Source organism: Fibrobacter succinogenes (genome assembly GCF_902779965.1).
GTDB lineage: Bacteria > Fibrobacterota > Fibrobacteria > Fibrobacterales > Fibrobacteraceae > Fibrobacter > Fibrobacter succinogenes_F.
Map to the genome: position 1 here is coordinate 1 of NZ_CACZDK010000005.1, position 57,671 is coordinate 57,671.

Annotated in this window: 43 protein-coding genes, 3 tRNA genes and 1 pseudogene (1 of these 47 running past the window's edge); 27 read left to right on the plus strand and 20 right to left on the minus strand. The window is 46.3% G+C overall.

All coding sequences use genetic code 11. The features are described from left to right. From HUF13_RS03660 to HUF13_RS03675, 4 genes are all read right to left on the minus strand, one after another. Positions 1 to 303: GTP-binding protein (locus HUF13_RS03660; RefSeq protein ID WP_304038784.1), on the minus strand; the 303-nt coding region annotated here is incomplete at its 3' end. A 23-nt stretch (positions 304 to 326) separates the two neighbouring features. Further along, positions 327 to 398, minus strand: a tRNA-Thr gene (locus tag HUF13_RS03665). Between the two features lie 44 nt (positions 399 to 442). Continuing rightward, positions 443 to 525: transfer RNA gene (locus tag HUF13_RS03670), tRNA-Tyr, on the minus strand. An 8-nt stretch (positions 526 to 533) separates the two neighbouring features. Beyond that, positions 534 to 606 (minus strand) — tRNA-Thr (locus HUF13_RS03675). Between the two features lie 367 nt (positions 607 to 973). Between HUF13_RS03675 and HUF13_RS03680 the strand changes: the two genes are divergently transcribed. The 8 genes from HUF13_RS03680 to HUF13_RS03715 all read left to right on the plus strand — a co-directional run bounded on the left by HUF13_RS03680 (position 974) and on the right by HUF13_RS03715 (position 13,062). Beyond that, a complete protein-coding gene (locus tag HUF13_RS03680; RefSeq protein WP_173473866.1) occupies positions 974 to 1,387 on the plus strand; it encodes a thioesterase family protein in 414 nt (137 codons plus the stop codon). 18 nt (positions 1,388 to 1,405) lie between these two features. Continuing rightward, on the plus strand, positions 1,406 to 2,710 hold the full coding sequence (locus HUF13_RS03685) for a replication-associated recombination protein A (RefSeq protein WP_173473867.1): 1,305 nt from the start codon (positions 1,406 to 1,408) through the stop codon (positions 2,708 to 2,710). A gap of 189 nt (positions 2,711 to 2,899) precedes the next feature. Then, positions 2,900 to 4,600, plus strand: coding sequence for a DUF4153 domain-containing protein (locus tag HUF13_RS03690; protein ID WP_173473868.1), 1,701 nt, complete (start codon positions 2,900 to 2,902; stop codon positions 4,598 to 4,600). Positions 4,601 to 4,603: 3 nt separating this feature from the next. Beyond that, positions 4,604 to 6,304, plus strand: coding sequence for a DUF4153 domain-containing protein (locus HUF13_RS03695; protein WP_173473869.1), 1,701 nt, complete (start codon positions 4,604 to 4,606; stop codon positions 6,302 to 6,304). Between the two features lie 3 nt (positions 6,305 to 6,307). Then, the gene (locus HUF13_RS03700; RefSeq protein WP_173473870.1) at positions 6,308 to 8,026 is read left to right on the plus strand and encodes a DUF4153 domain-containing protein; all 1,719 of its coding nucleotides are present in this window, start codon (positions 6,308 to 6,310) and stop codon (positions 8,024 to 8,026) included. A gap of 174 nt (positions 8,027 to 8,200) precedes the next feature. Beyond that, positions 8,201 to 9,049 (plus strand): TIGR02147 family protein, encoded by an 849-nt coding sequence (locus tag HUF13_RS03705; RefSeq protein WP_173473871.1) that lies wholly within the window; start codon positions 8,201 to 8,203, stop codon positions 9,047 to 9,049. Then, positions 9,046 to 11,145, plus strand: a complete 2,100-nt coding sequence (locus tag HUF13_RS03710; protein WP_173473872.1) for an FISUMP domain-containing protein — start codon at positions 9,046 to 9,048, stop codon at positions 11,143 to 11,145. The genes HUF13_RS03705 and HUF13_RS03710 overlap by 4 nt, the downstream gene beginning before the upstream one ends. A 168-nt stretch (positions 11,146 to 11,313) precedes the next feature. Further along, positions 11,314 to 13,062: a DUF4153 domain-containing protein gene (locus HUF13_RS03715; RefSeq protein WP_173473873.1), complete on the plus strand. Its 1,749-nt coding sequence runs from the start codon at positions 11,314 to 11,316 to the stop codon at positions 13,060 to 13,062. Positions 13,063 to 13,281: 219 nt separating this feature from the next. On the opposite strand, the gene HUF13_RS03720 is transcribed toward HUF13_RS03715, so the two are convergent. Next, positions 13,282 to 14,505, minus strand: a complete 1,224-nt coding sequence (locus HUF13_RS03720) for an SUMF1/EgtB/PvdO family nonheme iron enzyme (protein WP_173473874.1) — start codon at positions 14,503 to 14,505, stop codon at positions 13,282 to 13,284. A 213-nt stretch (positions 14,506 to 14,718) separates the two neighbouring features. Here HUF13_RS03720 and ahcY point away from each other — a divergent pair, with 213 nt between their 5' ends. After that, entirely contained in the window at positions 14,719 to 16,179 is a 1,461-nt protein-coding gene (gene ahcY / locus HUF13_RS03725; RefSeq protein ID WP_173473875.1) for an adenosylhomocysteinase, read from the plus strand. Between the two features lie 469 nt (positions 16,180 to 16,648). On the opposite strand, the gene HUF13_RS03730 is transcribed toward ahcY, so the two are convergent. After that, a complete protein-coding gene (locus tag HUF13_RS03730) occupies positions 16,649 to 17,881 on the minus strand; it encodes a TonB family protein (protein WP_173473876.1) in 1,233 nt (410 codons plus the stop codon). A gap of 60 nt (positions 17,882 to 17,941) precedes the next feature. After that, the gene (locus tag HUF13_RS03735) at positions 17,942 to 18,373 is read right to left on the minus strand and encodes a DUF3791 domain-containing protein (protein WP_173473877.1); all 432 of its coding nucleotides are present in this window, start codon (positions 18,371 to 18,373) and stop codon (positions 17,942 to 17,944) included. A gap of 158 nt (positions 18,374 to 18,531) precedes the next feature. Between HUF13_RS03735 and HUF13_RS03740 the strand changes: the two genes are divergently transcribed. After that, entirely contained in the window at positions 18,532 to 19,392 is an 861-nt protein-coding gene (locus tag HUF13_RS03740) for a DUF975 family protein (protein ID WP_173473878.1), read from the plus strand. Positions 19,393 to 19,441: 49 nt separating this feature from the next. Here HUF13_RS03740 and HUF13_RS03745 read toward each other — a convergent pair whose 3' ends face one another. Continuing rightward, positions 19,442 to 19,726 (minus strand): hypothetical protein, encoded by a 285-nt coding sequence (locus tag HUF13_RS03745; RefSeq protein ID WP_173473879.1) that lies wholly within the window; start codon positions 19,724 to 19,726, stop codon positions 19,442 to 19,444. A gap of 85 nt (positions 19,727 to 19,811) precedes the next feature. Then, positions 19,812 to 20,333, minus strand: a complete 522-nt coding sequence (locus HUF13_RS03750) for an adenine phosphoribosyltransferase (RefSeq protein ID WP_173473880.1) — start codon at positions 20,331 to 20,333, stop codon at positions 19,812 to 19,814. Between the two features lie 183 nt (positions 20,334 to 20,516). Here HUF13_RS03750 and tuf point away from each other — a divergent pair. Both tuf and HUF13_RS03760 read left to right on the plus strand, forming a co-directional pair. After that, positions 20,517 to 21,659 (plus strand): annotated as a pseudogene (gene tuf, locus HUF13_RS03755) (elongation factor Tu); the annotation flags it as partial. A 481-nt stretch (positions 21,660 to 22,140) separates the two neighbouring features. Further along, on the plus strand, positions 22,141 to 22,530 hold the full coding sequence (locus tag HUF13_RS03760) for a cupin domain-containing protein (protein WP_173473882.1): 390 nt from the start codon (positions 22,141 to 22,143) through the stop codon (positions 22,528 to 22,530). Positions 22,531 to 22,581: 51 nt separating this feature from the next. Here HUF13_RS03760 and HUF13_RS03765 read toward each other — a convergent pair whose 3' ends face one another. Both HUF13_RS03765 and HUF13_RS03770 read right to left on the minus strand, forming a co-directional pair. Further along, positions 22,582 to 23,211 (minus strand): AraC family transcriptional regulator, encoded by a 630-nt coding sequence (locus tag HUF13_RS03765; protein ID WP_173473883.1) that lies wholly within the window; start codon positions 23,209 to 23,211, stop codon positions 22,582 to 22,584. A 152-nt stretch (positions 23,212 to 23,363) separates the two neighbouring features. Continuing rightward, positions 23,364 to 25,079 carry a VWA domain-containing protein gene (locus tag HUF13_RS03770; protein ID WP_173473884.1) on the minus strand — a complete coding sequence of 572 codons (1,716 nt, stop codon included), beginning with the start codon at positions 25,077 to 25,079 and terminating at the stop codon, positions 23,364 to 23,366. Between the two features lie 208 nt (positions 25,080 to 25,287). Here HUF13_RS03770 and HUF13_RS03775 point away from each other — a divergent pair, with 208 nt between their 5' ends. Together HUF13_RS03775 and HUF13_RS03780 are read left to right on the plus strand one after the other, a co-directional pair. Beyond that, positions 25,288 to 26,499 (plus strand): SGNH/GDSL hydrolase family protein, encoded by a 1,212-nt coding sequence (locus HUF13_RS03775; protein WP_173473885.1) that lies wholly within the window; start codon positions 25,288 to 25,290, stop codon positions 26,497 to 26,499. Positions 26,500 to 26,537: 38 nt separating this feature from the next. After that, positions 26,538 to 27,560 carry a hypothetical protein gene (locus tag HUF13_RS03780; RefSeq protein ID WP_173473886.1) on the plus strand — a complete coding sequence of 341 codons (1,023 nt, stop codon included), beginning with the start codon at positions 26,538 to 26,540 and terminating at the stop codon, positions 27,558 to 27,560. A gap of 129 nt (positions 27,561 to 27,689) precedes the next feature. Here HUF13_RS03780 and HUF13_RS03785 read toward each other — a convergent pair whose 3' ends face one another. Then, positions 27,690 to 28,271 carry a hypothetical protein gene (locus tag HUF13_RS03785; protein WP_173473887.1) on the minus strand — a complete coding sequence of 194 codons (582 nt, stop codon included), beginning with the start codon at positions 28,269 to 28,271 and terminating at the stop codon, positions 27,690 to 27,692. Positions 28,272 to 28,343: 72 nt separating this feature from the next. Between HUF13_RS03785 and murJ the strand changes: the two genes are divergently transcribed. Continuing rightward, positions 28,344 to 29,936 carry a murein biosynthesis integral membrane protein MurJ gene (murJ, locus tag HUF13_RS03790; RefSeq protein ID WP_173473888.1) on the plus strand — a complete coding sequence of 531 codons (1,593 nt, stop codon included), beginning with the start codon at positions 28,344 to 28,346 and terminating at the stop codon, positions 29,934 to 29,936. A gap of 205 nt (positions 29,937 to 30,141) precedes the next feature. Here the strand turns inward: murJ and HUF13_RS03795 are convergent, their stop codons facing one another. The 4 genes from HUF13_RS03795 to HUF13_RS03810 all read right to left on the minus strand — a co-directional run bounded on the left by HUF13_RS03795 (position 30,142) and on the right by HUF13_RS03810 (position 33,844). Then, entirely contained in the window at positions 30,142 to 30,501 is a 360-nt protein-coding gene (locus HUF13_RS03795; protein WP_304038786.1) for a hypothetical protein, read from the minus strand. A gap of 39 nt (positions 30,502 to 30,540) precedes the next feature. Then, positions 30,541 to 30,789, minus strand: a complete 249-nt coding sequence (locus tag HUF13_RS03800; RefSeq protein WP_173473889.1) for a hypothetical protein — start codon at positions 30,787 to 30,789, stop codon at positions 30,541 to 30,543. 6 nt (positions 30,790 to 30,795) lie between these two features. Further along, entirely contained in the window at positions 30,796 to 31,701 is a 906-nt protein-coding gene (locus HUF13_RS03805; protein ID WP_173473890.1) for a hypothetical protein, read from the minus strand. A gap of 343 nt (positions 31,702 to 32,044) precedes the next feature. After that, positions 32,045 to 33,844 (minus strand): ABC-ATPase domain-containing protein, encoded by a 1,800-nt coding sequence (locus tag HUF13_RS03810; protein ID WP_304038800.1) that lies wholly within the window; start codon positions 33,842 to 33,844, stop codon positions 32,045 to 32,047. Positions 33,845 to 33,975: 131 nt separating this feature from the next. On the opposite strand from HUF13_RS03810, the gene HUF13_RS03815 reads away from it, so the two are divergent. The 10 genes from HUF13_RS03815 (at position 33,976) to HUF13_RS03860 (ending at position 44,059) form a co-directional block, all read left to right on the plus strand. Beyond that, positions 33,976 to 34,524 carry a PEGA domain-containing protein gene (locus HUF13_RS03815; protein WP_173473892.1) on the plus strand — a complete coding sequence of 183 codons (549 nt, stop codon included), beginning with the start codon at positions 33,976 to 33,978 and terminating at the stop codon, positions 34,522 to 34,524. 115 nt (positions 34,525 to 34,639) lie between these two features. Then, positions 34,640 to 35,248, plus strand: coding sequence for a penicillin-binding protein activator LpoB (locus HUF13_RS03820; RefSeq protein ID WP_173473893.1), 609 nt, complete (start codon positions 34,640 to 34,642; stop codon positions 35,246 to 35,248). Between the two features lie 164 nt (positions 35,249 to 35,412). Next, complete coding sequence (locus HUF13_RS03825; protein WP_173473894.1) at positions 35,413 to 36,813, plus strand: hypothetical protein; 1,401 nt, start codon at positions 35,413 to 35,415, stop codon at positions 36,811 to 36,813. 108 nt (positions 36,814 to 36,921) lie between these two features. Then, positions 36,922 to 37,701, plus strand: coding sequence for a hypothetical protein (locus tag HUF13_RS03830; RefSeq protein ID WP_173473895.1), 780 nt, complete (start codon positions 36,922 to 36,924; stop codon positions 37,699 to 37,701). 47 nt (positions 37,702 to 37,748) lie between these two features. Beyond that, positions 37,749 to 38,477, plus strand: coding sequence for a response regulator transcription factor (locus HUF13_RS03835; RefSeq protein WP_014546027.1), 729 nt, complete (start codon positions 37,749 to 37,751; stop codon positions 38,475 to 38,477). Continuing rightward, the gene (locus HUF13_RS03840) at positions 38,459 to 40,375 is read left to right on the plus strand and encodes a cell wall metabolism sensor histidine kinase WalK (RefSeq protein WP_173473896.1); all 1,917 of its coding nucleotides are present in this window, start codon (positions 38,459 to 38,461) and stop codon (positions 40,373 to 40,375) included. The genes HUF13_RS03835 and HUF13_RS03840 overlap by 19 nt, the downstream gene beginning before the upstream one ends. Before the next feature lie 170 nt (positions 40,376 to 40,545). Then, the gene (locus HUF13_RS03845; RefSeq protein ID WP_173388868.1) at positions 40,546 to 41,883 is read left to right on the plus strand and encodes an ATP-dependent 6-phosphofructokinase; all 1,338 of its coding nucleotides are present in this window, start codon (positions 40,546 to 40,548) and stop codon (positions 41,881 to 41,883) included. Between the two features lie 22 nt (positions 41,884 to 41,905). Next, positions 41,906 to 42,049, plus strand: coding sequence for a hypothetical protein (locus tag HUF13_RS03850; protein WP_173473897.1), 144 nt, complete (start codon positions 41,906 to 41,908; stop codon positions 42,047 to 42,049). 7 nt (positions 42,050 to 42,056) lie between these two features. Next, a complete protein-coding gene (locus HUF13_RS03855) occupies positions 42,057 to 42,899 on the plus strand; it encodes a hypothetical protein (protein ID WP_173473898.1) in 843 nt (280 codons plus the stop codon). 179 nt (positions 42,900 to 43,078) lie between these two features. Beyond that, positions 43,079 to 44,059: an Rpn family recombination-promoting nuclease/putative transposase gene (locus HUF13_RS03860; protein WP_173473899.1), complete on the plus strand. Its 981-nt coding sequence runs from the start codon at positions 43,079 to 43,081 to the stop codon at positions 44,057 to 44,059. Positions 44,060 to 44,180: 121 nt separating this feature from the next. On the opposite strand, the gene HUF13_RS03865 is transcribed toward HUF13_RS03860, so the two are convergent. The 4 genes from HUF13_RS03865 to pta form a co-directional block, all read right to left on the minus strand. After that, positions 44,181 to 45,779, minus strand: coding sequence for a hypothetical protein (locus HUF13_RS03865; protein ID WP_173473900.1), 1,599 nt, complete (start codon positions 45,777 to 45,779; stop codon positions 44,181 to 44,183). A gap of 3 nt (positions 45,780 to 45,782) precedes the next feature. Next, entirely contained in the window at positions 45,783 to 46,616 is an 834-nt protein-coding gene (locus HUF13_RS03870) for a TIGR02147 family protein (protein WP_173473901.1), read from the minus strand. A gap of 162 nt (positions 46,617 to 46,778) precedes the next feature. Continuing rightward, positions 46,779 to 50,078: a hypothetical protein gene (locus HUF13_RS03875; RefSeq protein ID WP_173473902.1), complete on the minus strand. Its 3,300-nt coding sequence runs from the start codon at positions 50,076 to 50,078 to the stop codon at positions 46,779 to 46,781. 512 nt (positions 50,079 to 50,590) lie between these two features. Then, positions 50,591 to 51,994 (minus strand): phosphate acetyltransferase, encoded by a 1,404-nt coding sequence (gene pta / locus HUF13_RS03880; RefSeq protein ID WP_173473903.1) that lies wholly within the window; start codon positions 51,992 to 51,994, stop codon positions 50,591 to 50,593. 242 nt (positions 51,995 to 52,236) lie between these two features. Between pta and HUF13_RS03885 the strand changes: the two genes are divergently transcribed. Together HUF13_RS03885 and HUF13_RS03890 are read left to right on the plus strand one after the other, a co-directional pair. After that, positions 52,237 to 56,145, plus strand: a complete 3,909-nt coding sequence (locus HUF13_RS03885) for a fibro-slime domain-containing protein (RefSeq protein ID WP_173473904.1) — start codon at positions 52,237 to 52,239, stop codon at positions 56,143 to 56,145. Positions 56,146 to 56,415: 270 nt separating this feature from the next. Beyond that, a protein-coding gene (locus HUF13_RS03890; protein ID WP_304038788.1) for a fibro-slime domain-containing protein crosses the window boundary here: on the plus strand, positions 56,416 to 57,671 show its start. 2,311 nt of this gene lie beyond the right edge of the window; only the first 1,256 of its 3,567 coding nucleotides appear in the window; it begins with the start codon at positions 56,416 to 56,418; its stop codon lies off the right edge, out of view.

A 57,671-nucleotide genomic window follows, 5' to 3' on the forward strand; every position in this document is an offset into this window, starting at 1 on the left:
GCCGTCCATCTGAGCAGCACCAGTCACCATGTTCTTCACATAGTCAGCATGCCCCGGGCAGTCGACGTGTGCGTAGTGACGGTTAGCGGTGGTGTATTCGACGTGAGAAGTATTGATCGTGATACCACGAGCCTTTTCTTCTGGAGCGTTGTCGATTTCGTCGAAACGCTTTGCAGCGGCGAGACCCTTAGCTGCGAGAGTCGTGCAGATTGCTGCAGTAAGAGTGGTTTTACCGTGGTCAACGTGACCGATGGTGCCGATGTTGCAATGCGGCTTACTTCTGTCAAAATGTTCTTTTGCCATTATTCTATCTCCATTTTAGTGAGAGCCCAGATCGGGAGTCGGACCCGAGACCTCTTCCTTACCAAGGAAGTGCTCTACCACTGAGCTACCTGGGCATAAGCCCTACGATGCCTTTAGACACCGTAGGGCTAGATTGTCGTGGGCCGTCGTGGTTTCGAACCACGGTAGGCGTAAGCCAACGGATTTACAGTCCGTCCCCTTTAACCACTCGGGCAACGACCCATTATGTAAGCCAAAGATAGGAATCGAACCTACGACCGGCTGATTACAAATCAGCTGCTCTACCAGCTGAGCTACTTTGGCACTCTTTTGTTTCAGTTCACTTGAGGAACTAAAGCGTGGCAAATTTAACAAGATTTATGTGGTTTTGTCAACAAGAATTGCGTTTTTTTTTGAAAAAAAATGAAATTTCTCAAAATACACGTAAACAAACTAGAGCAAAGAGTGTTAGTTGACTGTTGATAGATTTTTAAGTGAAAAAATGAGCACTAATTTTTGAGAATTTTTCTATATTTGTCTCGTAAATTGCACTAACACAAGGAGATGCTCGCTCGTAGGCGGGCATGACAGAACCCAAAAAGCACCCCTAGTAACTAGTAACTCAGAACTCGAAACTCATTTTACTACTTTATACACTCGAACTTATACCCACATTCTATATATATTACACATGGAAAACAATTTTTCTTTTAAGACCCGCATTCAAGTCCGTTACGCCGAAACTGACGCCATGGGCGTCGTGCACCACGCCACCTACCCCATCTGGTTTGAACAGGCCCGTGTTGACTTTTTCCGCGCCGTTGGAGCCCCCTACGACGAAGTCGAACGCGAAGGATTCGCAAGCCCGGTCCTCGAATTGAACGTGCAGTACAAGCGCCCGTGCCGCTTTGGTGATTTTGTCGATGTAGAAACCAAGCTTGTGCACGAAGGACGTTGCAAATACAAGTTCCTCTATCAGGTGACTTTGAACGGCGAACTTTGCACGACCGGTTATTCCGTACATGTATTCACGAAGGGCGGAGTCCCGACACGCGACAGGCCCGAATGCATCAAGAAAGTCGAAGACAAAATCTTTAGCGACTAATTTTTATATAGTACAATCATGGACGCCCCTTTAGCAGAACGCCTACGCCCGCAAAACCTCGACGAGTTTCTTGGACAAAACAAGATTCTCGGACAGCAGAGTTTGCTTCGCAAGAGTCTCGAAAACGACTCGATTCCCAGCATGATTTTCTGGGGTCCTCCGGGTTGCGGAAAGACTAGCCTCGCCCACGTCATCAAGCAGCACACCAAGAAACGCTTTGTTGCGCTCTCGGCAGTCGCTAGCGGCGTGAAAGAGGTCAAGGAAGTTCTCGCGGACGCACGCCAGATGAAGCACGCGTTCATGGATACGATTCTCTTCATCGACGAAATCCACCGCTTTAACAAAGGCCAGCAAGACGCATTGCTTGGTGCGGTGGAAGATGGCACGGTGACGCTCATCGGAGCAACCACGGAGAATCCTGGCTTTGAAGTGAACGGGGCTTTGCTCAGCCGCTGCCAGCTGATTTTGTTCGCACCGCTCAGCAAAGAGGACTTGCGGACACTCATTTTCAGTGCCTTGCGAGACCACCCACGCGGTTTACAGCTCAAGGACGTCGAAGTCGAAGACGCTGTTGTCGATAAACTCATTGCGCAATCCGAAGGCGACGCGCGATTCTTGCTGAACCAGCTCGAATGGATTGGCAAGAACCTCGGCGACAACAAAGTCATTGACGAAAAACTGCTCGAAGAATTCCAGTACAAGAAGCCCCTGCGTTACGACAAAAGCGGCGAAGAGCATTACAACCTGATTTCGGCGTTGCACAAATCCGTGCGCGGTTCCGACCCAGACGCGGCACTTTACTGGATGCACCGCATGCTGCAAGGCGGCGAAGACCCGCGATTCATTTTGCGTCGCCTCATGCGCATGAGCATGGAAGACATCGGGCTTGCAGACCCGAATGCGCTACTGCTTGCAACAAGCGCCCGCGAAGCGTACGACTTCATGGGAATCCCGGAAGGCTTGATCGCACTTGACGAGCTCGCCGTTTATTTGGCACTCGCGCCCAAGAGCAACAGTCTCGAACTCGCCGGTATGAAAGCAGACGCCATCGTAAAGCAGACGGGAACGCTCCCCGTGCCGCGCGCCTATCGCAATTCCGTGACTCGCGTCGGCAAGCAGCTCGGCTACGGAAACGGCTACGAGTACGATCACGACAGCCCGGGTGGCTACTCTGCGCAGGAGCATTTGCCCACGCAACTTGTCGGCACGACGATTTACGAGCCCAAGCCCTACGGACGCGAAAAGGCACTCGGCGAACGCCTCGCGCAGTTGAAGCAGATTAAAAAGGAACGGCAAGAAAAAGAAGTAGGCGGTAGACAGTAGGCGGTCGGAAGGAAGGAAGAAGGAAACGTCATCCTGAACGAATGTGAAGGATCCAGTCATTTTTGTTTATGCGTTACAAGACTTCACTGGATCCCCTCCCTGACGGTCGAGGATGACAGTGTAAGGGATTTCAGGCAATAACGGTCGCGAGAGTCGCAGACAATACACAAAGAACTTGGAGGGAAGAAAATGGACTTTACAGCAATCAAGAAATACCCGAGTCAAATTTCGACGGCATTCAAGCGGTTTCCGCTCGCATCAGCATTTGCCATTTTTGCATCAGTCGCATTCATCTACGTTTATGAAAACTTCAATTATCCATATTTTAGCAAATTAACTTATTGGCTGTCCATCTATCCGATGGCGGCCACAATGATAGCCCTCACGATTTCGCTGGTCCAGGAATCCCGGAAAAAATTCAGCACCATCCCCCATGTCGTCGCCGGGGCCGTATGGCTAGCCATCTCCATCGCACTAGCCTTTCACCGCGTTCAATCCGACACCTATGCCGAAAACGCTTATGTCTGGATAACATTAAAATTTATCTATACAACCGTTTTCTTGAGCATTTTCATCGCCCCATTTTTCAAGCAAAAAGACGAAAACGGATTCTGGGCATTCTTGATGAAGAATATAAAAGCCGCTGTCATCGCCATCGTTATTTCAGCATTCCTGCTCGCCGCAATTGACGGACTCCTATTCGGATTTTTAAACCTGTTCGACATCAAGGTCTCTGGAAGCCCTTTTGCCTACTCGGCGATCATCTGTTCATGCACCATATTCCCCATCTTGTTTTTCTCAGGCATTCCCTCCATCGATGAATGCCTGCAAGAAACACCTGCTTTGAACAAATTCCAAGCCAGTGCGAACAAGTTCCTGTTCTTGCCGGTGATTTCGCTCTATATCATTCTCCTTTACGCCTACATCGCAAAAATCATCATCCAGTGGGAAATGCCCAAAGGAATGGTTTCCTACCTCGTTTCGGCATCCATGTTGCTCATGCTTCTGCGTGTCACGCTGACGCTCCCCGAACGCATCAACCCCAAGCCATCTTTCGAAAAGACGCTCCTGAAAATTCTCCCCGCCGCCTGCATCCCTCTTGTCATCCTGATGTCCGTCGGCATCATGCGCAGAATCTCCGATTACGGGATTTCAGAAAACCGCTATTACGTCGTCGCCATCAACATCTTCTTCTATGCCATAATTGCAATCCTCCTTACACCCAAAATCATTTGCAAATCCAAGTACATTGCCATCGTTTTTTGCAGCATGTTCTTTATCGCCACAAACGGTCCCCTGAGCGCCCTCAATGTCACGCACCGCATCTGGATGGAAAGCATCAAGACTGAACTTGCCGAAGAAGGCTACAACAAATTCCCGTTAAGCATGGAAGACGCTCAAAATTTCGTTGACCGATTAAAGGTCAAGAACACCCCCCATACAGAAACAGTCCTCTCACGATTAAAAAAACTCAATATAAGAGGTGACGAAGATCTCGCCCAATATATTACCATCAAAAACCGCTATAACATCAACTATGATTCTAACAATAACAGCAATCGCGTTTCCATCATCAAAACATATATTCCCGCAAAAGACAAATATTTCGCCATTCCTCAAAACGTATCCCAAGTCTCTTACCTTTACAAGATCTTCCATCAAGAAGATTACGAATTCAGCAATGACACGCTATTTTTCCAGCTCAAACCACAAAAGCTCGACAAAACTTTCAAGTTTTTTATAACAATAACAGATTTGAAACAAAAAAATGTTCGACTCCTTGAAACCGAAGGAGCAAAAATTGTAGTCGAAAGCTTTGACATCAATATCATAAGCGGCAACAATAAAGAGAGCTATTTCACCATCCACGGCTTCCTTTTCCTGGAGTAAATCATGGACTTTACAGCAATCAAGAAATATCCGAGTCAAATCTCGACGGCATTCAAGCGGTTTCCGCTCGCATCGGCATTTGCCATTTTTGCATCAGTCGCATTCATATATGACATAAAATGTTCTAATTCACCCTTTACCAATCGCCTTGAACATTGGCTGCTCATTTACCCCATCGCGGCAATGCTCATTTCGCTCGCGGTATCGCTCGTCCAAGAATCCCGACAAAGCTTTAGCAAAATTCCACAAATCGTGGCAAGTGCCATATGGATTGCCATCTCTGTTGCATTAACGCTTTACTTTCCCAAAGACTCCAACGACCACAATCAAATCTATGTTGGAACGACCTACTTTCTCATATACACCACAACTTTTTTAAGTATTTTCATCGCCCCATTTTTCAAACAAAAAAATGAAAACGGCTTTTGGGTATTTCTAACAAAGAGCATAAAAGTTTTCGTCATCTCCATCGTCATCACTTACGTATTAGACACAGCAGTCAACCTGCTCCTATTAGGATTTTTTCATCTTTTCGACATCAGGATGCCCGAAAAAACATTCTTATACATAACCGTTTTTTGCACTTGCACCGTCTGCCCCATCCTGATTTTTTCTGGCCTTCCCTCCATCGACGACTGCCTGCAAGAAACCCCTGCCTTGAATAAATTCGAAACCAGCACGAACAAGTTCCTATTCTTGCCGGTGCTTTCGCTCTACATCATCCTTCTTTACGCCTACATTGCAAAAATCATCATCCAATGGGAAATGCCCAAAGGAATGGTTTCCTACCTCGTTTCCGCATCCATGTTATTCATGGTTCTGCAGGTTACGCTGATGCACCCCAAACGCATCAACCCCAAACAATCTTTCGAAAAGAAACTCCTGAAAATTCTCCCCGCCGCCTGCATTCCCCTCGTGATTTTGATGTCCGTTGGTATCTTCCGCCGAATCGCTGACTACGGGATTTCAGAAAGCCGCTATTACGTCGTCGCCATCAACATTTTCTTCTATGCCATAATTGCAATCCTCCTTACACCCAAAATCATTTGCAAATCCAAGTACATCGCAATCATCTTTTGCAGTATTTTCCTCATCCTCACGAACGGTCCCCTGAGCGCCCTCAATGTCACGCACCGCATCTGGATGGAAAGCATCAAGACTGAACTTGCCGAAGAAGGCTACAACAAATTCCCACTAAGCGAAGAAGACTCCCAAAAATTCATCGACCAATTGAAAGCCAAGAAGAGCCCGCAAACAGAAACAGTCATCTCGCGAATAAAATCTCGCAATATAAAATTTGACAAAGAACTAGCCCAATACATCACAACAAACAATATCAATTTTCACACTAATAATTACGATAAAATCGAACCCATTTCCATCCTCATTGCATTCATCCACGCACCCAAAGACAACTATCTCGACATTCCTCAAAACGTATCCAAAGTCTCTTACTTTTACAAGACCTTCCGTCAAGAAGATTACGAATTCCGCAATGACACGCTCTTTTTCCAGCTCAGCCCCAAAAAGCTCGATAAGACATTCAAGTTCTTTATAACAAAAGAAGCTCTGGAACAAAAAAACGTGCGCATCCTTGAAACCGAAGGAGCCAAAATCGGTGTCGAAAAATTGGACATCAATATCATAAAGGATGACAAAAAAGAGAGCTATTTCAACATCCGCGGATTCCTCTTCTTGGAGTAAAACATGGACTTTACAAAAATCAAAAAATACCCGAGTCAAATCACGAGCGCATTCAAGCGATTCCCGCTCGCATCGACATTTGCCATCTTTACATTCTACGCATTCGTCATGATTTACGACTTGGGGCCAGCCATTTCCGATGAAGCCGGCAAGCCATTTTTATGGTTAAGCATTTACCCAGTCGCGGCAATGCTCATTGCAGTCGCCACATCGCTATTCCAAGAATCACAAAAAAGCACAAGCCATCATTCCCAAATCATCACTAGCAGTGCATGGATAATCATCTCAGCCGCATTAGTTTCTTTTCTCTTTACTAAAAACGAAGACAATCTTTTTTACTTCACAAGCACCATCATACTTGTTTATATAGTAGCCCTTTTCAGCATTTTCTTCGCCCCGTTCTGGAAACAAAAAGACGAGAACGCATTTTGGAATTTTTTGCAAAAGAACATCAAGGCCTTAATAACCGCAGTCATCATCTCCGCAATTTTACTCGGCGCCATCGAAGGCCTAGTATTTGGTTTTGCCGGGCTTTTCGACACGGATTTCAGCGAGAACGTTTACATTTACATCTTCCTTTTTTGTTCTTGCACAGTGCTCCCCATATTGTATTTTACAGGGATCCCTTCCATTGACGAATGCATTGAAGAAGCACCATCTTTGAACAAATTCACAACAAGCACGATTCGTTTCCTCTTTATCCCGGTACTTGCAATCGGCATTGCGCTCTTTTATGCCTATATCATCAAGTTCATTGTGCAATGGGACATGCCCGAAGGCGTAGTATCCGCATTTGTTTCTGGATTCATGGTTTACATGCTCGCGCTTGCCACCGTGATGTACCCTGCGCACCTAACATCAAGCGAAACTCTCGAAAAACGGCTTTTAAAAATATTCCCTGCCGCCTGTATTCCCCTTGTCGTTCTAATGACCATCGACATCATCACCATGTTGCTCGATAGTGACATCGACGAAGAGTTCTTCTACATCATCGCCATTAACATTTACTTTTACGCCGTTATCGCCATATGGCTCATCGACAAAATCAAGCGCAAATTCCGATACATAGCCTTGACTTTCTGCGTACTGTTCTTTATCTGCACAGACACACCCTTAAACGCCCCAATAATCACCCGCCACATATGGGCCCAAAGCATTGAAAACGCACTTATCGAGCAAGGCTACAGCAACTTCCCGCTAAGTGAAGAAGACGAGAACAAGTTTATTGCAGCCCTTAAAAAAAGGAATGATAAAAATGCCAAAAAGGTCTTGTTGCGAATCCAGAAACTCGACGACGAATATTTAACCCGATATTTTTCCGAAAAGATTTCCTTAATCGACGAACCTGAATCCTGCTGTACCGCCCCCGACACGACCGAAAAATTCGAAACCTTCGAAGCGGACATAAACAACACCAACCAGAATGCGCTTAAAATTCCCCAAGGCGCAAAACAAGCCTTTTTCATAGATCTTAATTTCGATAACGACGATTTCGAATACCGTGGCGACACGCTCTCGTTCTTGATCAACATTACCGATGACCAGGACACCTCAAAACATTCCACTTACAATTTCCGCATCACCAAGCAAGAACTCAAGATAGATTCCTTAAACACCATCGAAACGGATAGCGCTATAATAGGGATAAGGGAACTGCATACAGAGCAAAGATCCGAAACAAGTCATTCGCTCAGAATCGACGGCTTACTTTTTATAAAGTAAATCAAGCAGACAAGCCGTTTACCTCATTCGTCATACAACCTAAAACCCACCTCTCTCATCCCTCACATAACAAATGACACACATTTGTATCATATTTTAAAATTTTCAAATATTTCTTTAAAAAATTGCCATTTTTTACCATAAAAACGCATATTTTGTAATATTTTTTATTTCATGAATCCAATAATCGAATACAACGATTACCGCCTTTACATGCGAGACTTTTATGAAGAACGTAAGAGAGTCTCCTATTTTACTTGGCGAGAATTTGCAAGCCTTGCCGGTTTTGTTTCCCCGACCTACCTCAAGCTGGTATGCGACGGGAAAACGCGCCTGAGCAAGCCCGGAATAGATAAAGTCGCACGAGCCATGGGGTTAAAAGGGTTCGATTACACCTATTTCAGGCTACTCGTCAAATTCGGGAACGCGAAAAGTGCCGAAGAGAAGGAGGAGGCACTCCGCGAACTCGGGCGCGAAGCAAACATGAATAAAATCCGCATCCTTGACGCAGACACATTCCGCTACTACGAGATGCCCACCTGCCCCATCGTACGTGAACTCGCCCCGCTCATGCCAAACGCCGACCCAAGCGAAATCGCCGAAAAAATCCGAGAAAAAACATCAGCACTAAACGTCCGCGAAATTTTGCAGTTCCTGGTAAAAACCGGACTCCTCGTAAAAACAGGCGATGGCACTTACGAGCAAACTGAAAAATCGGTCAAAGGATCCAAAGAAGCGATTCCGCTCGCCATCCGCACCATGAACAAAAAGATGGCTGCGCTCGCCACACGCTCCATCGAAAAAGACCCCGTCGAAGAACGCAACTTTTCAGGCGTCACCATGGGCATCAATGAATCCGCCTACGCACGCATCATCGATGTTATCAACGACTGTCGCAAAAAAGTAATCGACATTGCACGCGAATGTCAAAACATCAACCAGGTTTACCGTCTGAATTTACAACTTTTTCCATTAACAGATAAAGTAAACAATAAGGACTGCAAAAAAGGGGGACAACAATGAGCCCGTTGAAATATTTAATTCTCGCATGCTCTATCGTTTTTTTCGCCTGCTCCGAAAAAATAGCAGGGACTTGGGAAGACGAGAGCACGTTCGCTCAACAAAGTTCTTCGAGCGTTGTAGAAAGTTCTGCCGAAAGTTCGTCTAGCGATATTGTCACAGAACCATCCGAAATAGAAGTTTATTGGATTGATTCCATAGAAACGAAAGTTTACTATGGATGTGGGAGCAAAGGCGGCGTCGTAACATACAGCAAGAATCCTCTCGCTCTCGACAGTGAGAGCGAAACCCATTCATCTTCCAATGGTGTAATTTCTCCCGTCATTCGATACATCGTGCCTGAAGATACAAGCGAACCTCATATCATCACACTCGACAGCATTATCGAAGGCCGCGTCGCAAAACTTGTCGCAAGCGGAATTTCCGAAAGTGATGCGAACAGCACCGCCCAATGGGAACTCTTTAGAGCCATTGGCATCGACACCATCCTCCTGGAAAGCACCCAAATAAAGCCAATAGATATAAACAGTGCCATCAACTATATTTTTGGGGGAACAACAAAATCCGATTTCTTCAAGGAAGTCAAGGAAGCATTCACCGAGACGGGAACCCTCGAGCAAAAGCACTATTGCAATTTTGACATGTCCCATATAAGGACATATTCATCGCTCTACGAAGTAAAATCAATATATAATCCCAACAGTCTATTCGCTAGCCACATTCTTTACAATCAAGATGATTACAAGCCAAAAGGATGCAGCGGAGGTCCGTTACTTGTAGTACCCATTGACATAACAAGCAACATCGAACGCAAATGCTTAAATCTTCCATACTGCAACAGTTCCATCAAAGACTCCGTTATCAAAACAAGTTTCAACGGCATTGGAGAAAGAGCGTTTATTTGCAGAGAATCCGTCTGGGATGCGGCAACGGATAAGGAAGCCGAAACCTACGGCATCCCTTGCGACAAAGAAGGCAAGTACATCGTACATTCCAAACAGCCCGAATATTCATATATGTGCAGCCTAGACTCCGGTTGGCATGCTGTTTACACCATCGATGCAGAAACTTATGACATCCCATGCGATAAGTACGGCAAATTGTTCAAAAGTCCGAATAGACCAAACATCACTTACGTCTGCAAAGATGTAAATACAATAGCTTTATCCGGCAAACTTGGCTTATATTCCTGCCGTACGATCTCGATACAAGACCCTTACAGCCCACATGCCAGCTGTCGCAAGGTTGGATGGGAAATTGCAAAACTAATTGATTTTGAAACAGCCGATGTTGAATGCGATTCCGAAGGCAAAACACATCAAAGTCCATCAGACTCCACTCTCTATTACGTCTGTCACAAAAATAAATGGACAGAATTTTACAACGCCCCATGCGACACAGACAACAAACGCATCAAAACCAAAGACCGTTTAGGATTCTTTATATGCTACAACAAAACTTGGCGATACTCATATCGTTGGAATTCAGATTATCCGGCAGAATACTATCTCAATCCTGACATAGATTACGGACATTTCACAGATCCGCGCGACAATCGAGAATACAGCACCATCGAATACAAAGGCAAAACTTGGATGGCAGAAAACATGAAATACGAAGGTGCATCCGAGAACGAACGTAAGGAAATGACTTTTTGCAACGGCAACTGTGAAAACGTGGGACGTTATTACAACCACGAAATTGCAGGGGAAATTTGTCCCGACGGATGGCGGCTACCCGACTCCTCGGACATCATAGCACTTGGCGACTCTTCAACAATCCATAAACTTTATACGCAATTTAGCGGCATCGGTAATGAAGAACCAGACTCAACTCTCAATCCTTACGGCATGAGCTTTTTACCTATTGGAAAAATAGAAGTTAAAATAACATCAAATTCAGGAACAACGAGCTACAAATCATCGTTATCAGACAAACCATGTGTGCCCCTATGGCTGAACAAAACAGATGGTAACGGAAATCGGCTCTACGCAACAATCGGATTTAACGACATTGATTTTCAATGGTACACGCCACAGCAATCACCCCCCAACGAAAAAAACAACCTATTCATCCCAATCCGTTGCATAAAAAAGTAAATCGGTTATTGGTTAGCATCGTCATTCTGAGCGACCTCAGGGAGTGAAGAATCCAGTAACATTCTTCATTACACAGTCATCCCGGCCTCTGCACTCTCTGTCATCCCGCACTTGTTGCGGGATTTTCTTTTTGCAATACTCTCGAACATATCTTATATTTAAAAACAAATGTTGAAATTACTCAAAGAATACCCGACCTTGATTCTGGCCGCGTTTAAGCGGTTCCCGCTAGCCATAGCGTTTGCGTTCTTGACATCAGTTGCGTTCATATTCTGCGTTGATGGGTTACCTAAGCTATTCCCCACAAGAACGACCTTTAGCCGAATCCTTGATTTTTGGTTACTTATTTACCCTGTCGCAGCCACGCTCATCGCCCTCACGACATCGCTCATTCAGGAATCCCGAAAAAGCACACGCAAGATGCCGCAAATTCTTACGAGCGTAAGTTGGCTTGTCATTTCATTTACACTCAGTCTTTGTTTTATCACTGCAAACAACTGGGGCGGCAAAGAATCTATAGGTCATATAATCATTTGTATTTACGTTCTCGTTTGTATAGCCTTGATTTATGGACCGTTTTGGAATCAAAAGAACGATAACGCTCTTTGGGTATTTGGCAACAAAATAAGCGACTCAATCGCCATATCTTTTTTTATTGTAATTTTATTTAGCATCGCATCATTTGCACTCCTAAAAGCAATCAACGCCATATCAAACAATACAGACTCCAGTTCAGCCCCGTTTGGGCTAGTAATCGTTTTCACAATATTCCCCATCCTGTGCATGGCAGGCTTACCGTCCATTGACAAATGCATCGGGGAAACGCCCACATTAAAAGATTATATAACCACCATAAAATTGAAGATAAAATCAAAGCAGTTCAGTATTTCTTTCGACAGCTTCAAACACATATTTTTACCGCTTTACGCCATTTACATTGTTACCGTCCATATTTACGACATCACAGCCCTGCTGCAATGGGATCTCCCAACAGAAGCAATCTTTTATCTTGCAATCGGCGCCTTAGCTTGCGTAGTCATAATCAATAACGAATATTACCCTGCACTTATACAACCCGAACATTCTTCTGAAAAGACAATCGTTACTGTTCTCTCCTATACTTGCATTTTCCCCATTGCCACGGCAACCATTGCGGTCATCCAAAGAATTTCTGAATACGGCATTACGACAAACCGATATTGCGCATTGGTATCTTGTATTTTCTTATGCATATTCGTTATACTCAACTGTATCCCCAAAATCATTCTATCTAAATATGTCATCATCATTTTCTGTGCGATACTCATGGCATCCTCGATCGGGCCATTCAGCGTAACAAACATTACCCACAACGCCTGGCTCAAGAACACAGAGAAAACGCTCGTAAGCGAAGGCTACACTGCATACCCGCTCAGCGAAAAAGACACGAAAAAGTTTTTCTCGGATCTTTGGAATAAAGACGGGCACACGGCAAGCATCATCGCCTACCAAGTGAATAAACTCCATTCAAGATCGATCGAAAAACTTTACCAGTACTTCCCCGAAAGTAGCGACCTCGCGGACATTTCCAAAAAGTACCCTACAATTAGCAAGACTATTAAAAACGACGAAGTCCACACGATGCCCGAAAATTTCAGCAAATTCGCATTCGTGGTTTACACTTTCAAACACGAAGAGCTCGTGACGCGAAACGACACGCTGTTTTTCAGTTACCCGCTCAAGGACATCGACTCGACAAGCAGCAAGGTTTTCAGTTTCTACATACCAAAGCAAAGTTGGCTTGATAAGGACATAAAGGTCCTCGAAACCGAAGGAGCCAGATTCGAAGTAGAATACATCAGATTTCGCCAATGGGAAAACAAAAAGCACCAACGCGAAAGAGACCTGCGCCTCGTCGGGATGCTGTTCATGGAGTAAATCTGGACGCTAGTTGTTGGTCGTTAGTTAGTGACGTCATGGCGGACCTGATCAGCCATCTCTTGCGTCTAAAATTGATGCATTCAGCATCCTTGGTATTGGCTCAAATATAGAGAAAGACAAGTCCTTCTACATCTCTCGCCTCGCTCAAGTTTCCGACTCAAGGCAGAAACGACGATATTTGGAGAATTATTGCATACAAATTCATTTAAGTTACCTTCAATCCAACACACGAACCATGCGCATGCCTTGAAAAGCTGGCTTTTTAAATGTAGCGTTAGTAATTATTTCATCGCGAGGAAGGCACTTGTATTTAATCAAGTCACGGCATGCTTTACCAGGATTATGAAAACCCGATATGCTGCAAGGATTAACCCCATAATAACCATTATAACCATCCGGTACAAAATACGATTCATTAGCATTTCCATAAGTATCATATAAGCCATACCGATTAGGAGCATACTGTTTTACTGGGTAAAGACCAGATTTTTTTTCGGCACAATGGATATCCGCATATTTTTTTAGCGAATCCTCAATAAATTCGTTTCCCCAGGAAAAGACTTTTGATCGTCCTGCATTTTGAAGAATATACCATTCGTCGTAGTAAGGAAGCCTATAGCCATTGGCCGAATCGTTATAGGTACACTCTGTCAGTTTAGGGCAGTTTTTAACACTTTCAAGCCCGTCCTTTTTTGATCGAAAACTCAAATAATAATGATAATATATAGAAGGATAATCCAACACCTCTAAGGAATCCGATGATGGATAATACTCTTCGTTAAGGAATAATACAGAATGTTGTTTAGGAAATTTTTCCCCTTCACGCAGCCAAAGCGCATCTCGGACACGTAACTCAGTTTTATCTACAATCAAGTCGTAATCCATATGAACCGCATATGATGTATCTCTTATTTTCCCATATTCAAAGCGTCCAACACCTCCATAAACGATGAAATCTTTTCCTTTGAGATTCACAATGGCCTGATTTACTAAAATCCAACTAGAATCAGCATCAGTTAAATCGTTCAGATTTCGAGCATAAAGAACAAGAATACTTCTTGTATAAGGTGAGCCATCTACATAAAGACAATTCTTGGAATCCATTCGTGCAGAGCCGTTTACAATCCAGATTCCATCACCCGTATTAAATTCTTTTTCAGGACAAAATATCACTCCTTGATTCCAATCTACTTCGTACCATCTCTTATGGCCACTAGATTTCGTTGGTTTTACGGATTTATAGGAACGCAGCCCTGCAACAGGTTTCGCCTTTGAGGCTATGTAATACTTTTTAAAGCCCTTTTCTTGAAACGCATTCTGCGCCTCACGCATATCGTGCAGAACTGACACGCAATTGCCATTTGCATCAAAAACGCAAAAGTCATTGCCAAAGGAAAAAGAAAGATAAACAAGCAATAGTAAAAGAAATTTTTTCATCATGCAAAAAAAAGCGTTCCGCCCCAGAAACACGTTTAACATTTAGCTCATACGATTTAAATATACAAAAACCAAAATTAACTTATATAGACTTCATATATACGGCCTAAATCGCCCTTTTGGAGTTGACATTTATCTATGCATATAACTATATTTACGCATAAATAAGATTGATAAAATCGCGCGGACACAAAAACCACGCCAAAAGGAAACATTATGGAATACAAAATTAAGGATATCAACCTTGCTGTGGAAGGCCGCAAGGAACTCGACCTCGCCGAAACCGAAATGCCGGGCCTCATGGCTCTCCGCAAGGAATATGCCGGCAAGAAGCCGCTGGCTGGCGCCCGCATCATGGGTAGCCTCCACATGACCGTGCAGACCGCTATTTTGATTGAAACCCTCGTGGACCTGGGTGCCGATGTGCGTTGGGTGAGCTGCAACATCTTCAGCACGCAGGATAACGCCGCTGCCGCCGTGGTAGTGGGCAAGAAGGGCACCATCGACAATCCGCAGGGCGTGCCTGTTTTCGCTTGGAAGGGTGAAACCCTCGAAGAATATTGGGAAAATACCGCCAAGGCTCTCGTTTGGCCCGACGGCAAGACTCCGGACCTCATCGTGGATGACGGCGGCGACGCTACCATGCTCGTGACCTGCGGTGCCGAATTCGAAGATGCCGGCAAGGTGCCTGAATTCAACCCGGAAACCGACTCCGAAGAATGGGGCGTATTCCTCGCCACCTGCCGTAAGATTTTCGAAAAGGATCCGAAGCAGTGGACCCGCGCCCGCGAAACTCTCCGCGGCGTTTCCGAAGAAACCACTACCGGCGTGCATCGCCTTTACCAGATGGCCCAGGCCAAGCGCCTCAAGTTCCCGGCTATCAACGTGAACGATTCCGTGACCAAGTCCAAGTTCGACAACCTCTACGGTTGCCGCCACTCCCTCATCGACGGCATCAACCGTGCCACCGACGTGATGATGGCTGGTAAGATTGCTGTGGTTTGCGGCTACGGCGACGTGGGTAAGGGCTGCGCTCAGTCCCTCCGCGGTCAGGGTGCTCGCGTGATTATCACCGAAATCGACCCGATTTGCGCTCTGCAGGCTGTGATGGAAGGCTACGAAGTCAAGACCCTCGACGAAGTGGTTAGCTACGCCGACATCTTCGTGACCACCACGGGGAACACCGGCATCATTAGCGCCGCCCAGATGGAAAAAATGAAGCACCGCGCCATCGTCGGTAACATCGGTCACTTCGACAACGAAATCGACATGGCCGGCCTCAAGAAGATTCCAGGCATCAAGCGTAACGAAATCAAGCCGCAGTACGACGAATGGATTTTCCCCGACGGTCACAGCATCCTTATCCTTGCTGAAGGCCGCCTGCTGAACCTCGGCTGCGCCACCGGCCACCCGAGCTTCGTGATGAGCGCAAGCTTCACGAACCAGACCATCGCCCAGATCGACCTCTGGCTCAACGCTCAGGGCAAGCAGACCGTCGCTGGCATCAAGTACGAAAGCGGCGTCGTGTACACGCTCCCGAAGATCCTCGACGAGAAGGTCGCTCGCCTCCACCTCGAAAAGCTCGGCGTCCACCTGACGACCCTCACCAAGGCCCAAGCCGACTACATCGGCGTACCTGTGGAAGGCCCGTACAAGGCGGATCACTACAGATACTAGTAAACAGTGGTTAGTGGCTAGTGGTTAGAAATAACTACTAGAGACAAAAGAAGATAAAGTTCACGAAGGTCGGTGAGCCTGCCGAACCGCCGAAGTGAACTTTATTTTTTGGAGTCATCCTAAACACGCGTCATTGCGAAGGGCGAATCGCCCCGAGGCAAAAGTGTGCAAGGCGATTCCAGTAAAATATGCTTGCATATTTTTATTGGTGAGCCGTAGCCACGGACGCCAAAGGCGTCAATCCACCCCTGATTTGTCATCCCCGCGTAAGCGAGGATCTCCCTATAAAATTCCCCCGTGCAAATTAATGTGCGGGGATTTTTAATTTGCATCACCTTATGTTTGAAATATTGGAAATATTTTTTATTTTAGGGCGAAGAATCGACAAATGTCATTTTTTCGCCCCGGATTTATTCCGGGGCGGCATCGCCTTTAAAAAATCCCTCACACTCGCTGGGGGATATTTCACTTATAGAACCCAAAAACCGAACGTGAGCGGAATCGTCACCTTCGCGCTTCCGGACTCCACCGTGCCAAACGTCATCTGACCAACAGCATCCCTGATCGCATTATCGAATTCCTCGTAGCCGGTCGAGGAATAAGCGACGGTTGGACGGGCAACTTCACCGCTCGGGGCAATCTCAAATCTCAAGACAACGCGGCCTTTGAATCTGGGTTTCTTCTTCAAGAACTTGTTGTAAATGTGTTTCAATCCTGGCGACCGCTGGCGCATGGTTTCCGCAACATCTTCGGCGGAACGTGAACCGCGCACCTTAACATCTTTTGTCCACAGAAACTCGACCCAGCCGAAAGCCTTAGCTTTATAGTCCTTCATCCTGCCAGCCGACTCCGTAAAAAACTTATCGCTAAATTTTTTCGAAATTTTCTTCCTGACAGTCTCCTCCATTATACTCGGACGAGTCTCAACAAGCCTTAAATCACCGCTAGGATTAATCTTTGGACGCTCTAAACCGGACAACCGGTAAATTTCTTGATAGGCCCATTCCATTGCACTAACGCGAAAAGCATCATCGTCTTTATTGACATTGACCATGACCTCGACATACCTGAAACCAATCTCTTTCAACGCAATTATCAAAGGGTGCAATTCATGGAACTTGTTATGCCTAAAAAAACTACCATCAATAACTAAATAAATCCTGTCAGCGTCCCACCTGTCAGCATACCACTTGCGATAACGAATCAAGGTGCTGACAATAACATCAAACGCAGAAAGCGGAGCGATAGCGGCATCTCCCCGCCATATCCTTCGCATAGAATTCGGGGAAAGCGTAGCAAGCGAATCCCCTTCGGCGGGCAATTTCAAATCCCTCGGCGGATTCATGCCCAGGTCGCCCTCGCCCGGAAGGCTGAGATAATCGCCCTTGCCATCAATATAGACGCTATCCGGTGCCGCGATCAGTGCCGAATACAGATAACGGGGGAACGGATAATAGACCGCCCAGAGGAGACGCCCTGGATCCTCTTCGAAATCCTTCTCGATTACAGCATAGCGATGCGGGTACGGGTAATCGAGAACCTTATAATACACAGACGGGTTAGGAAACCAACCAAAAGCGCCGACAACAAGATAATCGTCTTTCACGTTAACGTTAAGCATCAAGTCCTGTTCCCAGCAGTGACCGTAGCCAAAATAAAGCGACACCGCAAGGGCAATGGTAAAAAGAATCCGGTCCGTCATTTTACTTCTCCAAAAACTCCAGCATTATCATCGAGGAAAAATAGGCAACCGAAATCTCCCTCATCTCACCTCTTTCAGCAGTTCCGAATTTCTCTGAATATCCTTTTCAATAAGCCCGCAAATATAAAGAGCACTTTGTCCGTAAAGTCCTAGCGAATCGTCATCAAGGCATTTGCCTGTCGGTGACGTATATACAATTCGTATGGCATCATTTTCTGAAATGGAATAAATTTCCATCAGCATTGATACCACTTGTGGAATCAAGATAGACTTAACAAGATGATGTGAATCTTCGCTTTTTTTCCCGCTAAACCACTTGTCAAAAAAATCCATCAGGTATTCTTTGCCCATGCCGTGCAAGTCTTCATAGTCGTCTTGCAACATTTTAAGCAAACCAGAGTGCGCAAAAAGCTCGTAGACTTCGCTCGAAGCCTTGCCGGTATATTCGGCGTAGTTTTCAATACAGTATGTCTTAAACGAAAGAACAGACATTTTGTGCCTTGGGTTTATTCGGAATATAACTTTTTTTCAAGACACCCTCTTTCTTTCCCATCCCCCATTTCCGCAATTTTATACAATTTTTTACAATTCAAGCATGCCTCCATCTTTTTGTATTTTATATTATAACGAAATAAAAGAAGGAGTCTTTTATGGAAACCAATAAAATCGCAAGAATAAATTCCATTCCCAACAGCGAAATAAAGCAGCGAGCATGGAACATCCTCATGCAAAACCCAAAGAAATCCATACTCTTTATTTTGTTTTATCTCTTTATTGCCATAATAATTTCCATTCCGTTCGATACAAGAATATGGGGAATCAACGAATCCTCAGCCCCCATAAAATTCATCTTGGCAAACCTTATTTGTGCAACTCTCTGCTATCTAGTCCTTGCGCCCATCACAGTTGGCTTTTATAAATTCTTTCTAGAATGTTCTAGAAACTTTCCAACACCATACTCCGTTCTATTCTTCGGTTATAAAAAATACGTCAGAAACACAATCGCAATTTTATTAATCGACTTCATATTTTACGGACTATTCGCAATAATAAATGCAGCCTTAGCTATTATATGCTTAATTCTTGCAGCGTTTCTTATTGGAGAAATCAATAGCTCAGTTCCCATTCTTGTGCTGCTTAGCAACATCCTTTCTTTCTTTGAGATGCCCCTCGACAAAAGCCTCATTTGCATTTTCATAAGTATCGTAGTTATCGCATTTTCAGTATTTATTTTATACCAAACATTTGCTTTAGCAGAATTTTTCCCATTCGTTCTCGCCGAAGACAACAAGACAGGAGCCACTAAATTACTGAGTTCTTTTTGGGCGAAATCTTCTCCCTACAACCTCAAAACGATTAACCTTTTTCTCAGTTTCACGGGATGGTGGATACTCGCCATATGCACCTTGGGCATCGCTATGTTATGGGTAGGCCCTTATTGGTGTTACGCCAAGACCGAGCTTTACAAAGAAATCACCAGCAAAGAAAAAGCTACAGAAACTTCAGAATAAGTTTATACAAAATAGTCTCGCATTAACACGAGACTTTTTATTTTTACACTTACCTATTCCAGCCGGAATGTCCGTCACCATAAGCAACGCCACCGCCATCATCATCGTAGCCGCCCAACGACGAAGTGCTTTTCACGCCGAGCCAGCCGCGCATTCTTTTTATTCTCGCTGAGGTCGCTGCGTTTTCCTCCGCGGCATTCTCCTCGCCGTTCGCGGCATTTTTTGCGGAGACATTCCCTTTGTCATCTTTCGAGGCGCACTTCAAAGCGACATTTTCAGCATGTCCACCCACTTGCAAGCTAGCACCTTGCGTTTCTTCAAGAATCTCAGCCATGTCATTTCCTCCCGCAAAAAATTTTACCTCGAAAATATAGCTATTTACATGATAGCAACAAAGCAAACCACCGTCTTTAAAAACCTCAATGCCCAGAGAACTGCGTCAAAGCCTCCACGCGATATCCCGAAAGTACATCGCGCCCTTTAAGGTCTAAAAGTTCTATGATAAATGCGCAGCATTCCACTTTGCCGCCCACTTTTTCAATAAGCTGAATTGCAGCACGTGCCGTTCCACCTGTAGCAAGCAAATCATCGATAAGAACAACGCGATCCCCAGGCTTAATGGCATCTTTGTGAATTTCTATGCAAGCAGAGCCGTACTCCAAATCGTACGTGACACCGACCGTTTCCCGCGGGAGTTTACCTTTTTTGCGCACAGGCACAAATGGCTTGTGAAATCGTTCCGCAACAGACATGCCAAACAAAAAACCGCGCGCTTCAAGCCCCGCAACAACATCGAACTCTATTTTTTCAATAACTTTGTAAAGACTATCCATCGTCAACTTGAGTGCATCGGCATTTCCCAAAATCCCCGTAATATCGCGGAAAAGAACCCCAGGCTTCGGAAAATCAGGAACTGATATAATGTAGTCTTCAATTTTCATGGCGCCCGCCCTCCAACTTTATATAATTAAAATAATTTAAATCAGCACGATGTAAAAGAGCATATAAGAAAAATAATTTTACATAAAGACATTCTCCTTAAATTTGCTCATAATAATATGTACAAAACAAATCACAACTAAATTTAAAAGTTTTGTACTCACGATTTTATTAAGGAGAAAACAATGGCTAAAGAACGTTTTAAAAGATCCAAACCACATTTCAACCTTGGAATCATCGGCCACGTCGATCATGGCAAAACAACATTGATAGCCGCTCTATCCAAAATTTTCGGCACCATATCTAATGGAAATGATCCAGAAGAAAGAGATCGCAACTCCTCACCAAGCCAAATAGAATTTGAAACAGAAAACCGCCACTACTCTATAGGCAACAACGGATCCCACAGCGATTTTGTGAAGAACATGATAACTGGCGCCGCTCAGATGGATGGCGCAATCCTCGTCGTTGCAGCACCCGATGGCCCAATGCCGCAAACGCGTGAATACGTTCTGCTAGCACATCAATTAGGCTTAGAAAAAATGGTCGTATTCTTGAACAAGTGCGACATGGTTAACGATCCTGAAATGCTTGAACTCGTAGAACTCGAAATCCGCAACATGCTCTCTCAATATGATTTCGACGGAGATAATACCCCGATTATCCGCGGATCCGCCCTTAAGGCGCTCGAAGACGATCCCATGTGGAAAAACAAAATCATCGAGCTCATGAACGTTTGCGACACGTATTTACCTCTCAAGGAACCCAAAGATTTGCCTTTCCTCTTGCCTATCGAAGATGTTTTCAACATCACCGGGCGCGGAACAGTTGTCACCGGACGCGTCAAACGAGGAACCCTACACTTAATGGACAAAGTCGAACGTGTCGGCATTCGCGAAACTGCAGAATACTTTACCACCGGCATCGAAATGTTCCGCAAGATTCTTGACGAAGCACAAGCCGGCGACAATGTAGGTGTACTCCTCCGTGGCGCACAAAAATCAGATTTCGTTCGCGGCATGGTTCTCGCAAAACCGGGATCCATCTTTGCGCATACCAAATTCAGAGGCCAAATTTACGTGTTAAAAAAGGACGAAGGTGGCCGCCACACACCATTCATGAATGGCTACCGTCCTCAATTTTATTTTTGGTGTTCCGATATTACCGGAACCGTCGAGCTCCCCTGCAACGTCGAGATGGTTACTCCTGGCAGCTCCGCAATCATTGACGTACAATTGATAGCCCCTATCGCAATGGAAAAAGGAACTCAATTCGCCATACGCGAAGGCGGACGCACCGTCGCAAGCGGCACAGTTATTGAATTTCTCGATTACGATATTCCTGCAGACAACAAATTCCTCTTGCAAATCGACGAGTCTTACGTCATTATTGGTCGAGGACTCTGTGTTACTGGAACTATTAAAAAAGGAACCATCCGCCTAAACGACAAGGTTAAAGGCGCAGGACTACAAGCAAGTAAATCATACATTGTTACGGGCATTTCTCTCATCAACTCGACAAATGCAGTTAGCAATGTTAGCGAAGCACGCGCTGATGATAAAGTAAGTATTTTGCTCAGAGGTGCAACAAAGGCTGAAATTAGCGGCGAAAAATATCTCATCTCCGTAAATTAAATCTCCATATAAGAAACACAGCTCCCTTGGTGTAATGCCGAGGGAGTTTTTCGCAATTTTATACAATTTTTTTCGAAGTTCCTTTTATAGAATACGGGTACAACCGCGGCGCAATTTCGACAAGCATCGCAAACTTTCAAAATCGCGCCACACAATCGAATAAAAGGAATACAATATGGAAAAAGAACTTTTTGAAAAATTCAACAACGGCGAACTCAGACTCCCCAGCAACACAAAAGCATTCAAGGATATCGCCTGGAGCAAGCACCCGACTTTTGAAGGAGTCGAACTCAAGCACATCATCACCTCGAAAGAAACTGGCGGCACATTCAGCTACCACCTCGTTCGCATCGCACCAAATAAAAGCATCAAGAATCACATTCACGAAACGCAACTCGAAACTCACGAAATCATCGCTGGGAGCGGCGTGTGCATAAATGACGGCGTCAAACTCGATTACGTCCCAGGCGTGATTTCGATTATGCCCGCAAAAATTCCCCACGAAGTAAACGCAGGCGACGAAGGGCTTTACATGTTCGCAAAATTCATTCCCGCGCTATGTTAAAGATGGCGCCCCAGAACAAGTCCGGGGTGACAAAGAGGCCGTCATGACGATTTAGGCATTATTTGATGCGGGTTTCACGGCCCGCTTATATTCTTTAGGCGAGAGCCCAACTAATTTTTTAAAGCAACGGTCCATGTGACTTTGGTCGTAAAATCCGGCATCGTAAGTCACTTCGGACGCGCTTCTTTCGGCAAGCAGTTTTTGCGCCTTGCGGACTTTGCATTGCATCTGGAACTGGTGCGGCGTAAGCCCGAATGCCTTTTTAAATTCCCGAATCATGTAGAACGGGCTGATGCAAGAATCATGCGCCATCTGTTCAATCAAATAGATGTTCTCGGGATTTTCGAGAATGCTTTTGCGCAACTCATTCAAGCGAGCAACAGCATTTTCATAATCGCCCGCACTTTTCGATTCATCGACTTTTATGCACAACACAACCATCGAATAGCTTCGCCCATCGAACGTCTTGATTTCGTGCAATACGTTCGGCGGAATCTGGAACTTATCGCCGGCACTGTAAATTTCCGCAACCCCGTTCATCACCAAGCAAACCGACCCTTCTTCGATATAGCCGACAGTCAAATGATCCGTATGCGTATGCGACGGATACGACTTTTGCCAATCCTTATAGCGCACGCATTCAATTTGATCATTCTTTTTACTGTACGAAATTTCGGGCATCAGCGCAAATTATAGCAATTGATACTGCATTATAAAAAAAGATGCCCGTTGTCTTTCCGAACTTATTTCGAGACAATCGGGCATGCAAAGGTTCAGTTTATTTTTATCCGTCCTAATTTATCTTTCATATTTATCGATCGTTAGTCACCTCCTTACTTAACATATTTCTTGATAAGCCTAATCATGATATCCGTAAGGCTTTCCACATTGTAATTACCTACAGATGCCTTGATGTGAGAATTTCCAATGCCGCTGTCATCCGTGAGGAACACATAGGTGCCACCCGTAGCAACATCAAAGAATCTCAACATAAATTCCGTATCCTTATCCACACCGCTAGCCGCCACCGGAATCAACTTGATGCCATGTTTTGCATAGAGCATGATGGATTCCTGAAGGCTTTCGATGATATCATTCTCATGATGCGCAGGAGCATCAAGAATGAGGAACGCAATGCGTGCGCGGGCCGATCCATTCCAGGAAAGATCCTGCAGCGAAGCCTCAAGCGCAGAATGGACAGCTTCAGGATAATCGCCACCGCCAGAAGCGCTCTGTTCCGAAACAAAATCCTGCGTTTCAGAAGCATCATCAGTAAAGTCGCTAGCACGCGTCAGGTAAGCATCTCCTTCATCACGGTAAAACAGAGCTGCCGTGCGCAAAGCCACCTTGCTTTCCGAACTTGCATGGTCAATAATGTAACTGAGATCAGACTTGAGGAATTTAATTTCATCGCTCATGGAACCCGTTGCATCCACGATGAATGCAACATCGGCTTTTGCTTTCGGGTGCCTGATTTCATCATCGACCACAACGTTGACATTAAATTTTTTGTCACCCATAGTGGTGAGCTTTACAGATTCCTTTACCCAGTCACCATCGACCTTCAATGAGTATTCCTTAGCATTGGGTTTCTTGGAGCGATCTTTAAACAAGTTTATCCAGCAGTATGCATACCCGGCATTATCTGTCTTGGTTGCAAATTCCTTTGAATTGCTGTTAAAGAGTTCCACGTCAACATTGGCGATACCGACCCTGTTGCCATCAACCACTCTTACCACTACGAGATTTTTCGGATAAAATTTCCAGTAATCGGTCTTCCCACTATAATCGTCATCATCGAGAAGATTTGTCCAAAACTTCCAATTGTCCAAATCGTTCCACTCGCCTGCAGTGAGCAATCCAGCCCTTCGGCTTTCATTCCTGCCACTATGCCTTCTTCTATAAGTAGGCTCATCGTCGCGTTCAACAACACGTTCATAGCGTTCAGAAACTCGAACCTTGCTTTTTTTCAGAGAGGGTTCATCTCGTGCTACTCCCATATCAATAGATCTTGATGTTGTTCTAGTTTTCGCTTTAGAAGATCTTATACCTGAAGCGCTACCTCCAAGCAGTCCCGCTAAACCATCTCCAATACCGCCTGAACCAGCAGCAACATAACCTTCGTTAAAACCGCCAGATCCACGTCTACCGCCAAGTACTGTTTTTCCCGATGTAGAAAGACCGCTTACGCTTTTCATTACTTTATCTATATCTTTTGTAAATTTAGCTTCTCCAGAAACAGGTCTTGAAGCCAACATTTTTAGCACTCCGCGATCAAGAGACGCCTTTGGCATCCCTTTAGAGCCATGATCCTTCGCACGTTCCGAATGATCCGATGTAGTGGTCGATAAAAACGATGCTGACTCTTCAATGGATTCACTTTCATCGGCACGTTTTGCAACTTCCGTGCGACCATCATCAGACTCATCAACTTCTGTAGTTTTGCCGTCAGTTGTTTTTTTACTTTCGCTCTCACCGCCGCTAAAGATAAAGAGAATGGCGCCAGCAAAAGCTACGATTGCAATAAGAATGAACAGTTTGTTTTTCATGATGTCCTCCCTTGTTTTTCCTTCAAACTAGCACATTCGATTTTGCGAAACCAGCGATTTTGCAAAGAAGGCGGATAAATGATTTTTACATTTTTCATTGTAATTTTTTTGTCATTTAATAACACAATTCCTTTACACAATCAGTCCCCTAGCAAAGTCTCTCCAAATTATCTATTTTTGCTCGTCGTCCATTTTTCGCGGAGTAGCTATGTCAAAAGAATTTTCGAAATGGGTTGCCTGCTGGGGTAACGCCACATCCATCACAGACCGGAAAGAAGCAACATACGCCAAGGATTTAATGCTCCGCTATCCGATTCGCGCCTGCTTTTCGGGGAACAAATTGCGATTCCATTTTTCGAACCTCACCGGCACAGAACCGGTGACCATCAGCGAAGCATATGTCGCCAAATCCGCGCAGCCCCAAACGGCAAACGCACAGTCCGCAGCCACAGTCGCCGCGCAGTCTATAACCGCGCCATCTTCGAATTACATTCCGACTGCGATTACTTTTAGCGGCAAGCAATCCGCCACAATCCCTGCCGGCGAAGAAATCTTGAGTGATGAAATTTTATTCAATGTAACCGCAGGCGAAACATTTGACGTGAGCCTTTACTTTGCAAATTTCACACAAATGAACGCAGGCACGGCCATCACGGGACCGCTTTCGGGTGGCAAGTACAGCTATGGCAACTTCGCAAAATCTGCAACCCTCCCTGACGACCTCACGCGCAAAACAAACTGGATTTACTTCCTCAATACAATCGATATTTTCACCGAAGAAAAAAACTTTGCGCTAGTGTGCTTCGGCGATTCCATCACCGCGCAAGACTGGCCCGATTACCTCACACTCCGCTGCGCCCGCGAAGGATTCAACAATGTCGCCATCATCCGCCGCGCCGTGAGCGGCACTCGCATTTTACGCGAATACAGCTGCATCACCTACGCTGCATACGGCCTTAAAGGCGCCACACGCTTCCCCATCGAAATGAATGTTGCTGGCGCCCGCGCGGTTATCGTACAACACGGCATCAACGACATCATCCACCCCGTCGGCGTTGAAGTCAACAAATTCCGCCCCTGGAGCGACATGCCCACAGCAGACGACCTCATCAACGGCGTCCGCACACTTTACATCACGCATGCACGCAAGCTCGGTCTCAAGATTTACAGCGGCACGCTCCTCCCGATTTACGGCTGGCGCACCTACAACGAGAACCGCGATATCATCCGCACGGCATTCAACGAATGGCTCCGCACCGCACCCGATTTCGATGGTTGTGTTGACTTCGATAAAGCCGTCCGCGGTCACGACGATCCCAAACGATTCAGCAACGGTTTTGATTCCGGCGACCATCTGCACCCCAGCGCCAAAGCATACGAGGCCATGGCTGAATGCGTCCCCGAAGAATTGTTGAAATAAATTTGTCCATAAGGACGTTAATTATTTATTTTTAGAATATGAGTTTGAAAGAATCCATCAAGCAAATTCAAAAACGGGAGCTTATCACGCAAGACGAACTTATCCGTCGTCTTGGCTGTTCCCGCAGTAGCCTTATGGAACGCGGCACCACCGAAGCAAATACGGCATTCAAACTTGCATTCGGAAACAACGAAACCAATAACGCAAGCGACACACAAAACCCCAAATCTCAAGATTCTAAAGAACTCGAAAAGTTCCTCCCGTGGGTACGCAAGTTCCCCATCCGCGCTTTGCAAAACAAGGGACTCATTCCTGCAAACGCCAAAAATGCAGAACTCGTGCGCGCCGTTTTCCGCTTCATGCAAATCGGAAGCATTGCCGGATTCAACAACTACTATAGCACCGCATTGCAAACTGCAAACCCGCAAACATACGCGGCATGGATCCGTTTAGGTGAACTCCAAGTCAAACGTCTAACAACAGACTTTACGCCTGAACAAGATGCAATTCTTGCAAACCTAAAGTTTTTACGGAAAAACGTTTTTCTTCACGGTCAAAATTTGCGCAACGTCGCCCGAGAAGCTCTCCAAAATTGCGGAATAGAATTCCTCGAAGTGGAACCGTTCCTCACCGCGCCCACCCCGACATGCGCTTTTTATTGGAGAGGTTACCGCCCCGTCATTCAGTTCCCGACAACCAAGATAGACGATTCAAAATTCCTTGAAGCGCTGTTCCACGCGGTTGCACACGTGCTTTACCACCCCTTACGAACATCCTGCTTGCAACTCGGCAATCATGCGATGCCAATTGCGGCGCAGCCCAACCCCTCCGCCGCCAAGAGCGTCCAAGAAATCGAAGCCGAAAAATTCGCCCAAGACATGCTCCTCTCCGAAGCCGAAGAATGCGAACTCATCTGCTGCGGTCGCTTTAATGAGCGCCGTTGCATCCAACATTTTTCCGGCGTATTCCACGTGCGCCCAGGAATCCTCGTCGAGCGCTTACAGCAACAAGGCAAAATCAAACGCAACTCGCTGCTGAACGATTTTAAAATCGCAGTTTAAAAGAAACGAAACATCACTGGATGTTTCGCGCTTCCGAGCCTATCCTGCAACATTTCGGCATAAAAAAAATCCGGTCAAACCGGATTTTTCGCATTCAAGTTTGCGCGCCGTCCTCACGCGCATCCCGAACTAGTAGTTAATTCCAAAGAACAGGTTGACGCTCTTGAAGCTCTTGCCAAAATCAACCTTGGAAGCGATGATATCAAAGCCAACACCGGCTTCCAGCTGAACTGCAGAATTGTGGAAGAAGTTTATACCAAGTTCGCCGCCAAGACTCATGCCCAAAGCCCAACGTTCACCGAAATCCCAATCATCAAAGTGGGAATCGAACTGCAAGCCCAAACCGAGACCGCCGCCAATAAACGGAGAAACATCATCATCAACGAAAGAATAGCGACCACCCAAAAGCATATTGCCATGGATCTGCCACCCTTCACCAAAAGTGAAGTTCCACGTACTGATTGCAGTGATTGCACCATGCGTCGTCATTTCCCAAATATGCCCATAACGGATAAGAGGGAATCCCATTTCTTTATCCTGTGACGTATTCTTTTCGGAATCTTCCCAGTTACGCCAGAAAGAAAGGCCAAAAGCAGCCGTCTGGAAACTATAGACCGGACGCTGGAGTTTTTTCTCCGGTTCAATGGTATCGTTGTTCTGGGCAAATGCCGCAAGAACGAGGAAGGAAATAAGTACTAATATCTTTTTCATAATAGGAAATATACAAAAAGATTACACAATAAGTTCAAAGAACATTTAACCATTCTATATTTTACAGCACACATGAATAAAGCCGCTATTATTGTTGCCGTTTCGATGCTCCTGAGCCGCGTACTCGGGATTTTCCGTGAAATGCTCCTTGCCCACGCTGCTGGCGTGTCGCTCGAAAAAAATGCACTCGACCTCGCGTTCATGATTCCAGACATCCTGAATCACGTGGTCAGCACCGGATTCTTGTCGATTATATTCATCCCGATTTTCACGGGCTACAAAGTCGCAGGTGACGAACGTGGCGGCTGGAAGTTCTTCAGCAACGTGCTCAATACGTTTGGAATTGCGCTCCTCATTCTCGTGATTCCGGCATTTATCTGGATGAAGGAACTCATCGCACTCCTGACCGTCGATGGCGTGACGCCCGAACTTTTGGAACGCGCCACCTATTACGGGCGCATTATTCTTCCGGGGCAGATTTTCATTTTCGTGGGGAGCATCCTTGTCGCGGTACAGCATACCCGCAAGCAGTTCCTAATTCCCTCCCTCACGGGCCTCATCTACAACATCGCAATTGTGGGCGGCGGTGCCGCAGGCCTTGCCCTCACGAATTACACCGGCAATGATTACGGACTCTCGGGATTTGCATGGGGCGTACCCGTCGGAGCGTTCATCGGATTTTTCGCCCTCCAGATTTTTGGAGCCAAGCGCGGCGGTGTTCATTATGAATTTATCATTGAACCCAAGCACCCTGACATTATTCGTTACTTCAAGATGATGCTCCCCATGTCTCTTGGCGTGGGTTCCATGTTCGGTCTTGAATTTATCATCCGAAGCTTTGGTGCAAATTTCGGCACAAGCGGCATTTCGAGCCTCAACTATGCTTACCGCGTCATGTACACGCTCGTCGCTGTATTCGGCTTCTCGGTCTCGGTCACGAGCTATCCCGACATGGCTCGTCTCGTCAAGGAAGGCGACTTCCCGCAACTCAACCGCAAAATCTGGAAGAGCCTCTCGCGCATGTTCTGCATCTTGATTCCAGCAGTTGTCGCCGTGTGGGCACTCAGCTTCCCCGCCGTGCGCATCCTCTTTGAACGTGGCGCATTCCACCGCGAAACGACCGAAGCGATTTCTGAAATTCTCCGCTGGTACTTGCCCGTGAGCCTTGGGCTCTGCCTGCAGGCGGTTCTCGTCCGCAGCTTCTACGCTTGCGAACGCATGTGGGTCCCCACACTTTTGAATACCGGCATTTTTGCAGCAACCATTCCCGCCTACATTTTGCTGGGCGAACCCGAAGTGGGTCTTGGCATCAAGAGCGTCCCGATTATCGGCGCTACAGGCGCAATACTGCAAGTGATTTCGATGATCTTTATGTGGGCAAAGAAGAACGGCACTGACGGCATGAAGGATGCGCTCCTCAATATGGCACGTGCACTCGTCGCCTTCGGCATCATGATTGCAGCCGCCATCGGTCTTGATTGCATTTCGGATGATTTTGTCCGCAATGCAAACTTTGTAACGCTCGTCGTTTACGCTTGCGCCGCAGGCATTGCGCTCTTTACGCTCACGCTTATTGTCCAGCGCTACCTCGGCAGCAAAGACGCCAAGGACATTTTAAACGAACTTCTTGGGAAAGTGCTCCGCAAGTTGCACCTAGCGCATTAAGCGCCTTCGGCGCAGTTACTAGTTAATAGTCACTTCGCCCTACGGGCTAGTTACTAGTCTTTAGTTATTAGAGAATCTTGAAAAAAAGTCATTCTCGACTGAGCGTAGCGAAGGAGGGAATCCATACATTGTACCATAAAAAATTATGGATGGGGTAACCCCCTCCCTTTAGGTTCAGTAAGCTCAAAACTTTTTTCCGTATTCATCACCTTTCTGGCGGTAAAATTTCTTCTGGCAACGATCCGTAGCTAGAGACTTTATCGCCTTCAAAGCCGTTGATCATCCATTTGACGAAACCCACAGTTCCGCCAAGCACGGCGCCAGTTGCAAAGCCTACCCCAGCAGCACTCAATGCAACAAGTTTGAAAGGAAATAGGCGAATATCCATTACATCCACTGCACGCAAACAACCACTACCATTCGTAGCCACGAACCAACCGGGGACTGCCATAGCCGTTGCAGTATTCGCCCCATAACGAATCATGGGGTTCGGGTTCTTGTTTGATGCACAACCAACAAGGCTCAACACAAGCAACATGCAAACGACTAGCTTCAAAAGACTCATACTCGCAATATAAAGAATTTCAAAAGGAGAATTCTGAATTTACCTTAATTTCACACCATATTCAGAATCAAAACCAGCCCTAAAACGACCTAGAGTAGCCCCATTTTCTAGAGTTCCACCTGCATTATAAGCCTCAGGAAGCGAGGAATCAGCAGAAAAACCTTTTTTGGAACCATACGCTCCATGAAGCATCAGAACACTATAATTTTCAATGGATTTCATCGGTTTGGGAATAGACCAACAATTAATGGCAAAAGCCATTATCAATACAAATAGATATTTCATCATATCTTCCTATTTCAAATAAATTACAGTTCCATCATTTCGATAAAATTCTAATTCCCTATTTCCCGTCCATTTTACATCAGAGCAAGTTATTTCATTTTTTATCAAAGAACAAATTCGCACCCCCAATTCCATCATATTTCCGCTAAAATGACCTTCATAAATTTTTTCCATTGGAGCAAAAATACTATCCGACCCATTTTTTAAGACAAAGCTATTTCCATTTTCTTTATTTAAAACAAGACAATACACATCATTTCCCCAAGCTCTCACATCATCGCATTCTCTAATCCATTCTAAATCTTTATCAATGCGCTTATATACAACTGTTTTCGCAACAGTATCCAGCACCGCATACTGGCAGCTGTCTCCTCCTGCATTTAACGACTTTTCATTACGCACAATAAATGTTCCGTCAACCCATTCCTTTACAGAATTTCCTCTAAACACAACAGAACACCCTTCCAAATTTCGATTAAACGATATTTTATGAGGTTTTTCCCCTATTTTCCATAAAGAAATTGAATTTTCTCGCTGTACATTTAGATGTCCCCAAATTACAGAATCAGAGAATTGACCATCCCACAAACCAAGAGTCCAGCTTCCAGAAATCGAATCACACCATCTTGGACCATCTTCCTGCACCCGGTAATTATAAACACACAGCCTTGCATTTTCACAACCATCATCTTCAAGATACTCCCCATTCCAACGATCTGTATATTCATGCCAACAGCGGTAATCTTCAACCATCACCAACGAATCATCAACAAAACCCATCACCTTAGCTCCGCTTCGTTTTTCTTCCCATTCGAAAGTAGTATCCGAACACCCCCACATGCATACGCATGCAAAGGCAACCACCAAAACAGCGAGCACTTTTCTTAGCCCAAACTTGTTCATTTTATTTTCCATAAGAGGTTCTCCTATGTTTAAAATTTTCCAATATAAATTTACATACAAAAGTGTTATATGCAAGAGCAAGACTTTACTGGATTGATGGCTGCGCCGTCCGAGGCTTCGGCTCAAAAAACATCGAAAAACGAATGAAGCAGTCAAATTTATTTGACTATTTCTGAGTTCAAGATGTGACGCGAAGCGTCAAATAAGTCTGCAAGCAGCCCTGCTTTATTCGCCTTGCACTCTTTTCTTCACCCTTTGGGTTCAGGATGACGAAAAAGCGGGTTCAGAATGACGTAGAAAAAAGCGATGCCGGAACGGAGTCCGGCATGACATTTTACTGAATAACAGCTATGAACTATCTCTTACCGTCGCGCATTCTATACAGCACGCAAGCGATATCGATAGGGCGCGGGAGGCTCATTTCGCGGCTTAGGCCTTGCGGCAAATTGCGGAATCCGACATTCTTGATTTTTTCGCAGAGCGCATTGATGCGTTCCATAATCGTTGCAGACTTTTGCGGCTCACCATTTGCAGAATCATTGTTGCTCGCTGCATTCTGGCAGAGGTTCAACAGCATAAAGCCTGCACCGAATCGCTGTTGCTTATCCACGAGCGCTCCCGCCTTAGATGTATCCGAAACGAGGAACCCAATTTGCAATAAAGTATCGCCCGAAATTTTGACTTTCACTTGGCGCTCTACAGCAGATGCAGGGCGAAGTGACGGGAGCAACGGTTTCACGTATTCAGCAAAGTCGCGACACTGCGGTTCCACAAATGCGGGCAAGTTAGGCGCGATTTTTGCGGCATCACCGACGCAACTACCTGCACCATCCACGCCAACCGTTCCAGCAGCCGAACCAACAACACTATCAGCAAGCCCCGCCGCTACATTCTTTCCATTAATTCTTGCACATTCCGCCTTGTACGAAGCCATCACGATAATGTTGTCTGCCAAATCCAAAAAATCACCGCAGGCGCCAGCTACCAGAATAAAGCTACGATTCTGGATTTCACGGATGCGGTCCGTCAGCGGGATAAGCGGTTCGCGATCATCGCCCAAGAGCCTCCTCACACGGACATCGCGAATCAAAAAGTTCACAGCAGAGGAGTCTTCGTCAATCAAAAACACATCGCTCCCAGCTTCCATCGCTTCCATCAAGTTTGCGGCCTCGCTCGTCGAACCCGATGCACAAGCGGTCGTAAAGTTCTTTGTCGAAATTCCGCCCGGCAAATCACGCACAAACTGCGATAGGTCTGTTCCGCGAACGCTGCGGCCATCTTCAACGCCCACGCGCACCGCCGATTCGCTAATGACAATGCCTTCGCGGCCATCGCCCGGAATATGCGGGTAAACAGCCTTCGTGAGCGCCTGCAACAAAGTCGATTTTCCATGGAACGCCCCGCCCGAAATCACGGTAATGCCTTTCGGGATTCCCATACCGCGAATCTCGCGACCGTTTGCGACAAGCGTCACCGCCATTTCAGCAGGCGCGGTAAACGGCACAGCCCCTTCCATCGGGAGTTCACTAAGTCCCGACGCGCGCGGCAAAACAGCACCATCCGGCACAAACGCACAAAGTCCACGTTCTTCAAGCTGCGACAAAATTTCCTTGCGCTCGGCAAGCACGCGGTAATGTTCAACAAGTTCAGGCTCAACACCATCCGGCTTTGACTCGCCCGAATTATAAAGCGCCGCCGAAACCAAGTCCGGGAGCACCATCGTCAAAATCTCGGCAGCAGCTTCGGCCTGGATTTTGCGACCATCGCCCGGCAAGCGCACTTGCAGACAAGCCCGCAGTTCACCATTATCGACCCAAAGCGCGTTCCGCACCAGCATTTCAGGTCCAGCAGTGTCAAAAACAACCGCGGCATCCCTATCGGGATACTTTTCACGAACAAGTGCAGAAAGTTTACGGTAAAGAAAATCGCTCAACGCGAGGCGCCGTTCAAAAGAGCTACCCCATTCGCTTGGGAACCCCAGCATCAGCAAGTTCGACTTAATTATCACACGCGAAGCCGGTGCATACGGGTCACCCTGCACATGGAGAAATTCCAGCACAAAGTCACCAAAATCCCACGTCCTATCCGCGAGGGATTTGTAAAGCCCATAATTTTTCCCTTGTAAACTGCGAATTTTTTGATAAAGCGCTTTCATGTACAAAAATTAGTTAATCCAGACCAAATATTTACGTACTTTTTACGGCACTTTAACATTTATCCATGTAAAAAAGAATTAAATTCTTAATGTCTAATAAACCATTTACAAGCAAAACAGGAGTACCTGCAATGAAAAAGCTGTATATTTTTGCCTTGATGATGGCTTTCCTCTTCACGACCGTTGTCGCTGACGAAGAAGATCCACCTCCGCGTGGCAAGGCCGCAACCATTAATATCATTACCGAACCGCCTAATAGCGATGTGTTCCTTGGTGGTGAACCTCTCGGCAAGAGCCCGATCAAGGATAAAGAAGTCAAGTCTGGCCGCCAGACTCTCGTTGTTATCGACCAGGGCTTTGAACTCGTCAACAAGCGCGTGAACGTCTGGCCGGGCAAGGATAGTCGCAACAACTTCGACTTCAGCACCAAGATTCCGAAGGGCCACATTAAGATCACGACCAATCCGCCGCGCTGCCTCATCTTCGTCGATGGCGAACAGGCTGACAAGACAGATGGTGCAGAACTCGTTGTTCACAACCTTGACGCAGGTGACCACATGGTTCGCGCACAGTGCAGCAACCGCAAGAGCGCAGAAGCACTCGTGACCGTCAAGGGCGAAGAAACGGCAGAAGTTCATCTTGACGCTACCAGCGGTTCCAAGAAGAAGAAGAAACGTTAATCCGCGTTTTTCGAACGAAAAATTGATTTTTTTCAAAGAACTCTCCGTTTGGAGAGTTTTTTTTATGTTTTTTTTGTATGTTTATAACAAAACATTTCCAATCTAGGAGAAAAAAATGTCTAAAATTTGGATTTTTGCCCTCTGCGCAGGCCTCGCTTTCCTCTCTGGTTGCGCTAGTGACGGTGGTAAAAAAGTCACCCGCCTCGACGCAAACTCTGTTACCGACCTCTCCGGCAGTTGGAACGATACCGACTCCCGCCTCGTCGCCGAAGAAATGATCAACGACTGCCTCGGTCGTCCGTGGTACAGCCAGTTCTCCGCCCAGAAGGGTTCCGTGCCGACTATCGTGATTGGCAAAGTTCGCAACAAGAGCCACGAACATATCCGCGTTGAAACGTTCATCAAGGATATTGAACGCGCCCTCATCAATTCCGGCAAGGCCGAATTCGTTGCAAACGCCAACGAACGTGGCGACCTCCGCGATGAGCTTGCAGACCAGCAGGGCAACGTTACTGAAGAAACGATGAAGGACGCAGGCATGGAAATCGGCGCAGACCTCATGCTCACCGGCACCATAAACTCCGTCATCGACCAGGAAGGCGGCGAACAGGTCGTCTTCTACCAGATCGACATGGAACTCACCGACATCCAGAGCCACCGCAAGGTTTGGATTGGCGACAAGAAAATCAAGAAGTACATGTCCAAGAGCAGCGTGAAGTTCTAGTTTGAATAGTTGGCAGAACTTAGACCGCTACGCTCTTAGAACTTAGTTGCAAAAGCTTACTGAAAAAGCAATATTCTAAGCACTAACATCTAAGATCTAAGCTCTAAGTTCTAATAACTGTAAACGCTCGCACCCGCGAGCATTTTTTATATACATTTAATCATATGAAACGATTTATTCTACTCTTTTCTGCCGCTTTATTGTTTTCGGCTTGCGCAAACAAGTCCCTCACTCGCTACGAGGCTTTAGCCCCCGTTTTTGAGCACAAGGGTTACGAAGCAACAATCAATGAAATCAAGAAACAGCAAGAAGACCTCTACGGTGAAAAGACGGAGTTCCTCTATTACTTTGACCTGGGTGTACTCTACCACTATAGCGGGAACTACCAGGAAAGTGCCGCCAACTTCGACAAGGCTGAAAAGATTTATGACGACCTTTACACACATTCTGTGACAAACGAAGCAGCCGCCATCGTCACTAACGACAACATCCGCCCATACAGAGCCCGCCCCTTCGAAGTGCTCGTGCTCCATGAAATGCAAATCATGAACTACCTTGCACAAAAGAATATCGATGGAGCCATGGTCGAAGTGAACCGCGCCCAAAAGGCGATGACTGAACTTTACCAAAAAGATAACCACAAGACAAACGACAACGGCTTTTTGCGCTACCTTACCGCCATCGTCTACGAAATGGCCGGAGAGCCCGACGAAGCGGCAATCGCTTACTACAAGACGGTCAAGGCTTACAACGAAAACATCCTGAACCTCCCGAAAGAAGCGCGCCAATTCATCATCGAAAGCTTAAAACGCTCGGACCGCGAAGATGATATCAAAACGCTCGGACTCGACATGGCGACAGAAACATCCAAGGCCCAAGCCTATTATGATCTCGGACAAGAAATTATTGTTATCGGTTACGCTGGACACGGCCCGATTTTGAACGAACTGCGCATGTCGGGAACGTATGTCAACGGCGGTCTTTTGAACCTCACTTATAAAGACGGAAAGACCGGCCAAATGGTAAGCACTAACGTAGGTGCTCCGCCTGTCGCAGGCGCAAGCAATGGCGAAACATTCCACATCACTTTTGCAATCCCCGAAGCCCACTCGTTCAGAAGCATGGTCAACCACTTTAACGTGTCAGTCGATGGCAAGTCTGGAATCCGCCCCGAAAAAGTAATGGCGCTCGACAAGGAACTTGAAATGAACCTCAAGGACGACTTTGCGAACACCATGACACGCACCGCCATCCGCGTCGTCCTCCGCACAATCGCGTCCCAGGCTGCAAAAAAAGCCATGAAGTCGGATAACGCCTTGTTTAACCTCTTCACAAGCATCGGTACAGATATTGCTCAAGACCAGCTCGAAAAGGCAGACCTCCGCATAGCACTCTTCTTGCCGAACTCCTTCCAGATGACCCGCATTCCTGTTGAGCCAGGATCGCACGAAGTCACCGTTGCCGCCGAAGGAAGTGACGGAAATACAGTCAACGTTTTTAATTTTGGCAATGTAGAAGTGAAAAAAGGTGAAAAGAAGTTCATCTTCGTGCCGGCAATCAAGTAAAAATGGAATAAACAGGCGAAAATGCACCATTTTCTAAATTGTAAAAACCATTTTTCCTAATAATTATTTAGTTTCAAGAGCAAAAACAAATCCTAGGAGCAATAATCAATGAATTTCAAACTCATTTTCGCAGCGGCAGCTATGCTTGCCACCCAGTCCTTTGCTATTGCAGGCATTGGCGCTCACTACACCCCGAATGTTGGTACCAAGCTCAGATCAGCAGACCGCGCTGACTTCAAGACCGAAAACGTGAACTTGGAAGGCAAGCTTGGCTTTAGCCATGGCAACTTCTCCTATATCCAGGGCTTCGGTTTCAAAGCATGGGTCGACGTTCTCCCGTTCGTTGATCTCGAAGCCACCTTCAATATCCAATTCGCCTCCTATAACGCCGCTCTCTGGACTTACGACGATGGTGAACCGGTAAAGCATCCTTTGGAAATTGAACTCGGCGGCACTCCGTTTGCAAAAGCAACTCCGAAGTACATCGCCATGAACGCAGACCTCTCCGTCACCAAGCCGTTCTCCATTCCATTGTTCCCGATCCGTCCGTATGTCGGTGGCGGCCTCACCTTCCACTGGAACACGTTCGTCTTGAACAAGGCTTTTGTTGAGAATATCATCGACGACATGTACGAAGAAGCCAAGGCTAAGAACGTAGACTTCTCGATGGACGAAAAGAAACTTGCCGAAAAAGTTGTCGACTACGCCAGGGACGAAAGCCTCACCAAGAGCATCGGCATCCACTTGCTCGCCGGTGTCCGCTTCAAGCTCCCGATCATCCCGATTGCAGCCTATGCAAACGTCAAGTGCTATCTCGGTGGTGACTACGATAGCGATATCGACGCCGGTAACTTTGCATTCGAACTCGGTGGCGGTTTTGCCCTCTAATTTTGTAGATTAAAAAAAGTTGGTTAGAAGAGAGTAGGTATCTAAGAATGACTCAAAATACAAGCAGCACGAACATCCTCATCATCGAAGATGAAATTGCCATTGCCGAAGGCCTCGTAGACCTCTGCGAGCTCAACGGTTACCGCGTCAAGCACGTTGTTGACGGCGAAAGCGGCCTTGCCGAAGCACTTTCCGGACAGTACGGACTCGTACTCCTGGACCTCATGCTTCCGGGCATGGACGGCTTTACCGTTTGCGACAAGATCCGCGAAAAGGACAAGAGCCTCCCGATTATCATCCTTTCTGCAAAGAATTCCGATGACGATATCATCAACGGGCTCAAGTTCGGCGCCGACGACTACATCCCGAAGCCGTTCTCCGTGCCGATGCTCCTTGCACGTATCGAAGCAGTGCTCCGCCGTAGCCGCCAGACGATGGAAAATGAAGGCAAGCTTGTAGCCGGCAACCTCCGCGTGAACTTCCGTGAATATACGGGCGTTCGCGGTACAGAAGAACTGGCATTTACCCGCAAGGAAATTGAAATTCTTGAATACCTCTGGAACAACCGCGACCACGCTATTCCGCGTTCCGAACTTCTCCGCAAGGTCTGGGGTTACGAAAACGCAGAATCCGTCGACACTCGCACGGTTGACATCCACATCACCAAACTCCGCAAGAAGATTGAAGACGATCCGGCTCATCCGAAGCTGCTCGTCACTTTCCGCGGTGAAGGTTATCAGATGCGTTCGGCACCAGAATGCGAGAAATCAGTATAAAAATCTCAACATACCTCTCTAGCAAGTACAAGGCTCTTCGGAGCCTTATTCTTGCCTCTAAAGATCGTCTCATTTTTGTGGCGATTTTTGTCATTATTGCGATTCCCGTAATAATGCTTTTAAGCCATTCTTACGCACAGTTGCAAACGTCGTCGCTCTTTGGTTACAAGGAACATGCGTTCTCTGTGCTACAGAATTTGAACAAGAACATTACAGCGGACTTGGCGATTGAAGACAGGCGCTCTTATGCCGACTATCGCTTTATCCGCTCGGTTCCCGTATTCGGTGGTGAAGAAATCACCATGTCCGAGCTTGCGGAATTCCCGCTCCGCAGCCATTACGTAGGTCTCATTGGGCACTTCCAGATTGACCCGTCCGGCAACTTGAGTACACCTGTACTCCCCGATGGAGTCCTTGAAAAAATCCCGATGGTCGATAGGGACAGGCGCGTCGCCATTCGCAACAAAATAAGCAAGATTCTCAACACATCTGGATTCCCTGCAATTTCTTCGGCTACAACTAACATAACGCCATCGAGCAGCGCCGAAAAAATCGACTCGACACAGAAAAACGATAGCAGGCTCATCGACCAGATTTACAAACAAGATCTCGATATCGCAAGCACGCGCAAGAAAAAGAAAACGAACAAGCCCCGCGTAGAGCACATTACCGAAACCGGAGATTTTGCATTTGGAGTCGAATCCACAAAGCTCGATACGACAGGCCTTCTCGTCCGCTTGATCAACAATGAATCGACGCACTCCATGGAAGCGGAAATCGACTTTTTCCAAGCCATCGTCGATTCGAACTACATCATTTTCCACCGCACGGTCAGACGCGGCCCCGATGTATTCATCCAGGGCTTTATTGTAGAAGCGCGCGCCTACCTCACAAACCTTGTTAAAAACGAAATCGAAAAATACAAGGGCGTAACTAAAGGCAATCAGCAAGACCCGCTCGTACTCGCATTCTTCCACAAGAATAAAGCGTTTGTAGCCTTTGGCGAACGCAATAACATCACCACAGAACTCCTCTCGGAATCGTTGCAGGCGCCTCTCTCGGATATTAAATTCAAGATGTACACTACGCAGCGCGCCCCAGGCGGTGAATTTGTCTTGTTCATCGGATTCTTGATGCTAGCCGTGCTTGCCATCGGTTTGATTTCAATTTACCATGTGACGCAAAGCCGCGTGAAGCTTGCCGCAAAGCGCCAGGATTTTGTTTCAGCCATTACGCACGAACTCAAGACTCCACTCACCGCTATCAAGATGTATGCGGAACTGTTGCAGAATTCTTGGGTTGCAAGCGAAGAAAAGAAACAGAAGTATTACGGACAAATCGCCAGCGAAGCAGACCGTCTTTCTAGACTTATCCAAAATGTGCTGAACCTCTCGAAGCTCGATGGAAACCGCTGGAACGTGCAACTCCGCATGGACAAGCCCAAAAAAGTTCTGGACGATTTCATCTCAACTTACAGCAAGAATGTGGAAAAGCAGGGCTTTGAACTTACCGTTTCTTCGGATACCGATGCCGACAACATCAGCCTCATGATTGACCGCGACGCCATCATGCAGATTCTGATGAACCTCGTCGATAACTCGCTCAAGTTCTCCAAGAACGCCGATTACAAGATGATCAACGTGGAACTGCGAATCAAGGGCACCGACATGTACCTCGCCGTACGCGACTACGGTCCGGGCATTCCGCCGAACGAAATGAAAAAAGTCTTCCAGGAATTCTACCGAGTCGAAAACGAAATGACAAGGCAGACAAGTGGCACAGGCATCGGACTTTCGATGGTCAAAAAATTGTGCACATTATGTAATATGAACATAGAATTGGAAAACGCGAACCCCGGTTTGCGCACGAAAATTCATTTCCCAAGTCTGTCGATTTAGCAGTAGACAGTAGACGGTAGCAAGTAGGAAGTGGATAGTAAATAGTGGTTAGTTGTTAGTTGTTAGAGATTGTCATCCTCGCGAAAGCGAGGATCTTTTTTATCGTTTACTATATTTTTTATGGTTTCTCTTTTTTTAAACGGGAACCATAAAATTCAAAGAGGCACGGTATGACTCAGGACGATATCATCAAGAATCCGTTGGATTATGATCTTTCCATTGAAACCGTTGGCAAGGGCACGCTTAAGTCCCCGATGAACGGCGTTCCTTTCGTTTCTGAAAACGATAAAGTCAGCCTTACCACTGACGTCAATCTCATCTCTGATTACTTAGCGAAGGGCATCCCGGTACCTTCACTCGAAGTGGCCGGCCCTCGACAGACAATTTTCCACGACCCCGCCTGGACGCGCGCAGGTATCGTAACTTGCGGAGGCCTCTGCCCAGGCCTCAATAACGTGATCAAGGGCCTTGTACAGGTGCTCTGGTTCGACTACGGCGTAAGGAACATCTTCGGTATCCCGTACGGCTACCGCGGCCTGAACCCGAATTACGGCTACTCCCCCATCGTGCTTGACCCGGATGTGGTCGACGCCATCCAGGAAGACGGCGGTACGATTCTCGGTAGCTCCCGCGGCATGCAGGACCCGGCAGTCATGGTCGATACGCTCATGCGCTTGAACATCAACGTATTGTTCTGCATCGGCGGTGACGGTACGCTCCGCGGCGCACACGCCATTGCCGAAGAAGTCAAGAAGCGTAAGCAGCCCATCTCGATTATCGGCATCCCGAAGACGATCGACAACGACTTGAACCTGATTGACAGAACGTTCGGTTTTGAAACCGCCGTGCTTAGCGCTACAGACGTGATTACAAGCGCGCATATCGAAGCTAACGGAGCATTCAACGGTCTTGGCCTCGTAAAGCTCATGGGCCGCGATTCCGGCTTTATTGCCGCATACGCATCGCTTGCGACAACAGTTGTGAACATCTGCCTCGTCCCCGAAGTCCCCTTTACGCTCGATGGGCTTTTTAAGGCTCTTGAAAGCCGATACGCCAGTGGCAAGACGCATGCCGTGATTGCCGTCGCCGAAGGCGCCGGACAGGAACTTTTCAAGAACCAGGAAGAACGCCGCGATGCTAGCGGCAACATTCTGAAGAACGATATCGGTGAATTCCTGACCAAAAAAATCAAGGAACATTTCGACAGCGTCGGCAAGGAAATCAACATCAAGTACTTCGACCCGAGCTACACGGTGCGTAGCATCCCCGCCAAAGGCACAGATGCCATTTTCTGCTTCCAACTCGCCGAAAGTGCCGTACATGCAGGCATGGCAGGCAAGACGGACATGGTCGTTGGCAGCATGAACAACGTTTTCTCGCACGTGCCTATCGAATACGCCGTCAGCGAACGCAAGAAAATCAACCCCAACGGAACCCTGTGGCACGCCGTTCTCGGTATCACTCGCCAACAGGACTATTTCTCCGGCAAGGGCAAACGCAGCAAGTAACCATTAATTTATTTTATATACTATGTTAAAAAAAGAAGAAAAAGTCATAATCCGCACTGCATTGATGGAGTACCGCAATCTTTTGTTCAAAACATTCCACGGCACAGACGAAGAAAAAAATCGCATTGCCATGGTGAACAAATTGCTCCAGAACTGGAAAGTCTAGCGTAATCATGAAGATTACGCCCCACATTTTTCTCGTATTGTTGCTCGCGTTTAGTTTTGCGGGAGCAAACGATTACCTGCACATAGCGGATTCCTGCTATGCGGCAAGAGCGTTGCGCGCTAACGGCGACAAGGCCGATGCAAAGAACGCGAGAATCATGAAGGAAAATTACCGCAAGGCGATGGAAGATTCCACTGTTCTGGAACAAGCGACGGAAGGCTACGTCAAGACGCTGTACTTTTGCTTTAGATTCGTGCAGTTCGACGAAAAGAAGCGCCAGCTCCATTTGGACACATTGATGGACGCCAGCAAAAGCGCCTACGAAAAGTTCCCGAAGAACAAGGAAATCGCACACGTTTACGCCTCGACGCTTTCGATGTGGGGTTCCGAGCGGAACGTGTTTTCTTCGCTCAAGGAAGGTATCGCAGGTAAAGTTCGCGATGTCGCAACCGCAGCCGAAGACTGGCAGATTCTCGGGCGCGCGCATTTCGTATTGCCCTATGTGCCGCTAATCCTCTCGTGGCCAGACGAAAAGCTTGCTGACAAATACTTGACGATGGCACTTGAAAAGAACCGCAAGGATATTTACAACTATTACTTCCTTGCCGACCTGCGCTACGATCAAAGCCGTTACGATGATGCCGTGGAACTGATTGTACAGGGCCTAGATGCAGGCGTTCGCCCCGGCTACATTCTCGAAGACAAGCGCGCACGCTGGCACTTGAAAGAACTGTGGAAGAAAATCGACTACAAGCATAGAGACAAGCTTTCGCCAAAGCATCTTGAGGATGGCGAAAACATCCGAAAAGCAATTGAAGCGCTGAGAAAAGCAAATCAAAAGAAGAAATAAGGTGAGAGTTTCTGCTCTTTATTTTGGCTTGAATATTTTATTTAATTTTAAAATTTACAAACAAGTTACAAACATACACTTGCCAGCATATTCAATTATTGGTACATTACCGCATGACCCTTGAAAAGGCCTCAGGCATCCGAAAATTTTCGGATGTTTTCTTTTTACCAGGAGGCTAAATGAATCAAGGACAAATTCTATTTCGCAACCATGATGGATTCTTCCATTACGTGTACGGCGTTCCAAAAAACGCTAAAACTCTGTTGAACATCTGCCGCAAAAACAGCCATGATCTTGATCGAATTCTTTCCGATGTCGATTTAGACACGCTTGTGCGCTTGCCGGGGTCGTACAACGAAGTGGGCGAACGCGGTGAAGCCGATATCGCATTCAAGGCTCACATTTTGAACGGTGGGGAAATCAACGTTGGCATTCTCATGGAACACAAATCTAAAAGAAAAAAGAACGTGTTAAATCAAGTGGGTCGCTACGCCCTTAGGGTCATCATGGATCATGATGACGAAATTTTCAGTTGGATTCCCACAAAAGCGGTTATCATCTACAACGGCCCTACAGAGTGGGATCCATTGGCAGAATTCCGTAAAAAAGCTCGTGCCAAGTTTCAAGGAAATGAACTACCTTTCGAATGCGTTCTTGTAAATCTCGCGAACATAGATGAATCAGTCTGTCTCGAATCGGACACACCCTCTGCAGCCATCGGGGCAATTGCGATGAAATACGCCTTTAACCCAGAAGGGTTTAAGGCTGTAATTCCGATTGTGGAAAAAATGCTTCAAAAAATGCCGAGCGACGAGCAGACTACTCTTATCGAAAAAATCATATTATATTTAGGTGAGTATATTGATGAATTTGCTGTGGAGGAACTTCAAATGGCATGGAAAAGTATCGGACAGAGAATGGGCTTTGTAAGCGCAGGCGATGCCCGCCGTGCCGCTGAAAAAGAAGGACGTAGAGACGGATTTAAGAAAGGACATGCCGAAGGACATGCCGAGGGACGCGCTGAAGGACGCGCTGAAGGACGCACAGAGGGGCATGCAGAAGGTCTCACCGAAGGACAGAACAACGCATTCGACGCGATGCGCAAAATCGGCATTCCCGAGGAAAAAATTCAAGAAGCCAAGGCTCTGCTAAAATCCTAAAAATTCATCAAAATCAACTAAACAAAAATTATTACACGCAATAACAAAAAAGACGGACAACAAACCGTCTTTTTTCCAATTCGTCGTCCGGCCCCTTAAGGGAAAGAATCCCGTTAAACTTTTACTCATTTCGGTTAGAACCGATGGCTAATATATTCAATAATACAATAGAGTTACCCGAATATGTCTGAATATGGAATTTTACTTTAGCAACATGTTTGGCAGCTTCTTCACCAGAAATAACTTCATGCTTTTTATCAGTATCAGGCTGCTTGAATTGGTTCCATTCAAAACACTGTGTAGATTCACTGCTTTCAAGAACAACCTCTGGCAAAGCACCACCTATTTTGGAATTAATAGAATCTCCAAGATCCAGTTGCATTGAAAGCGAGACATCACCACCAGCATATTCATAATTAGCAACAACGCAAATTCCATTCCAATTCTGAATGTCGGCAGAAAGCATTTCGCCGTTTGTATCAAAGCCAGCTACATAAAAACCGACATCAGAAAATAAGGAATTATCCACGTAGCCTTTTCCAAACACTACAGCAATAGACAGACTATCAATAGGATAATAATCAGGGAGATTACTTATATTTCCATAAACTGTTTCGTATGTCGAATGCCATTCATACTCTATTTTTGCACCCTTTTCAGAATTATCTTCAAAGAAAAATGTTCCAGCATTATTCCCAAATTTGGAAGGGCGATATGAATGTGCTTTTGTATTCACCTGATAGTCTCCGACTGACCATAAATCTCCATGTCCAGGGACAACACAAGTTTTACCGCCTTTGCCTTTGCAAGGGTCAACTTCTGGAGGCGCTGATTGATTTTCTTGATCCCTGCCTGTACCGATGGCTAAAAAACTGAAAGATCCATTATCGGAACCAGGTTGTGCCTGGAAATGGAATATGACCTTTTCAACATGTTTTGCAGCCTCTTCTCCAGAAATGATTTCATGAGCCCCTTCTATATCCGGCTGCTTGAATTGATTCCAGTCGTAGCACAAAACTTCATTTGTTCGACGAGGTCGAGATTCAAAAGGAAAAAGATTAGATTTTTCCTCCTTTTGCGTAATTACCGTTACCGACGGCAAAGCATAACCCATTATTTGATTAAGGGAATCGCCTAAATCAAGCTGTATTACCGGATCAATTGAACCTCTGTACATCATGCAGATTCCTTTCCAATTTGAAACGTCTGCTGAAAGCGCTGTTCCGTCGGAGTCAAATCCCGCTACGTAAAAACCAATATTGAAGTAAGAATTTTCAGTCATGCTATCTGGATCAAACTGATAATCACCGGAAAGAAAACCATTATATTTGGAAGAACTGTCTGGGTGCAAGAATACCCGCGTTACGCTCCCTTCTATAGAATCCGTTTCAAAAAAGATTTCTCCCGCATGTTCTCCAAATTTGTCGAAATCCGAGGCATAAACATTCGTTTTTACAACAGGATCTCCTATTGATAACAAATCACCATCACCAAACATTTGACCATGTAAACATCCAACATCCCCCCAATCTCCGCTAACTTTACAGAGGACTAGATGATCTTTAGACGAACTCGAAAGTTCCGAATCGACACTGCTCGACGAAGAACTTTTTTCTGCCGTTAATACACTCGGGTCATCAGACGATCCCGAGACATCCGCCCCTGAGCATGCGAGCACCACAAGCGATGCCACATATACCATATATAATTTCATATTCATTTTTTACTCCTCCAATTTTCCCTTGACCTTTTTCGATAGCGGGAAAAACTGTAAATTTAGCCTGTAAACCTGATCAAGCTTTCCGCAACTCGCCGCTATCGAAATAATTTTCTTGCGGCATGCTTCCAGCTCTTTCACGATTTCTTCGTAACCTTCGCGATTCACGCCCAATGTAACGCCAGCGACATGACGATCTTCGGCATTGAACTGATCAATAGATTCTATTCCAAGGCGCCCCATTTCACGGTGCATCATGCGGATTGCAAACGGCAGGGCTTCTTTGGAACCAGCAACAGCCTTATCCGTTTGCTCATAAACATTTTCACGAGTCTGCTTAAGGAAACCTGCATTTTCAAGAAAATTGAGAGACTTGCGAACCTCTTGCGCCGAAACTGTCTGGCAACATTTTTTGGCGATTTCTCCTGGCATAGCTCCCGGCATCATCGGGGCAAGTTCACGCACTACTGGATTTCTCCAACTTTCATAATACTCAAAAGCGTTCTCGTCAATCAAGCGCACTTTGTTTGCAGCTGAAATAGCCGCCATTTTGTCAAGGTACTCCTTTTTCACATCATCTTTTTGTGCATTGACAAAATTCACCATCGCTTCGAAATAATCAATTTCATACCCAACAAGACCCATGGCGACCGCCACACGATTCATCGCCACACGACTCAGGGAACTCTTGCCATCACACACAAGTTTCAAATACGAAGGAGATGTGAAACCAGCAATCCTTGCAAACTCTCGCCAAGTAAACGCCGATGTTCTCTTGCGTTCTTCGTAAAAGTCGGCCATATAGACCCGGTAATCATTATATTCAACAATCGGTCTCATGTAAGTTAATATATATTAAAAGAAAGCCAACGTCAATACACAATGATACAAAATACAAAAATATTTCAAATTTAGGTGTTTTTAATAAAAAAACAGCAAAATCAGAAATATCGTAAATGATACAAAAGTATCATTTACGCCTTGTTTCTCAATCTCCTTTTGTTAGAATGCGTAAGCGACCTGCGTTGCGTCCGTCGGATTGAAATCAACACGGTACACGCGAGAATACTGATGGATGTCAACATCTCGACCGAGAATGCGACCATAAATCGCCTTATACACCTGGCCCATGACAACTTTTGCCTTCGGAGCATAGACGGTCCCTGCCCAAAGGCCTTCGATGCAGACTTTCTGCGATGAATGGTGCGCCAGCTTAAACCCTCTGGCTACATTCACCCAATATTGAGTATTACTTGCAGGTTCACTATTGTATGTTCTCCAAATAATTTTTCCGTTTGTATGGAGAACAGTGCCTTTACCCGGTTCGGCAAAACGCACTGTCGAATTAGGCTCAATCTGAAGCATGCTATCCACAAACATTTCACCCGGCTCAATAACCAGTGTGGCTCCAGATTCCACGCGAAGCGAGTAGAATGTATCCCCGTCCTTCAAACGATACGATTCACCTCCATGTACCACTTTAGTTTGAGACTTGGCAATAGAAGGCATGGGAACCGAATATGCGTAGGTATATTCATTTTTCCAATCATTTACATATTGCAGAGTTACATTTCCTTCTATGGAAGCCCCATCTTGTTTGGTAAGGTAATCTAAAGGATTTTGCGATTGCAAATACATAGCCAAAGCTTCTTCAACGTCATTGTTTTCCCTTATAAATTTCGAAAATTCCGAAGGCGCTTTCTTTACTGCATACAAGTTAACATCTTCATGGACAACAGAAGAACCACGTAAAAACGGATACGAATGCTTCCCAGGATAACGAGGTTCACCGACACCATCTACAAAAGCACCTTTATCATATCTAACATCTACATTCCCCACATGAGCGCGAGCTCCTATATTGATTGGCTCATACGAAATATCATATGAAAATTTATTTTCATCGGAAGCCGCTACATTGCAATAAGAATCGCTCACCATATGTGTATTGTAGCATTTCACGCCGTCGTTAATTCGCACGTATTCACGTCCAAAAATTGTATAGTTTTCCGGAACGTCCATGTTAACAACAACTCTGCCACCCTTGAGGCCATCTTCGATACCGTCGCCATCATCATCCGGGTCAAGTTCCGCCGGAATGTCATTCTGATTTTTATCATAGGTTGCACGAATTTCGTACAAATCATGAGCGAATTCATAAGCATCGTATATATGTTCTACATAGCAATTGGAACAAGCACCATCAGCCGTCACCGTATAATCAAAGATTTCTCGTTTATCTTCAATACCGTCATTATCGGAATCTACAAGATTCTTATTCAAACAAATGCTTTCATGTGTCAAGTCTACACAAAATCTTGTATTTTCTTCAAAATCCGTAATACCGTCACCATCAGAATCCGTATGAACAAGAGGATTTGACATTTCAACATTGCCATAGGTAACATCTGGAATAAAATAGCCTTTAATTCGCTCACCATAATTTAAAGATGTTCCAAGATTTCCTTGGTTATCAACAAAAGCAAAATAGAACGCATAATTGCTAGCATCGCCCACATAGCCATAGATAAGCATCGCATGTCCAGCAAGCGTCGCATGTCCAGGAACATGCAAGTAAATGAGCTTGTTATTGTCAATCGCATTTTTGACAGTCGCATAAGAAGGCGCTCCCTTTCCATAATTCAGCCTATTCACTTTCAACGCCCATTTCAACGCTTCTACAACATTTCCCATAGGTTCACCAGTTGCAGGATCGAGAAGATCCTCTTTTGTTAGCGTATCAATTCTTATGAATCCACCCTCCGGGCGGAACGGGGACAATAGAGGATCTTCTATTTTATAGAGCCCATAGTAAACGATTTCATCCTGAGTCAAATTGCCTCCATAAAAGTGATTCATCACTTCCGTGGCAATCGCCCAGCATCTAGTATTCTCATGCCATTCTATTGCAGCGGCATCCATATTGGGCCTATCCCAAGAATAACCGGGCGTTACAGTCAAATAGTTAAGGTCCAACATTCTCGTGTCACGACGGCCCTTAATTTGATGTATTTTAAGCTGTTTAAAAATACTAGTATTGATATTGGCTTTTTGAATATCAATATTTTCCACGTTCATCTCCAAAGCCCCATTATACATGCGACTAGTCCAAAATTCATCTTCTCCAACCACAGTCCATGAATAAAGCCCTTCAGTCAGTTCCAAAGATAAAGACGTGTTAGGCGTACTCAAATTATAAATATCATTATTATTTCGATCACGTACAACAACCCTGTACGAATCAACTCCTTGCACTGGAAGCCAGCTGAAAAGAACCTTATTATCCCCTGGAATCTGCTTAATAACAGGCTTATTCGCAGAAGTCTTAATCGGCAAAGGTACAGAAACAAATTCATCAGGATTGTCGTTACTGGTAAAGCTAAACCAATCATCCGTTTTTACACCAGACTTGTTCGGTTTAAGACGGAAAAATACATCTTTGGAGTAATCAGCATTATAGCTTTGAACTTGCTTTTCTGCAGGAAAAAACGCCCGCAAATCGTTCCATACTCCGGCATTAACCGCATCAGCAGCATGTGCGCCAGGTTCACCCCACGCAACATACGAAACAACAGAATTATTTTGTTTCAAGAAAGCTTCGCCATAGCCGCCCCAATTAAAGTTTGACAAAATTTGCGATTTACCAGCATTTCCACATGCCGTTTGATTTTGGCAAATACGGAGAACTTCGCCAGATTCAAGAGAACCATTTATCGAGAATGCGGAATTATTCGCATCAACTAACTGAAAATTCGACAAGACTACGGTAGATTTACCATCGTTTTTTAATTCAAGCCAAGAATTTTCTGAAAACTTGAGACCCGAGATTTTAACAGTCTTCGGCTCCGGCGCAATTTGAACATCAGGAACAGTCCCAAAAACAACATCATCGCCAGAAAGCAGCACTACTTTCGTATTCTTTTTAAATGAAGAAAAAGCCTGATAACTATAATCTTTCGACTTATCCCAACTCGACCAATTTTCGTTATGCAAAGAAATGCTGAATCCATCCATATTGGGATAATATCCTACAGAAATAGAAGGCATTCCCAATTCAAAATAAGCAAGGTCTTCATTTACATCATTTACTGATATTGAAGCACCGGCCAAATAATGTTCATCAACAGCATACGCCGAAGATGGCTTGTGAAAATAGTATCGAAGTTTTGCATCCCTGATAGGAGAACCGGAATCATTGTTGATTCTGAGTTTAATCCCAGTTATGGACGAGTTGTTGTGCTGTTCATCGTAAAAGTCTACAGAAACAGCAAATGCCTGGCTCGCCAAAAGAATTGCGAGCATAAAACTGTTTTTTTTTCATACATTTCCCTTATTTTTGTTTTTTTTTCAAACAATTCCATACTTCCAAAAAAACTTTATTCAAATATACAATATTAATTTTAAAACAAATTAGTGTATTTGTACAAACGTTACTTATACAAACAAAATTAACATTTTGCAAACAAATCAGACAAAAACTTAAGAAAAAATAAAAAGACGGATTACAATCCGTTTTTTTTGCTTTAGATACACAATTTTGCAAGAATATCACACAAGCGAGAATCGCGAAGCAAAAAAAAACGGACTTTAAAAGTCCGTTTTTTTTATTGGAGATTCCGGCGCAAGGCCGGAATGACATTTTTGGCTTTTACGAGAAAGGGATGCCCGCTTAAAGCGGGCATGACAAGCGCGAGAGTTTCGCGCAGTTCGCAGATCCTTACTTTTGTGAGCTACAAGAGCCTCGTATCAACGAGGCATGGTTGCGAGAGTGAGGCGAAGACGGAGGTTCTATTTTGCAATAGAGCCGAACGGTCTTATTTTTGAGCCTGAACTGCCGTCAAAGCAATCGTATAGACGATGTCTTCGACGAGGGCGCCGCGGGACAAGTCGTTCACCGGCTTGGCGAGGCCCTGAAGCATCGGGCCGATAGCGATTGTGCCATGAGCGGAGCGCTGCACAGCCTTATAACCGATATTACCGGCAGAGAGGTCCGGGAACACGAACACGGTAGCCTTGCCAGCGACCGGGCTGTTCGGGGCCTTGAGGGCGCCAACACTCGGAACGGTAGCAGCATCGTACTGGAGCGGGCCATCGATGAGCATTTCGGGGCGGGCAGCCTTTGCTGCGGCAGTTGCAGCCACGACGAGGTCTGCATCCGGGCCCTTGCCCGAATTGATGGTGCTGTAAGAAAGCATGGCCACGCGGCTCGGGAGGCCGAAAGCCTTTGCGGTGTCATCGCACTGGAGAGCGATATCGGCAAGTTCTTCAGCAAGCGGGTTCAGGTTGATAGCGCAGTCGCCATAGATGTATGTCTTGTCCTTCATGCACATGAAGAACACAGAGCTTACGGACTTTACGCCCGGAGCGGTACGGATAATCTGGAGAGCCGGGCGGAGCGTATCAGCCGTGGAGTGGATGGCGCCAGAAACGAGGCCGTCCACTTCGCCGAACTTGAGCATCATCGTCGCAAGCATTACGTTGTCAGAAAGAGCAGCACGTGCAGATTCCGGAGTCATGCCCTTGGCCTTGCGGAGTTCCACGAGAGTCGGCACGTACTTTTCGGCAAGTTCTGCACTCGGTTCGATGATTTCAATGTTGGCCGGGAGCTTCACACCTACAGACCTTGCTGTAGCTTCGATGTCAGCCTTCTTGCCAATGAGCACCGGCACAGCGATGTTGCGTTCGACGGCGAGGCAAGCGGCCTGCACGGTACGCGGTTCGGAACCTTCCGGAAGCACGATGCGCTTCACGCACTTGGATGCTTTAGAGAGGAGGCTTGCGCGGAACATGGCCTGGCTTACGCGGCGTTCGGCAGCCGGAGCGGCGAGGTCACCGGCGAGGCACTTTTCGCAGCGGAGCAAGCGCTTGGGGCAGAAGAGTTCAGCATCTTCGCCATCGGCAAAAATCTTTGCATCGAGAGCAGAAGCGAGATCGTCGTTATACTTGTGAGCAATGACATCGTTCATGCCTGTTGCACCTTCTACGACAACTGCATCGACTGCATCAAAATCTTGAGCGAGGAAATTGGCGCAGATCTTTTCCATGAGCACGGCGGACTTACCAGCCTTGATTTCTTCTACGCTATCTGCAGCGCTGATAACATCGAGCGGCTTGTAGACAGAGGCAATGAGACCAGCCTTGGTAACAGCGTCAACGATTTCCTGGACTTTGGCTTCCATCTTGGAAGCTGCCGTGGCAACTAGGTAAACACGATTCATTTTTATCTCCATTTTGAATTTACAAGTGTAAAAGTAGGATTTTAGCCCCAATCTAGCACCTCTTTTAATGAAAAAAATTGCTTATTATAGCCCTATATACAAACTTTCAATTTTACTACACGAAAAACAACCCATTTTACACTAAAGCCCTCTTGACAAACATCCTTTATTGTTATTTTTGCGAAAAGTGTATGGGAAACACTGTGGGCAAGGAGGGGGAACTAATATCTTAGGAGTCACGGATGAGGATCAGTGGGCTAATATCCAAGGTTTTGGTGTGTTTGGCGTTATTCGGTGCCTGTGCTTTTGCACAGACGGTTGCAATTGCGCACATCATTTACGACGGCAATGTCTTATTCTATGCCGACAACGAAAGCAATTTCGTGTACAAATCGCTTGAAAAAGGCGACGATGGGACATACACCATCGAATTCACCGACGAGCGCCTGGCCAATGGCAAAAAGGATGTCCGTCACCTGCAATTCGGGGTGGGCTGTAGCGGCAATACATGCCATACGGACCTGAGTCCCGACAACAAGCCGTTGCTCGGAACGCTATTCCCTAAATACAGGGAAAATTCCATTCAAGACGGCAAGTACATTTACGACAAGGAAGAAGTCTGGATTGTCATCAACGACGACAAGACTCTGACGATTTCAGACACTAAACCAACGGTCGCGGTCAAGCCTAAGAAACATATCCGCTTCCTCACCCCGTGGACGAACACCAACGCCATCATGTTCTTGAATGGCATGGAAAACTACATGAGCCCGGTAGGTTCCCCGTATTGCGGTTGGTTCGAAAGCATGGTTACAAAGCCAGCCGACAGCGCATGGGTTTACTTTAAGCAGACTATCGGTACAACATTTGTCGGAGCCGAAGGCACCGTCGAAGGTGATTCCGCACTTGCCCCTATATTGCTCGATTCCGCACTCGCCGTTAGCGATACAATCTGGATTGTCGCTTACCAGTATGGCACCCCCGAAATTCATGTCGATTATCCGGGCGTTCTTGGCGAATGCCTCCCGAAGATCCTTCCCGTGATGATGTTCGACTGGTACGACGGTTCCATGAATTCCGACGGCTCCAAGAACGGCCTCAGCTACGGAGAAGGTGGCGCCGGACGCACAGGATTTGACATTCGTGGAGTCCCGATGTTTGGCACTGGAACTAGCGAAGACTTTGGGCAAGACGGCTGCAAAGGTGAACCGATGACGGGCATGGTCGAAAAACAGCTCGGTGCAAACGGTGTTCCCGTGATGGCCAAGAACTTCCCCGACAATTGCAAAAACGCATCGCACCTCAACAACTGGTTCCTCCCCGAAGTCGTTGCCGAAAAGGACGGCAAGCAATATACAAACGTCACCTGCCGCGACCTCGAACTTACGCTTACGAACGACGGTTTCTGGCTCGGGCAAAAAGATGACGAAAGCCCAGAACATGGACTCTTCTTGCTCGACGACTTCCGCTGGCTCGATAGCGCACAAACTGTTGAAAACCCGCACTACGATTCCCTCAGCGGTGGAAAAGACGCTCCTGGTTACCACAATTACGGCTTCACCATGAAGATCCAGGCGGAATTTGTCTATGTCAAAGGGCAGTACTTTGAATTCAACGGTGACGACGATGTGTGGGTGTTCATTAACAACAAACTCGTTGTCGATATTGGCGGTCTACACAAGAAAGTCAAGAGATCCGTAAACCTCGACGACCTTGGACTTACTCCGGGTGAAACTTATCCGTTCCACATTTTCTACGCCGAACGCAAGCGCACACAATCGAACTTCATGATGCGCACGTCCATCGACCTGAAGGTGGAATCCAGCATGCTCCTCACGAATCTCTCTACGGATACAACGATTATCAAGAAAGAAGTATGGCAGACCATCCGTGAAAAGACACTTGCTTGCGATTTCTCCTCGAACTCGGAACAAAAGCGCACAGAACGCGGCCCATCCAACTTTACGTTGTTCGGAAAGAGTCTCCCGATGACGGGTGTTGCCTTAGGTAAGCTCGACACCGCATACTACGGCGGCATCACAATTACAAACGATTACACGATGCTCACCATCAACACGACGACTATCGCCCGCATGCAAACGCTTCCGCCGGGAACTTACTACGTTCGCGTTGCCCTCAAGAACAATCCCAAGGAATACAAGGATGTTTACTTCACGGTTCCACCAACGGAACTTCCGAACATCGCCTTTGCAAATATCATTGATTCCAGCTACTGCTTTATAGCAGACATCGTAAAGCGAGATACGCTCTGCCTCGACAAGTACTGGAAGCCGCTCGGAAGCGAAGCAAATCGCGACATCAGTAGCGACTCGCTCCCCATCAACATGAACAAGAACGAAAAGCTTTGGGCAGGCCGCATTTACCCCATCAACGTTTCTTATGTTGAAGACTGGGCCCGCAGCTACAGCGGCATGACCGTTCAAGTTTCGACAAACAATCCGAAACTCATCCCATGCGATTCCCTGGGCTCTCCGCTCCCGAATAGCGAGTTTGTACTCATCGAAGGAAAGAACACTTTCTACGTGAAGGCGACAGGAGCTGTTGACAACGGAACGATTACTATTTCTTCAACTGTTGCCAAAAACAAGAGCGTCAACTGGACAAACATCAACATCGCAGAACCGCCTGTTCCGCAAATCGAAACCGCATTCATCTATGACAGAAACGGTGACGGTCGCGGCGACAGCGTCTGGATTAGCTTTAACAAGCCGCTTGGCGGCAATAGTGTTCTCAACGCCATCTCGTTTACGTTCGGGCTTACGCATTACGAAATTACAAACGTAAGCTATGCCGAAGGCGCCCGCGAGCTTTCGCTCACCGCCGAAGGCGATGGATTTGGCACAGCCATATCCACGGGCGGCGCACAAGAACCTTACGCCGGAAAAATCACTGCGCTTTACACCTACACAAACCCCGAAGACCACACCATTTCGCACTTTTCCGTCGACGGCGTTCTCAGTGACGCCATCGGCCCCATCATCATGGCTGCCGAGATTTCGTACACTGACGATGGAAAGACGATGCTGAGCCTTACATTCAGCGAAGGCGTTACCGCAGCCACCGCAAGTTCAAACTTGTTCAACTACCGCAGTTACGGCAGCGGCTCGCTTTCAACTATCGTTCAAGAAGCTGATTACATCGTTACTTCACCGGCAAACCGCTGGAAGCTCATCTTCTCGAAAAAGAGCAACTCCGATATCATTCCTATCGTGGGCGACTCCATACGTATCAAGCCGCCTTCCGAAGGCGGACTCGCAGTCGATCTCGTCGGCATCCCGGCTCACGACAAGAACCCGTGGGTACGCATCACCGGCGAACAACGCATTACCGTAACAAGCCCGGCCGTCGTCACCATGGACAAGAACTCGCCGAACTTCGACAAAACTCGTAAAATCGTCAGCAGCGATTCCGCAACTGTCCCCATCCTCGTACATAGCGATAAACCGCTTACGGCAAATCAGGTCGGCGAAATTTACGGCACCCAAGGTCATTACCTCGGCGACATGAACTTATCCGAACTTGTCGAAAACGAAATCAGCGAAATTGCAAAAGTTGTAAAAACAAGCACAGTCTTCGAAGACAAGGAAGCCGTGAAGATTGGAAGCCCGGCAACCACCATTACACTTGAAACGATCATTTCCATGCTGGATCGCAAGGAAATTTCGTACAAGGATGCAAAGGAACGGTTCGGTGTAAACGATGTCATTCTCAACGCCTATGACAACGGGCTACTGAACAAGGACAACCTGCACAACTACACGCACGGTACACCCGAAGACATCAAGACCATCGCCGAATCCATGGCCGACAAAACCGAATTCAGCTACAAGACGATTTATTACTCTAGCCTCGGACATTTCGTCAACAGCGACAATGGTCAAATCGCCTGTAACGACGATATTTTCAAGACGGATGGCGCCAAGAACTGCCTCGGAAACGAAGACCACCTCTATCTCGCCTGGAACATGCGCTCGAAAAAGGGCCGCCTCGTCGGCACAGGCGTGTACATAGCCCGCCTTGAAATCCGCCTCATCGTGAACGGCAAGAGAATCACCAAGCGCACACAGGACTTCCTCTGGGGATTCCGCCACCCCAACATTCCAATTGAAGATTTTGGCATAAAAAAGTAATTTTGAAATCTGCTAATTTTACCCTCGGATCTTGATTCCGAGGGCTTTTTTTTTTGAAAAAACGGAACTTTTCCCCCTCGCAAAGTATTCTCTACACAAGCGTTGCTGTAATCGCAATTTATTTTACAAATTCATAAAAAAAAATTGATATGAATCACAATATTAAATGTATTTTCATAAGGAATAACAGTATTCAGGGAGTCGTGGATGCGGTGTAAAAACATGATCTTTAGTGTATTTTTAATACTCTTATGTGCAGTCATTCCGTCAATGGCTGCAGAATATCCTATTCATATATTAAGTCGTCCCAACACTTACGACGCTCTATCCATGACCATAGGCAATGGTGTTGGAGCAACATGTATAGCACTAACCCCTAACGCAGACGGCTCGTTTGACACGCAGCAAAACGTAACGAACAACCAAAGAATCTACTTTTACAGCAACGAAAGATGCACCGGCAGAGCATTAGGCAACGTCACTGTACGTCTTAATTCTGACGTTATTAAAATCAATATCACCATTAACAATACTAGAACAAACGCATCCGTAACCGCTGCCTACGAGAACGCTCCCAAAAAGACAATCCGCTTCTTTGTCCCCTGGACTAACACGAACGCCATCCTCTATGTCGCTGGCGGCAAATCTGATACGATGACCACCATCAAGAACTTCTGCGGATGGTTCGAAGCCAAAGTCACTCCGCCCGAAGGATCTTTCCAAGTCTACTTCAAGCAGACTCTCGGCTATGAATACGTCACCGACATTCATAATTCCATCAAGATAACGCCAATTGAACAATCGACTTTACTCTCGCTCGATGAAGCCGCTGCCCAAGCAGACACCATCTGGGTCAAGGCAGGCAAGGATATCGGGGCAGCAACAACGATTTACACCAAGTACCCGGGCGTTTTAGGCGATTGCCCCACCAAGACACTCCCTGTAATGATGTTTGACTGGCTCCATGGTACAAACGGCGATGGCGACGATGAAGGCTCAAATGGCGACCCGGCAAATGGCGTGAGCGCGGACTTCGGTTCCAGCGGATGCGCACACCATACCAGAGGAATGGTTCAAGAAATGCTTGGCCCCAATGGCGTACCCATACCTGCCGACCCTTTCCCAGAAGATTGCAAGATTACAACACATCTCGCTCAATGGTTCTTGCCAGAAGTCATCACAACTAAGAACGGCGTTCCCTATACTAACGCCACCTGCCGTTCCATTGAATTGAGTCTCCAGAATGACGGTCTCTGGCTCGGCCAAAAAGACGACAATAGCACCGAAGGAGGCTTATTCCTCCTCGATGACTTCGAATACCTTGATGCCGAAAAGACAATACCGAACCCCTACTTCGACAATATTTCGGGAAGAGGCAAGAGACATAATTACGGCTTTACCATGAAAATCCAGGCCACGTTCGAATACATTCCGGGCCAGTACTTTGAATTCAACGGTGACGATGACGTGTGGGTGTTCATCAATAACCGTCTCGTCGTAGATATCGGTGGCCAGCATACAAAAGT

What these genes read in the sequence shown, in the direction of transcription:
- HUF13_RS03680 (WP_173473866.1), top strand. Translation starts at nt 974, where the DNA reads ATGGAAAACAATTTTTCTTTTAAGACCCGCATTCAAGTCCGTTACGCC.
- HUF13_RS03685 (WP_173473867.1), top strand. Translation starts at nt 1,406, where the DNA reads ATGGACGCCCCTTTAGCAGAACGCCTACGCCCGCAAAACCTCGACGAG.
- HUF13_RS03690 (WP_173473868.1), top strand. Translation starts at nt 2,900, where the DNA reads ATGGACTTTACAGCAATCAAGAAATACCCGAGTCAAATTTCGACGGCA.
- HUF13_RS03695 (WP_173473869.1), top strand. Translation starts at nt 4,604, where the DNA reads ATGGACTTTACAGCAATCAAGAAATATCCGAGTCAAATCTCGACGGCA.
- HUF13_RS03700 (WP_173473870.1), top strand. Translation starts at nt 6,308, where the DNA reads ATGGACTTTACAAAAATCAAAAAATACCCGAGTCAAATCACGAGCGCA.
- HUF13_RS03705 (WP_173473871.1), top strand. Translation starts at nt 8,201, where the DNA reads ATGAATCCAATAATCGAATACAACGATTACCGCCTTTACATGCGAGAC.
- HUF13_RS03710 (WP_173473872.1), top strand. Translation starts at nt 9,046, where the DNA reads ATGAGCCCGTTGAAATATTTAATTCTCGCATGCTCTATCGTTTTTTTC.
- HUF13_RS03715 (WP_173473873.1), top strand. Translation starts at nt 11,314, where the DNA reads ATGTTGAAATTACTCAAAGAATACCCGACCTTGATTCTGGCCGCGTTT.
- HUF13_RS03720 (WP_173473874.1), bottom strand. Translation starts at nt 14,505, where the DNA reads ATGATGAAAAAATTTCTTTTACTATTGCTTGTTTATCTTTCTTTTTCC.
- ahcY (WP_173473875.1), top strand. Translation starts at nt 14,719, where the DNA reads ATGGAATACAAAATTAAGGATATCAACCTTGCTGTGGAAGGCCGCAAG.
- HUF13_RS03730 (WP_173473876.1), bottom strand. Translation starts at nt 17,881, where the DNA reads ATGACGGACCGGATTCTTTTTACCATTGCCCTTGCGGTGTCGCTTTAT.
- HUF13_RS03735 (WP_173473877.1), bottom strand. Translation starts at nt 18,373, where the DNA reads ATGTCTGTTCTTTCGTTTAAGACATACTGTATTGAAAACTACGCCGAA.
- HUF13_RS03740 (WP_173473878.1), top strand. Translation starts at nt 18,532, where the DNA reads ATGGAAACCAATAAAATCGCAAGAATAAATTCCATTCCCAACAGCGAA.
- HUF13_RS03745 (WP_173473879.1), bottom strand. Translation starts at nt 19,726, where the DNA reads ATGGCTGAGATTCTTGAAGAAACGCAAGGTGCTAGCTTGCAAGTGGGT.
- HUF13_RS03750 (WP_173473880.1), bottom strand. Translation starts at nt 20,333, where the DNA reads ATGAAAATTGAAGACTACATTATATCAGTTCCTGATTTTCCGAAGCCT.
- HUF13_RS03760 (WP_173473882.1), top strand. Translation starts at nt 22,141, where the DNA reads ATGGAAAAAGAACTTTTTGAAAAATTCAACAACGGCGAACTCAGACTC.
- HUF13_RS03765 (WP_173473883.1), bottom strand. Translation starts at nt 23,211, where the DNA reads ATGCCCGAAATTTCGTACAGTAAAAAGAATGATCAAATTGAATGCGTG.
- HUF13_RS03770 (WP_173473884.1), bottom strand. Translation starts at nt 25,079, where the DNA reads ATGAAAAACAAACTGTTCATTCTTATTGCAATCGTAGCTTTTGCTGGC.
- HUF13_RS03775 (WP_173473885.1), top strand. Translation starts at nt 25,288, where the DNA reads ATGTCAAAAGAATTTTCGAAATGGGTTGCCTGCTGGGGTAACGCCACA.
- HUF13_RS03780 (WP_173473886.1), top strand. Translation starts at nt 26,538, where the DNA reads ATGAGTTTGAAAGAATCCATCAAGCAAATTCAAAAACGGGAGCTTATC.
- HUF13_RS03785 (WP_173473887.1), bottom strand. Translation starts at nt 28,271, where the DNA reads ATGAAAAAGATATTAGTACTTATTTCCTTCCTCGTTCTTGCGGCATTT.
- murJ (WP_173473888.1), top strand. Translation starts at nt 28,344, where the DNA reads ATGAATAAAGCCGCTATTATTGTTGCCGTTTCGATGCTCCTGAGCCGC.
- HUF13_RS03795 (WP_304038786.1), bottom strand. Translation starts at nt 30,501, where the DNA reads ATGAGTCTTTTGAAGCTAGTCGTTTGCATGTTGCTTGTGTTGAGCCTT.
- HUF13_RS03800 (WP_173473889.1), bottom strand. Translation starts at nt 30,789, where the DNA reads ATGATGAAATATCTATTTGTATTGATAATGGCTTTTGCCATTAATTGT.
- HUF13_RS03805 (WP_173473890.1), bottom strand. Translation starts at nt 31,701, where the DNA reads ATGGAAAATAAAATGAACAAGTTTGGGCTAAGAAAAGTGCTCGCTGTT.
- HUF13_RS03810 (WP_304038800.1), bottom strand. Translation starts at nt 33,844, where the DNA reads ATGAAAGCGCTTTATCAAAAAATTCGCAGTTTACAAGGGAAAAATTAT.
- HUF13_RS03815 (WP_173473892.1), top strand. Translation starts at nt 33,976, where the DNA reads ATGAAAAAGCTGTATATTTTTGCCTTGATGATGGCTTTCCTCTTCACG.
- HUF13_RS03820 (WP_173473893.1), top strand. Translation starts at nt 34,640, where the DNA reads ATGTCTAAAATTTGGATTTTTGCCCTCTGCGCAGGCCTCGCTTTCCTC.
- HUF13_RS03825 (WP_173473894.1), top strand. Translation starts at nt 35,413, where the DNA reads ATGAAACGATTTATTCTACTCTTTTCTGCCGCTTTATTGTTTTCGGCT.
- HUF13_RS03830 (WP_173473895.1), top strand. Translation starts at nt 36,922, where the DNA reads ATGAATTTCAAACTCATTTTCGCAGCGGCAGCTATGCTTGCCACCCAG.
- HUF13_RS03835 (WP_014546027.1), top strand. Translation starts at nt 37,749, where the DNA reads ATGACTCAAAATACAAGCAGCACGAACATCCTCATCATCGAAGATGAA.
- HUF13_RS03840 (WP_173473896.1), top strand. Translation starts at nt 38,459, where the DNA reads ATGCGAGAAATCAGTATAAAAATCTCAACATACCTCTCTAGCAAGTAC.
- HUF13_RS03845 (WP_173388868.1), top strand. Translation starts at nt 40,546, where the DNA reads ATGACTCAGGACGATATCATCAAGAATCCGTTGGATTATGATCTTTCC.
- HUF13_RS03850 (WP_173473897.1), top strand. Translation starts at nt 41,906, where the DNA reads ATGTTAAAAAAAGAAGAAAAAGTCATAATCCGCACTGCATTGATGGAG.
- HUF13_RS03855 (WP_173473898.1), top strand. Translation starts at nt 42,057, where the DNA reads ATGAAGATTACGCCCCACATTTTTCTCGTATTGTTGCTCGCGTTTAGT.
- HUF13_RS03860 (WP_173473899.1), top strand. Translation starts at nt 43,079, where the DNA reads ATGAATCAAGGACAAATTCTATTTCGCAACCATGATGGATTCTTCCAT.
- HUF13_RS03865 (WP_173473900.1), bottom strand. Translation starts at nt 45,779, where the DNA reads ATGAATATGAAATTATATATGGTATATGTGGCATCGCTTGTGGTGCTC.
- HUF13_RS03870 (WP_173473901.1), bottom strand. Translation starts at nt 46,616, where the DNA reads ATGAGACCGATTGTTGAATATAATGATTACCGGGTCTATATGGCCGAC.
- HUF13_RS03875 (WP_173473902.1), bottom strand. Translation starts at nt 50,078, where the DNA reads ATGCTCGCAATTCTTTTGGCGAGCCAGGCATTTGCTGTTTCTGTAGAC.
- pta (WP_173473903.1), bottom strand. Translation starts at nt 51,994, where the DNA reads ATGAATCGTGTTTACCTAGTTGCCACGGCAGCTTCCAAGATGGAAGCC.
- HUF13_RS03885 (WP_173473904.1), top strand. Translation starts at nt 52,237, where the DNA reads ATGAGGATCAGTGGGCTAATATCCAAGGTTTTGGTGTGTTTGGCGTTA.